Raw genomic sequence first — 56328 nt, 5'->3', positions numbered from 1 at the left:
GCTGGGCGGCCACCGGATTCCGGCCGAGTCGGAATTCGCAATATCTGGGCTCGTACCGCCGCACGAACGCCGACTTGAAGGTCCGTTCGGCGATCATTTCGGCTATTATTCCTTGCAACATGAATTCCCGGTGCTGCACGTGAACCATATGTGGCATCGGAAGAATGCGATCTATCCGGCAACAATCGTCGGCAAACCGCGGCAAGAGGATTACTACCTAGGCGATTTCCTGCAAAAGCTGCTATCGCCAGCGTTCCCGATCGTGATGCCGAATGTTCGCTCCCTTTGGACGTACGCGGAGAGCGGATTCCATGCCTTGAGCTCGGCCGTGGTTCGCGAGAGTTACTCCCGCGAAGCCCTCGTATCAGCGTTCCGCATCCTGGGGGAGGGCCAACTGTCGCTGACGAAATTCCTCATGCTGACGGACAAGCTGATCGATTTGGCGGATTTCCGCCTGCTGCTCAAGACGGTGCTGGAGCGTTTCGATCCGCGTACGGATCTGTTTATTCTCAACAACACGTCGCATGACACGCTGGATTATACCGGCCATAAACTGAATCATGGCAGCAAGGCGATATTGATCGGCGTTGGGGATCCTGTACGTGAGCTGCCGCGTGCGTATGACGAAGGCGAGATCGCCGAAATCCGTTCAATCCAAGTTTTTCATGACGGATGTCTTGTCGTTTCCGGTGCATCCTATGAGGATGAGCCGGAGCTTGCCGAACGGTTGCTTGGCCGTCTTCGCGAACGCGGGACTGCCTGGCCGTTTGTGGTACTGGTGGATAACGCCGAGGCAGCGGCCCATGATCAGACGGCGTTTCTATGGACGGTGTTTACACGGTTTAATCCGGCCAGCGATATTTACGCTGCTTCCGAAATACGCCAACATCACCTGTCTTACAGTCTGCCGCTGGTTATCGATGCCCGCATGAAGCCGGGTTATCCGGATGAGCTGTTCCCGCAAGAGGACATCGTCTCCTTGGTGGATCAACGTTGGAAATCCTACTTTCTGTGAAACGGGGTATGCCTATGCTGCGAAGCTTGCTTGGCGAGCCGCCTCGGCAAAACGAGGGTCGGCTAGCTGAAACGATCGACGCGATGGTGCAAACGATCAAGCTGCTGCAAAAGGAAATCAAAGAGCATCAGGATCCTTCACACGATTTCCGCAAGCTGGAGATTTGGGTACACGGCTTGATCTCTTCGTTGGATGAACTCGAACAATCTTTGTTTGCCGCCGCCCTTTTCCGCAAAAAGGTGCGGACGGAATCCGTCGAGGACATGGATCCGGTTGAGCGGTCCGATTATGCGAGGTACGTCTATTTTTACAAGGACGGCTTCATCCGCGTATTCTCGGCGCTGGACAAGCTGGGAACGGTGCTCAACGAATTGTTCGATTTGAAAACCTCGAAGATAAAGATGCATTTCTCTTATTTTACCGTGCTGCGCCAGTTCGCTTATCTGAAGACCCATACCGAGCTGGGGAACCAGTTGATCGCCATTAAAGAGACCTACCGGGAAGCCCTGGGTGTTCTGCGCCGGCGGAGAAACACGGAGATTCATTACATGAACTCGGAGATGAAGGACGATCTGTGGCAGCGTCATCAGGCGTTGTTCGGGAAAGTCGCCCTGGAGGATCTGGATCAGCATATCCGCGAACTGGAACAGGGATACCGTATGGTTTGCGACACGTATTTCACGGTGTTTGACTACATTAATCAACGTTGGAAAAAAATAGCGGCGGTCTGATCGATCCGCCGTTCCTATTTTTTCTCTTTACAAAATGGGCAAAACTCATTATACTCATCAATAGTTTCAATTAACGACTCTACAATTTCATATTTTTCTTATCGAGAGAGGCGGAGGGAAAGGCCCGATGAAGCCCAGCAACCGATTCACCCGTGATGCGGAAGTTTGATTCCGCTGAAGTCATGGGACCGAATGTCATGGTGCTAATTCCTTCAAAACCAATGCGTTTGTGAGCAGATGGTTTTGGCAGATGAGAAGGCATTGTCTTTACGTAAAGAGAGCCCTTTGAATCTGTAGGGCTCTTTTCTGTTTTTTCATACGCCGGTCGATAATTGTCTATGCTAGGAACAGGAGGTTAGCCGATTGATCGAACTTAAAGGGATTACCAAAATATATGGCACCAAAAAAACGGCGACCACCGCGCTGTCCGGGTTGAACCTTAGCGTTCGCAAAGGCGAAATCTTCGGCGTTATCGGTCACTCCGGCGCCGGCAAAAGCACCTTAATCCGTTGTATCAATTTGCTGGAACGTCCGACCGAAGGCGAGGTGTGGGTCGGCGGGGTTGAGCTCACGAAGCTTGGCAAGCGGGAGCTTCAGCAGCAGCGCCGCAAAATCGGCATGATTTTTCAACATTTCAACCTACTCTCCTCGGCGACCGTATACGATAATATCGCATTTCCGCTTACGCTGATCGGAACGCCGAAGGCGGCGATTGCGGAGAAAGTAAACGAGTTGCTTACCTTGGTCGGATTGGAGGAGCATCGTCATAAGTTTCCGGCGCAGCTGTCCGGCGGTCAGAAGCAGCGGGTTGGAATCGCCCGAGCGCTGGCCAGCGACCCCGACGTATTGCTGTGCGACGAAGCCACCTCGGCGCTGGATCCGCAGACGACAGACTCCATCCTGAAGCTGCTGCTTGACATCAACAAGCGATTCCAATTGACGATTCTGCTGATCACGCATGAAATGCATGTCATCCAGAGCATCTGCGATCGGGTGGCGGTCATTCACGAAGGCGGCATCGTGGAGCAAGGTCCGGTGACGGAAGTGTTCCTGAAACCGAAGCACATGGTGACCCGGGAGTTCATTCACCGGGAGGCGGCGGGGGAAGAAGGCGTGAGACTGGCGGCTTCCGTACCGCATCCGGAGTGGTCCAGGCTGGTGAAAATCACGTTCCTGGGCGCGAAAACTTATGAATCGGTGTTGTCCCAGGTCGTGCGGGAAACTGGCGTCAACTTCGCCATCCTGCAAGGAACGATCTCCACGATCAAGGATACTCCGTATGGTCAACTGACCGTATCGTTCGAAGGCGAAGACGACCAGGTAGAGCGCACGCTGTCGCTCTTGCAGGAACGCGATCTTGACGTGGAGGTGATCGAGTAATGAGAGGACTGGACCTCGGAGCCATTGATTGGTCGGAGATGGGCACAGCTACGCTGGATACCTTGCAGATGATGGGGTATGCAACCTTGTTCACCTTCGTGATCGGGCTCCCGCTCGGGGTATTGCTGTTCACCTTCTCGCGTTCCCAATCCTTGGTATTAGGATGGGTTTACAGGTTGATTTCGCTGATCGTGAACATTCTTCGCTCGGTACCGTTCATCATCCTGATCGTCGCCTTGATTCCGGTCACGCGGACCCTCATGGGCGTATCCACCGGCGTGGAAGGCACGATTCCGCCGCTGGTGATTGGGGCAGCCCCGTTCTTCGCGCGTCTGGTGGAAACGGCGCTGCGCGAGGTTGACCGCGGGGTAATTGAAGCTTCCCAGGCGATGGGGGCTTCCACCTTCCAGATCATCCGCAAGGTGCTGCTCCCGGAATCGCTGCCCGGCTTGATCGCAGGCATGACGATTACCGTGGTCACGCTGGTGTCGTATACCGCGATGTCAGGCATGGTAGGCGGAGGCGGACTCGGTGACCTGGCGATCCGTTACGGGTATTACCGGTACGAAACGGGCGTCATGATCGTTTCGGTGATCTTCATGGTGATTCTGGTGCAAGTACTGCAAATGCTGGGAGACCGGCTAGTGATCTTTTTTACGCGGAAATAAGGAAATCCTAAATAGATAGAAGTATCCTTATTCAAAAAACACTCTTAAGGGGGAGAACCTGCAATGAAAAAATGGACATTATCTTTACTTACACTCGTGTTGGTGTTGGTGTTGGCCGCTTGCGGCAGCAATAACGCCGCCAATAACGGAGCTGAAGGTAACACGGCTGGAAATACATCGGCTGCTGAGGGGAATGCAGCGAATGCTGGGAACCAAACGGCAGCAGAGCCGGTGAAGCTGGTTGTAGGTGCTACCGTACCGCATGCCGATATTCTGAAGTTTATCGCGCCGAAGCTGAAGGAAGAAGGCGTGGAGCTGGAAGTGAAAGAGTTTACCGACTATGTGCAGCCGAACGTACAGCTGTATGAAAAAGAGCTGGACGCGAACTATTTCCAGCATCAGCCTTATCTGGACGAGCAAAATGCCCAAAACGGGTTTGACCTCGTTTCGGTCGTAGGCGTTCACGTTGAACCGTTTGGCGCTTACTCGAACAAATATAAATCCACGGAAGAAATTCCGGACGGCGCCAAAGTGGCGATCCCGAACGACCCGACCAATGGCGGTCGCGCGCTGCTGCTGCTGCAGAAGCAAGGGTTGATTAAGCTGAAGGACGAAGCTGGAATTACGGCAACGCAGAAGGACATCGTAGAAAATCCGAAAAACCTGAAAATCATCGAAACCGACGCAGCCATGTTGCCTCGCCAATTGGCCGAAGTGGATCTGGCGCTGATCAATACGAACTATGCGCTGGAAGCGAAACTGAATCCGACGAAGGATGCTTTGTTCATCGAAGATAAGGAATCGCCGTACACGAACATTCTGGTTGCCCGTCCTGATAATAAGGATTCCGAAGCAATCCAGAAGCTGGCGAAAGCTCTGACTTCCGATGAGGTTAGAACGTTCATCAACGACACGTACCAAGGCGCTTTGGTACCGGTATTCTAAGTAGTAAAGAAGCAGACATGTCCCGCTGCGTTGTGCAGCGGGTTTTTTTTATCTTACTCTTTTACGGTCAGTTAGGCACGCCCACCCTCTCTCAACTGCAAAACTGCAGTTCATTTTCGGTAAATCTCCGATTATTGGTCAATGAAAGGTAAAAGTACATCTCGTTGGAGGTGAATCGGCCCCAAGAGACCGTTTTGACGTGAATTCAACTGCACTTTTGCATTTGAACACGATGGTTAGGGGATTTTGGGTGATATTCAACTGCACTTTTGCATTTGGGTGAGCGTTGGCAACGGCAGTTTGTGGGAATCCCTCAAATCTTTTATACTTAAGGGTAACTGCACCTGGGAGGAGGAGAACAACGTTGCACGGCAAAGTCGCCTTAATTACCGGAAGCGCGAAAGGCCTCGGGAAGAAAACTGCGCTGACCCTAGCAGAGCAAGGGTGCCATATTGCACTAAATTACGTACATAGTGAAGCGGAAGCGCTCTCTCTCCGATCGGACATCGAGCGACTTGGCGTACGTTGTATCGCAGTGCAAGCCGATGTATCGAGCCGGGAGCAAAGCGAGGAACTGGCTCGTCAGGTGAACGAGCAGCTGGGGACCATTGATATTCTGGTCAACAATGCCGGACCGTTTATTCGGGAACGCAAGCTGTTTGCCGATTACAGCCAGAGCGAAGTGTTGGGCATGATCGAGGGGAATTTGGTCGGCAGCCTGCTGCTGGATCATCTCGTGTTGCCGGGGATGCGGGAGAAGAGATGGGGGCGGATCATCCATTTCGGGTTTGGTCATGCCTCCGAGTCGCGCGCCTGGCCCCACCGGGCCGTTTATGCGGCAGCCAAAACCGGGCTTGTGTCCTTTACGAAGACGCTGGCCGTCGAGGAGGCGCCTTATGGCATCACGGTGAACATGGTTTGCCCGGGGGATATCCGCGGGGGCCACAAGGAGATGTCGATCCATGAAGTCCGCGGACTTCAGGATGGGGAGACGCCGCTGGGACGGCCGGGAAGCGGGGAGGATATCGCCCGCGTGATCGCATTTTTGTGCCATACGGACTCCGATTTTATCACTGGCAATATCATGGATATCTCTGGGGGGCTTGACCCGATCCGACCATGGATTAAACCCTCCTGAACTAACAAAAAACCCGGCCTTCCGGCAATTTGCCGGGGGCCGAGTTCGTTTAAACCCTCCTGCTGAAGAGCTAATCATTCATGGATTGCAAAGTTAGAATACTTGAACGACCTCTTCCACGCCTTCTACTTCTTCAAACAGGGCGCGTTCGATCCCGGCTTTGAGGGTGATGGTGGAGCTTGGGCAACTACCGCAGGCACCCATCAATTTCAGCTTCACGATGCCGTCTTCAACGTCGACGAGTTCAACGTCGCCACCGTCACGCTGCAGGAAAGGCCGCAGTTTGTCCAAAACTTCTAATACTTCATCATACAATTGATCTTGTACGCTTTCACTCATTGTATTCAACTCCTTTCTTGCCTTATTATATTACAAAAAGTCAAAAATTTAAATGCTTCTTCATGGGGAGGACGGAAGATGAAACCGATCCTTGAATTTTGTGCGAATAACGCCAGTTTAGGTACAGGGGAAGCGATCCGGCAAGTGAAGGAACAAGTGGATTGCGACGTATATGAATACGGCTGCCTAACCGCTTGCGGTACCTGTTATCTGTTCCCGTACGTGCTGGTTGACGGGGAGCAGGTAGAAGGGGAAGACGCTGAGCAGCTCGCGGAACGGATCCTGCAAAAAATCAGGGAGACACATCCGGAGGCCACTTGAGGCCTTGGCTACGCTCCCTTCCTTCGTTTATCCAATATGATGTTTGGACATCCATAGTACGCCGCTTTTGAGCAGACGCGGGACGCGGCCTGTAACCTGTGCTCGGCCCATCAGGCCGAACCCGGCTTTTTTGCCTAACGAGCCCAGCGTTCCCTTAAGCTTAATCTGCGATAACCGCGGCGTCTCTCCCCGCCATAAAGCCCCGGTAATTTGTCCGATCTGAGCGCCTTGGGCTTCGGCCGCCTGGGCGCTCGGCGAGAAGGGCAAGCTTGCGCAATCGCCGCAGACGAACACCTCAGGGTGTTCGGGAATCTGATAAAATTCATTCAATACAACGCGTCCTTGCCGATCTTTGGTTACGTCCAGTGCTTGCACGATCGCTGCCGGTTGAATCCCGGCCGTCCACACGGTCACATCGGAGTCGATTTCCCCTTGCTCATGGTGAATCACGTCGCATTCCACGGCCTGAATCGAAATCATCGATCGCATCTCGACGTCATTCTCGTGGAACCATTTGGCGACATAATCGGACACCTTCGCCGGAAAAGCGGAAAGCAAGCGAGAGCCGCGGTCGATGATCGAAATGTTCAAATCCGGACGGCTTTCCCGCAACTCGGCGGCTAATTCCACGCCGCTTAGTCCTCCGCCAACGATGTTGATTTTCCCATAGGGTTTCGTATTGTTCAGCCGCATATAGGTTTCACGAGTCGAAGCAAACGACTGGATACTGCACGAAAACTCGGCAGCGCCGGGGACATGGTGATAGTTATCGGTACAACCTAATGCGATGACGAGCTGGTCATATTCCAGCGGATCCCCCTCCGCGAAATGAATCAACTGCCGGTCCATATCGACGGCTTCAACTTCGCCGTATGACAGAACCAGGCCGGGGTAAGCGGTAAAGGGGACGCGCAATTCATAATCGCTGGCCGTCCCGGCCGCCAGCGCATAATATTCGGTCTTCAGGCTCTGGTAAGGCATCCGGTCGACCAAGACGACTTGCACATCCGAAGGAATAGGAGCTTTAAACAGCTCATGAATGACGGCCGTCCCCCCATATCCTCCTCCAAGCACAACGAATTGCCTCATACGTGACGATTCCCCTTTTTTGCCGTGAAATTGCCGCGGGCTCACTACCGGACGGAATTATTCGTATACCCGAAGCTCGTTGTAGAAGGTATCCCGTTCAACTGGGATGCGTCCAGCACCTTTAACTAGCCAGATCAATTCCTTTAACGTCAGCCCTTCCGGGGTTTGCGCGCCGGCCGCATGACTGATTTGCTCTTTCAGGATCGTGCCGTGTACGTCTGAAGCGCCAAAGGTCAACGCCACTTGCGTCAACTGAACGCCGATATTGATAAAGTAAGCTTTGATGTGCTGAATGTTGTCCAGCATCAACCGGCTGATGGCAATCGTCTTGAGATCCTCGTAAGCCGAGTTGCGGCGCATAATGCTGGCGTTCTTATTGCGCGGCTGCATGGACAGGGGGATAAAGACCTGGAACCCGCCCGTTTCGTCCTGCAGGTCGCGGATTTGAATCATATGGCGGATCCGGTCCTCATAGGATTCGATTGAGCCATATAGCATGGTGGTTGGCGTTCTCATTCCGAGCTGGTGCGCGGTCCGATGGACGTCCAGATATTGGTCGACGTTGGCTTTCTCGACCTTCATCTTTTCCCGGTACTGGTCGGACAAAATTTCCGCGCCACCGCCGGTTAATGATTCAAGGCCGGCTGCCTGCAATTGAAGCAGCACTTCCTTCGTGCTCAGGCCGCTGATCCGAGTGAAGAATTCGATCTCCGCCGCCGTATAGGCCTTGATCGTGACGTTCGGGAAATTCTCTTTCATCGCTTTAAGAGAATCGACGTAATATTGGAACGGAACATGGTTGTTATGTCCGCCTACGATATGAAACTCGCGGACGCCCGGGGTGATATGCTGCTTCACGTAAGCGACCATTTCCTCCCCGGAAAGCGTATAAGCCCCTTCTTCTCCTTGATCCTTGCGGAAGCTGCAAAATGCACAGTGGGATTCGCAGACGTTCGTGAAGTAGAGGCTCATATTTTCGATGAAATACACTTTCTTGCCGTTCTTGCGCAAATTCACTTCATTGGCTAATTGTCCAATGGTCAATATATCATCGCTTTCATATAAATAGACACCGTCTTCGAGGGTGAGACGTTCGCCTTGCCGGACTTTGTCCACAATTTCGGCCATTCTCTTATCGGTGTTTGGGGTGACTACAGTAAACATGACGTTCCCTCCGTTTCCAAATGCATGAAATGCCTCGTATTCTTACTGTATGAATTACCTACCTATTATAAACCTCACATCCCAAGCGGGCAATAAGACTTAGGAGAAGAAAAGGAATTGGCAACAAGAAATATCACCATTTGTTGAGCGGGAGGGGGAGAAGGAGTATAATTTATGTATAGTTGACGAACTTTTAAGGAGTGAGTACACGATGATTACCATTAGCGACAGCGCTATGGCGCGGATTAAAGATATGTTAGATGAAGAAGAAACCCCAAACATGTTCCTGCGAGTCGGAGTAAATCCCGGTGGCTGCAGCGGCTTCTCCTATGGCATGGGTCTTGATGATCAGGAGAGCGAAGAAGATGTATACCTGGACATCAAAGGGCTTAAGGTAGTTGTAGATAAGGAGAGCATCCGCTTCTTGAACGGCCTGGAGATTGACTTCAAGGAATCCGGCATGAGCGGCGGGTTCACCATCCACAACCCGAACGCCATCGCCACCTGCGGCTGCGGCCAATCGTTCCGCTTTAAGGACGAGGAAGGTCAACCGCAAGCTTGCGATTGATACGAAGAACGCATATAGAGGGACTCTTCCATCTGGAAGAGTCCCTCTTGTTTATTGTGGCAATTTGTCCTCGGTCGCGGGATCTACATTTTGGTCAGTAACAGGACCATCTGTCTCCTCGTACAAATGGGAGCGCCGTTCGAACCATTGGAACAAATGGGTGAAGATGACCTTTAACACGGCGTAACCCGGCACGGCTAGGATGACGCCCAGCACGCCAAACAGATTGCCGGCGGTCAGGATGACGAAGATGATCGTAATCGGATGGATGCGCAGCGTCTTCCCCATGATTTGCGGCGAGATGAACTTGCCTTCGATCAGCTGGACGACTGTCCACACGACGATCAGCTTCAACAGCATGATCGGTGACGTGACGATGGCAACGATGATCGCCGGCGTAATCGCGATGGCCGGTCCGAGGTACGGTACGATGCTCGTGAATGAAGCGATGATGGCGAGTGTCAGGGAGTAATCCAGGCCGATGATCAGAAAGCCAACGTACATCAGCGCCCCAATACAGAAGCTGACGATGATTTGCCCGCGGATGTAGGAGCTGATTTGGCCATTCATCTCGGTCATCACGTGATGGGTTTGATCACGGAAGCGAACAGGCACATAACGCAGGATGAATTTCGGCAGTTTCTTGCCGTCCTTTAACAGATAAAATAAAATGAACGGCACGGTGACAATCGCCAGCACGACGTTCTTGATCGCGCCCAGAAATCCACCGAGACCCGACCAGGCGTTGTTCAGTAGGGAATTTCCTTGCTCGGACAACGAGTTCGACAGGTCCTCGAGATTAAAGCCGGTAGACTCTTGGACCTGATGGTAAAAGTTGCTGCCGATCAAGCTTTCGAACTGCCGCTGGACCTCTGCTATATATTTCGGCAAATTTTCGATTAAACTCGTGATCTGCTCCTGAACTAACGGGATAACGGTCATAATCAGCACCGTAAGGATCCCTGCGATAAACAGATACAAGCCGGTAATGGTGTAGACTCGGCGGACTCGCTTAGTCTCCAGCCAATCGACCAGCGGGTTCAGCAGATAATAGATCGCCCCGGTCAGCAGAATCGGCAGCAGTACGGTTTTTAACAGTACCGTAAGCGGTTTGAACACAAACGGGATTTTGGCGAATACCAGAATGTTTAAGCCAATCAGTAAAACGACGAGCAGAAATACCACGAATCGGTTATTTAGAAAAAACCTCTTAAATCGGTCTCCCCAGGGTTGCGTACTTCCCATGCCTTATGACCCTCCTGTATCTTCCTTTGCTATCCAAGCTACGATGATTTCTATGTAGTAATACGTTTATAAGGGAGTTGGTTTCCACAATTTTATGGAAAAAAGCCCGGCCCTCGCCCACAGGCGCTGACCCGAGCCTTTTATCAGCGGTCAGGCGGTTGTCCCAACCCGTTTTAGAAAAATTGCCGATTCACCATCATGACGACCAGGGAGGCTGCGGCCAGAGAAAAAACGATACATCCCATTCCGAGGCCTTTGCGCGTCGTCTTGGCCATTTTCAAGCCCGTGAGGAACAAAGCGACGGTGATGCCTGCCAGCACCAGCGACATGGCGATCATGGCAAACCAGTACAGCACTTCAAACAGATTCGCCTCAAACGAAGAATTCCCCGTATTCAAAGCTTTTGATTTCCCCTTCCTCTGCTAGGTATAGACCAATGTCCCCCCTTAATATACGCGAAATCCCTCCTTTTGCATAGAAAGAGCCTGTGGACGGACGCGGCGGAGAAAGGGCTTACGCCTTGGACAATCATCCAAGAATATCAATCTACAAATGAGTAATATATCGTATAGTGCGAGAAAGGGGATGGTGTCATGGCGGGAAGACAATTGGCCAACAAATGGCTCAAGACCGAGGCGCTTCTAAGCAACGCGGACGTGGCCGCCCACATACCGCAAACCCGATTGTACGGTGCCGATTCGTTAAGGAGCATGCTGCATCAGTTCGGCATGGTCGTGATTAAGCCGCTCCGCGGCGGCGGGGGTTATGGCGTGATTAAAGTGACTTATGCTGGCGGCGTTTATGCTTTTACGTACATGTCCCGGAGGTATGGCTTTGGAAGCTTTGAGGCGATGTACCGGGCATTGAACCGAGTGAAGGTTGGGCGCAAGTACATGATCCAGCAAGGGATTCATTTGGCCCGGATCGCCGGACGACCGATCGACTACCGAGTGAAAGTCGTTAAAGAGAACGGAGCCTGGGTGTATCGTTCCATGGTCGGCCGTTTGGCTCGTCCCGGGCTGTTCGTAACCAATTTGTGTAAAGGCGGAACGATGCTCAGTGCACGGGAAGGGCTCGGCCGCTCGTTAAGCCGCAGAGCTTCCGGACATAAACGGCGGGAGATGCGCTCGTTGACTAATACGTGTGTACAAATATTGGAGTCCCGGTTCCCGGGGATTGGTCAATTAGGGTTTGATTATGGCGTAGACCGGAGCGGGAAGATCTGGATTTTTGAGGTGAACACACGGCCGCAATAAGCTGAGATAGACAAAAATCAAAAAAAATTTTGGAGAATTATGGGAACAAATGTCCTGTGAATAACTTTTATCCACATTATCCCATTAGTTTTTTCAACGCTTTTCGATAATTACTAACACGTTATTCACAGGATTTCCACAGGCGTTTGTGGATAACCGGAACACTTGTTCTACTAAACTTTTCCTGTTATGATGAGGAAAATACTAGAAAGGATGTGTTATCAATGGCGCTGTTAACGAATGAGCTGCTCCTAGAATCCTATCAGAAGGCGACCGAACTGCAATTGGATCGGGAGTTTATCGCACTGCTGTTAGCAGAAATCCGCAAACGCGAATTAGAGCTTGCCGCGCCGTCCGTTCTGCACTGAATTGTGGACAACCTGGCTATCTCCCAGTTTATTTATGAAGTTATCCCCAACCATCAAGGCGCCTGCCAGGCGTTGACATGATATATATAAGCTTCATGACAATGCGGACACTGCACGACATGTTCGCAGCCGGAAGGAATACGCGCGGAGATAGCTGAAGTATATTGGTCAGCGGAACCGTAAGGGCTGTAAGGCCCGGCGTAGTCTTCTTTTTTTCCCGCATTCTCCAGAACGTATCCGCAATCGGGGCAGGTGGCGGTCATAGCAGCCAAGCCGTTGCATAACGGGCATATAAATGGCAAAGGGTATCTCTCCTTTACGGCATAATCTTCCGTAAAGTTAAGATACCCTTTTCTTTGTCAGAACATGTAAAACGCGAAGCGCCTCTATATAACTACAGCTTCATGTTGCTGCTGTGTCCCGGAGACAGCTTCGCTTCCGGATCGATGTAGACCTTGGCATTGTTGACCGCTGTCGGCGCTTCGCCAAATCCTACCGCAATGAGGTCCAATTTGCCGGGATATGTCGTAATGTCACCCGCGGCAAAGATGCCGGGAATCGAGCTTTCCATCCGAGAATCGACGACAATGGCGTTGCCTTCGATGTCGAGACCCCATTCAGCGATGGGTCCCAGGGAGGAGACGAACCCAAAATTGACGATAACGTCGTCCACGGCGATCTCTTGGGTTTCTTTCGTCTTTACGTCTGCCAGTGTGACGCGCTCGATTCGCTCGTCGCCATGCAGCTCCGCGATTTCCGTAGGCGTAATGACCTGCACCCGGGAAGCCATCAGTCTCTCAACGCTATGCTCATGCGCCCGGAATTTGTCGCGGCGGTGGATCAACGTGACCTGCTCGGCGATCGGCTCCAGCATCAGCGCCCAGTCGACAGCGGAATCACCGCCGCCGCTGATCAAAACTTTCCTTCCGCTGAACCGGTTCATGTCGCTGACGAAATAGTGCAGATTGGTTTTCTCGAAACGGGAGGCATTCTCCAGTTCAAGACGACGTGGTTCGAAGGCGCCAACTCCCGCGGTAATGATCAAAGCACGCGCATAGTGTACGTCCTTGTCGGTCGTCACCACAAAATGGCGATCCTCTTTCTTCTCGATCTGCAGCACCCGTTCCTCCAGACGAATGTCCGGCTCAAACAGCTTTAACTGCTCATTCAAGTTGTTGATCAGCTCCTGGCCCGTCACTTTAGGAAAGCCGGCCACGTCATAAATATATTTCTCAGGGTAGAGGGCAGCTACTTGCCCCCCAAGCTGAGGCATACTTTCGATCAGTTTGACGGAAGCTTTTCTCATTCCGCCGTAAAATGCGGCAAACATGCCCGCCGGTCCGCCCCCGATAATCAGGAGATCAGTGAATTCGGCGTTGTTTTGGGATGACACGGGCCAAACACCTCCAGATGGTTTCTTTTTCTTTAGCTATAATGTCAATTCTACTTTATTATAATCGTCACACCCCTACTTGCAAAGGTAAGATCAAAACTGTCGAAAATATGGAAAATAATCCGTTGAAAGTCCTATAGTTACAGGTAAAATAAGACTTGATCTTTTAGGCAAAAGTCGATATCATTCAAATGTATGCACTCATATTTGTGACGAAAAAAGTACATTTATGATTATACGACAGAAGGCTTTTGATCATCCTACAAATAAGGGTTAAACTAAGTTGTGACAAATGTCTCTGATTACATGAAACGGTGGAATATGGTACGAAAGAATGGTTTTTTATGTGTTAATTTTCACATTGCGTTTTTTGGTTTAATTCAAATATAGAGTGTGCAAAATTGGAAGGAGAACAAATACATGAGTACCATACCCAAAATTGTAATTCTTGGTGCGGGTTATGGCGGCATTCTTACCGCGCAGCGGCTGCAGAAAGAGTTGAATTACAATGAAGCGGACGTCACCCTGGTGAATCGGCACGACTATCATTATTTTACGACACATCTGCATATGCCGGCTGCCGGGACAGACTCCATCGAACATACCCGAGTGGCGATTTCCAAATTAATTGACGAATTCAAAATCGACCTTGTGAAATCGAACGTACAGGAAATTCGTCTGGCCGACAAGAAGGTCGTGCTGCAGGACGGAACGCTTTCTTACGATTATCTGATTATCGCGCTGGGCGGCGAGCCGGAATCTTTTGGCATTCCAGGGTTAACGGAATATGCGATGACGATCCGCAGCATCAATTCCGTTCGCCTGATCCGTCAGCATATCGAATATCAATTCGCAATGTACAAAATGGACGAAAGCCGGACCGACCGCCTGAACTTTGTGGTCGGCGGCGCAGGCTTCAGCGGCATCGAATTCGTGGCCGAGTTGGCCGACCGGATCCCGCAGCTGTGCAAGGAATACGACGTGGATCCGAACTTCGTGAATGTGTACAATGTTGAAGCTGCGCCAACGGCTTTGCCGGGCTTTGATCCTGAACTGGTTGAGTACGCGATGGACGTGCTGAAGAAGAAGGGCGTTCAGTTCAAAATCGGCGTAGCGATCAAGGAATGCACGCCGGATGGTGTTATTTTGGCCACCGGTGAAGAAATTAAGTCGCAAACGGTCGTTTGGACCGGGGGAATCCGGGGCAACCGTCTGATCGAGGCGGCAGGCTTCGAGACCGCGCGCGGACGGGTGAAAATCGACGATTATTTGCGCGCACCCGGCCATGACAACGTGTTTATCATTGGAGATAACTCGCTGATGTTCAATCCGGAGGGTCGTCCGTACCCACCAACAGCGCAAATCGCGATGCAGCAAGGGGTAACTTGCGCACAAAACGTGGTGGCGTCGATCCGCGGCAAGGACCTCAAGAAATTTGTGTTCAGCAACAAAGGAACGGTGGCTTCGCTTGGCAAAGGGGAAGCTGTTGCCAGCGCATTTGGCAAGAAGTACAAAGGCTGGGTTGCAGCTCAATTGAAGAAGTTGGTCGATATGCGTTATCTCTTCATTATCGGCGGGATTCCGCTCGTACTGAAAAAAGGAAGATTCTTCTGAGATGCGTCATTGCAGCGTACAGGTTCGGGGACTGCTAACACGGGAGGAACTGGATCGCTATAACGCCTTGATGGAAGTGGGCTCTTATCTGGAATCGCAGCAGCAATACGATTTCGCTTATACGGTCCAGAAGGAAGTTGACCTTCTCATTCTGCCGGCCATCGAACGTTTGAAGGAGAAGAGCCGTGATCGCGATCGGGCAACGGCGGAGTTCTTGAAATCGCTAGAGGCCGAACAAGAAGGAAAAGAATAGAAAAGGGTGTGCCGCTCATTGGAGCAGGCACACCCTTCTTTAGTTGTGTGAGTTACAGCTTTAGCATATCGTCTAACCGCTCGGCATTTAACAGGTTGCCAACATAAAAGGCACCAAATTCGCCATAACGCGCGCTGACTTCGTCAAATCGCATTTCATAAACCAGCTTCTTGAACTGCAGCGCGTCATCGGAGAACAAAGTCACGCCCCATTCCCAGTCGTCGAGGCCGACGGAGCCGGTAATGATTTGCTTCACTTTGCCGGCATAGCTGCGGCCGATCAGGCCGTGGCTACGCATCATCTCGCGACGCTCGTCCATCGACAGCATGTACCAGTTATCGTTCAGCTCCCGCTTCTTGTTCATCGGGTAGAAGCAAATATGGTTGGATTTCGGAAGGATCGGCTGCAACCGCGCCATCACCTCGGGGTTCGCCTTCGGGTCACCGCCGCCGGAAGCAAGATAATTACTTAACTCAACAACGCTGACGTAAGAGTATGCTCTGGTCGTATACTCAGCAAAGGTCGTTTTGTTGAAGGCCGTTTCCAATGCGTTCAGCTCTTCCAAGCTTTCGCGCAGGTGCATGAACACGATATCGGCTTTCTGGCCGACGATCGAATACACGGCGGTGCTGCCCGTCTTGGATTCTTCCATCTGGTTCCAATCTTTCAGAAACGTGTGCAGCTCCTCCAGAGCTCCAGCGCGCTCCTCGTCATCCGCCGCTTTCCAGGCGGTCCAATCGATGGTGCGGAAATCGTGAAGCGCATACCAACCTTCCAAGGTTAGGGTAGCTTCATTCATGTATAATCACTCCTAGATAGATTCTGATCCTCATTCACGAATCGTACATTACGCTTCTTATTGTAGCGCAAGGTGCCTAAACGGGGCAAATCGATTCATCTAATTTTCATGCAAAGTTCATTGCTTCGTTACATAATATCTAGTAAACTAACTACTAGCTTGATTTCGTGTGATTTATGTTATAGTTCGAGCGAGCCTTGTGCTCGTCCAAAGATGTCTTTTGGAATGACCGTTACAATGAAGATTCAAAAAGGCAGGTTAGGAGCACCGAGAAGGTTGGATGAAGCTAGGGACTGAGTAGCGGAGCGTACGTTTGAGTACGTGAGCAACGGAAGACCCGGCTGAGTTCAAGATTCGATGTCGATTATGCGATCTTAATGCTTCGTGATCCAAAGATGCCTTTTTGAATGACCTTTAGAAGGGTGGGGGAGCGATGGGTTGGCTCATCGTACTGGTGCTGATGGTTTTATTCTTCGTGATGATGTTCGGCATCGGCTTTATTCTGAATATGCTGATGAAAACAACCTGGTTTCCGGCATACGTTTTCATTATCGTGATTTTACCGATTGTGGTGTACACCCTATGGGATCATGATCGGAGCTTTGGCGCTTACCTAGCGTCGTTCCGGCTGGTTGATTATTTGACGGCGTTCGCCGGGCTGTGCGGGGCGATTCTGAGCGGGTGGACCATCCGCAAACTGCGGTTAGGCGGTTACAAAATGTTTTAAAGGTGGTTCAAAAAGTCATCTTTCCATAACGAAGCAGAGCATGAGAAGTAGATTCGACGTCGAATCATGAATTCAGCCGGGCCAAGCATATGCTTCCGATGCATGTTTCCTACGGAAACATTTCAGTTGCTCACGTACCTAAAACGTACGCTGCGCTACTCAGTCCCTAGCTTCATCCAACCTTCTCGGTCCTGAAAACCTGACTTTTTGAACATGCACTTTTAGGAAGTTGTTCAAAAGCGCGAGTATCGTCATGGGATCGTCCCTGGCGTCTCGCGCTTTTTTCTGCGTGTACCGTTATTCCTGCTGGTCTTTTTTCCACTTCTGATATTCGAGGAAGTCTTTAAACTCTTTCTTGCTGACGCCCGAAGTCATCGCTTCCTGTACCAGCTCCGACCATTCCGGATCAAGCAATTCCGGTGCGGGGCGGTCGCCATACAATAGCAGGTTGATCGAGACGTTTAGAGCGTCGGCTATCTTCTCGATGAAGGAAATGGAGGGGTTCGATTGAATATTGCGTTCAACATTGCTGAGGTAGGATTTTGCCACATCCGCCTTCTCCGCCAGCTCGGATAAGGAGTACCCTCGGTCTTGCCGAATTTTCTGAATACGCTCGCCAATATGTTCTGCCATGTAGCCGTCGCCCTTCTATCAGAATAATTTTGATGTCATTATATCAGAATAAACGAGATCGGACAAAGGCGTTAAGTCGGAATTTAACCTAAGCAAAGAACACCTTAGTCCCAGGAGCGGGGCAAGGTGTTCTGCTTCGGATGGTCCGATCTTATTTGACGTCGCCAGCGCCTTGTTTCGCTTCAAACGTCCATTTCAGGTTCAAGGCGTCGCCTTGGAATTGGTTTTGGTCTTGGCCGTTGTCCACGAATTCAAAATCAACGATCATGGTATCGATGGAGCCAGCTCTCAAGCCGCTGCGTTCCCCGAGGAAGAAGCCTCTTTCAACGGCATCCGGAGTTTGATTTTGCAGATCATACAGCGTAGTTTCGTAGATAACGTCATTCAACTTGTCGGAATTGTACAAGAATTTCACTTTAATATGTTTGCCGAAGTCGTCCGTGTTCGCTGGAGCGCCGGCTCTATTCGTAATTGTATAGCTCGTTTTCAGCAGCACTTCTTTGATATCGAGTGTGCCGTCGTTTTTGAGTTTGAACGTACGAGGAATATGGTCGCCTGGTTTCAAGTTACCGATATTCACAATCGCCGTCGGATCTGCGTTGATATCCAATGTACCAGCGGCGAACGTCCCGGTCGTTTCTACCGTATCGCTAAAGTATGCGAACGTGCCTCCGCCGATCAATGTCAAACCTAGTGCTGCAGTTGCTACTCCGAAACCTAATGTCTTTTTGATACCCATTCCTGAATTCCTCCCTGATTTTAAAAAGATTTTTTTTATATATTGCATCCTTATGAATACATAAGGAGAACAACCGAATCATACTTGCTTCAATTGGGTGAAAGCGTCAATCTCGTTTTAGGATGCCTTGGCGTCAGGCTGTGTTTTGTTCGGGTCTGGTTTCTTATCCTCCAAACCGGCGATCGCCTTCCATAGGGAAACGAGCGCGTACAGGAACAAGAGGAGCCCAGGGATAATCAGCAGAGCGACATTTCCCGTCTTCGTCCCGGCGAAGCTTAATACATAGCCAATGTAAGGAACATTAAAGCCGGTATAAACGCCGGTGACATTGGCTGGATTCACCGGATCCGAGTCAGCGGCCCCATTGTTATCGCCTTTAGTCCGGTATAGCACCTGCCCGCTTTGCTCGTCGTGCGTCACCTCGACGATGCGGTGAGTGATCAGTTTGTCATCATTCGACCGGAAGGTGATGACATCGCCAACGGTGAATCGGGTCATATCGCCGCCAGGTTTAATGGCCGCAACGGAACCGGTAGGGATGGAGGGCTCCATCGAGCCGGACAGAACCGTTTTCAATTGATATCCATAGAAATTCGGTTCGCCGCCGGATGCTTTCGAGAGCACGACCGAGCCAGCCACGGTAAAAAAGGCCACCGCCATCAGGAACGTCAGCGCGTTCCCTAGCCACTTACGAATCCGCATGCTTATTCACCTGCTTTCGATAGAGTTGCGGGAGTAGGGACCGCAGACGGGGTGGAGTTTTCGACAGTCTCATCGTCCATCTCGTCTTCCTCATCCTCGTCGTCCGTCACGTCATCGTCGTTGACCGGGAGTTCATCCTCCGGTTTCGTCAGGACCAAATCGTCCAACGGATCCGGCTGCGCGGGCGGCAGCGGAGATTCCAGCACCGGCGTGTCGTTGCTTCCAGGTACGTCAGGCGGAAGAGCAACGGGGTCACCGCCTGCCGGTGGGTTCGGATGATCTGGAGTAGGTTCGTGTCCCACCGAATCGTCGGAAGCCGGCGGTTGTTCGTCGGAGGAACCTTCGTCATCTGCCTCGTCTACTGCGCCATCCTCCGTAGCGTTGTCGTCCGTAACTTCGTCGTCTGCAGCATCACCCTCTGCGTCCTCCGATGACTCGTCGTCTGCAGGAGGTTGAACCGCCCCGTCACCAGCTTCGCCCACCGTAGGGGGGGCTTCACCTTCAGGTGTTTCTTCCGCCGGCTGTCCCTCCCCAGATTGATTGTCGTCGCCGCTGGGGTCGACGTTTTCATCCGGGTTGGCTGGGTCTTTATCGGCTTGTTCCGCTTCTTCTTTGGCTTTCTGTTCCTCCAACTGCTTCACCCGTTCAATTTCGGCCAGTCGCTGCGCTTCTGCCTCTGCCAACAATTGGGCTCGCTGTGCTTCGAGACCGGAGATTTCGGAAGTTAAACCGGCGATGGCGGACTCCAGAGAGGCTTGCACGCTCTCAAAATAGGCGAGATCTTCCCCGCCAACCGGATTGCTAAAGGTCGAATCGTCATAAGTTGACATCCCGGCAAACGGACTGGCGATAGTAACGGCAGCGAATCCATCGCTCGAGATCGACAAATCGGAAGGCTGGATGGAACGCAAGTAGCTCAGGATCTCTTGCAACGTGCCGCGAAGGGGGCCGGACAGTAAACCACTGCCCTTCAGGAGGTCGGCAATGCGATCAAGCAGCGTCGTTTGCGTGATCTCCGCGCAATTGGGCTCCAAATCATTCAGCGAGGTCATTAGCCCGTGAATAACGGCTGTCGCAGCGGCGAGTTCCTGCATCAGCTCCTGCCAAATAGACTGATTTAACGCCAACTGCTGCTGCAGTTGTTGAATCGTGGCATTGAGTTCGCTAATTCGCGTCGACAACCCGTCGGCGGCCGCCTCCATCTGCAGACTCGCAGAGAAATCTGCGATAACCTCCGAGCTACCAGATTCGTCGCCGCCAGAGAATACCGCGTCGGTGGCGGATGGATCCGCCTGTGTAGCGGGGGCGACCGTGTCCGGGAGTACCGGAGCCGAGATCGGAGTCGTTGTATCTATCGCAGCGCGGGTCAGGGTCGCGCCGATTAATTTTCCTTTTAAGGAAGCGGCCCGTTCCAGGTGCTCGGCCAACAATGCAAGCTGGCTTTCGATTTGGCTCGGAAATACGCGGCAAGCCTTGATTTCCGAGTTGTCCTCGCGCACGCTGGTGAATTCGCCAAAGGTCGTTCCGACCTGCTGAGAAGTCCACAAGAGCAGGGTTGAGAGAATTAATCCGGATTGCAGCGATTTGACCATATTTTGTTTCTTCCGCTTTTTGCGTAATTTGCGGATTACTTCAGCACGAGATCTTCGCAGAATAGTCGCTCCTTTCTAGGTAAGTCGCTATTTGTTCGTTAACACGTTCGTTATAGAGAACGAATTCCGTGATTCGAATATACCTGATAGGATCGAAAAAAGGAAAATCGCAAATCCAACGATTTGTTCTCAATAAAGAACGATTATCTCAATTTTTCTTTAAATAACTCCATTTTGCGTGAAATTTCACAGGAAACCGTTCACTATAAGGAACAAAGTCTTGGTTTCCAAGCTGACGGCTGTTTTTTTGCCGTAAATGACAAGATCGTTAGCGATCAAACAAAATAAGCTAACCTTTTCGATGAAAACGGGTTAGATGGACTACGCAGAGTGACATACTTTTCAAAACCAGGCCATTATAATAGGTACCAGGAAAGCTTGCTGACTTAAGAGCCCGTGATCCAACGGCCAAAACAAAAGCACCAGTTAAGGGTAAACCTGTTGAAAAGCAGGGGCACAAAGTCTCAGATCTAAGGTAGTGATACTAGGATGGCTGGACTGCCTGGGGACAAAACCAAAATAATGATCTTAGGAGGAGATTGTTGTTGAAGAAGTCCGCCCAGGTTATTGTTTATGATCGGTACCCCGGTAACGTCGATCCGGAGTGGGTGGTTTTGCTCGCCACGGCCAAGGAGGCGGGAATTTCCATTGACGAGGTTCGGCGCTTTTTGGCCGGAGATCGATCGCATTTAGCAGAATGGCATGTACATAACGAATAGATTGCGCAGGAAGAGGGAGTAAGGGATCGTCCCAGGTCGGAAGAGGGGCGGTTCTTTTTTTTGTCTATTCTGGCGTAAATCGTTGTCCCGGTGCGGAGCAAGCGGAAAAAGGGCGATTTTTGTAAGGTGGGGGCGATTCAGGACTTCGTCTTTTATGCTAAAATAGAGGAAGTCTATTTGTGCGTGATAGGGAAGGAGCGATGAAGCCGTGCGCATGAACAACATGCTGCATTTTACCGAAAATCACCGTTACTGCGTATACCGTGACTTCGGTCTCAGTCCCGTCGATGGCAAGATGCTAGGGTTGGTCTATCAACCGATGGTAGGAGCGTTTGCCATTTCGCTTTATCGTCTGCTGGCGGACCAGGTTCCTCTGGAGCAGGTCGGATATTCGGACGTGGAGCAGCAGCGGAAGCTGTTTCTGACCCTGGGTCTAGATCCTAGCGAGAAAGGGCGGAAATTCCTGATCGAGCAAACATCGCGTCTCGAGGCGGTTGGACTTCTTCAGACGAACCGGCTGTATGTCCCGGACAGCGACGATTATATGTACGAATATGAGCTTCAAGCCCCGCTGGCGCCGGCCGAATTTTTCCGGACCCAACATCTGACCCTGCTGCTGCGGGACAAGATAGGCAAATTCGCCGTATTGTCTCTGCGGGAGCAGTTGTTCCGTGAGGAACCGGTGGCGTGGTCAGGACTTGCCTTGAACAAGGAAAATATCACGGTACCGTTCTATGAGATATTCGAGCTGAATACGCATTCCATCGATTATGAGCTGGAGCAGGCCATCGCCGAGACGTCGATGGCCAGACAGCCGGGTCTCAAGTTGGCCTTAGAGGAGGAGGAAGCAATCAATTACGCCGATATCATCCTACGGTTCCCTCGAGAATCGAAGAATCGGGCATTCGTTGAGGCGCTTCGGTTTGATCCGGAAGGGATGGGCGTGGTCAATTTTGTCGCTCGCAAATATGAGCTGAGCATCCAGGATCTATGCAGGCTATTGGATGAAGATGGTGTCTTCGATCCAGGCGGCGCTATTCTGCTGGATGCCCTCCAGCACATCGCCAATCTGCAGTTCCGGCAGGGGAAGCGGCGGCAGGAGGAGCGCGAGGTCGCCTACGGCAAAATCGTCGCGCTGCGCGGGGAAGAGCCGAAAGCAGTTGCTTCTTCCTCTGGGAATGTAACGGAAGAAGTTGCGGTGCAAATGGAGTATTATGTGGAGGTACCGCCGCAGTTCCAAAGCAAGTGCGATATTCACCAATATAATATGATGCTTCGAAATGAGCCGTATACCCGGCTGCTCAAGACGTTCTTCCCGGGGACGATTCCGGACAATCTGCTGGATATCTTTGAGAAGATCGACTTGAACTATAAGCTGCCCGGTGAAGTGATCAACGTACTTATTCATTATTTGATGTCGCTGCTTACCTCGGGCGGAGAGCAACGGATTAACCGTAACTTCATCGACGCGATCGCCGCCAACATGCTGCTGAAGCAGATCAGTACGTATGAGCAGGCGGTGCAATATATCCGTGACCAGTCGAAGGTGAAGGAGAAGGTGAAGGAGAAAGCGGCTGGCAGCACTTCCAGTGGAGGGCGTGCGCGGACCTATGGGGGCCGCGGGGCCAAGCCGAAGCCGGAAATTCCGATTGTGGAGCGAACCGGCGCGGAAACCGCCGTGTCCGAAGAGGAATTTGCCGAATTGATCAAGATGGCGGAACGCATGCAGTCCGGAAAGCATAAAAAAGAAGTCTGAATCCGTTCGGGCTTGGGGGAAGGTGAAACACCGCGATGGAATCCCTTGGGGAAATACTTACGCAGATGAAAAATACGCAATTAAAACAACGCTCGGAGGAGCTGACTGCGCGTCTATTTAATGACCCTCTGGTATTGGAACTTCGAAATCGTTATCCGGAGCTCGGACAGGAACAATTGACGCGCGGAATGGCTAAGCTTTATCAATATGTAAACGACAGCAAGCACTGTGCCAATTGCCCGGGACTTGCGAACTGCCCCAACGACTTCCCCGGCCACTTCACGAAATTGACGGTCGAACAGGTGGGCGGCAGCCCGCAGCTGGTGGATCGGCAGGTCCCTTGCCAGAAGCAACTTCAGTATGAGCGCGAGTTGTCCGTCAAGAAGCGGATTCACAGTTTCTATGTGGATGAGCGTGCGCTGGAGGAAGGGTACAATGCGGTCGAAATTATGGCCAAGGATAGCCTGAGGGCTCCAGCCGTCGGACAATTATTTCGCTACATTGAAGAGACGAAGGAGTCTGGCCTTCAAACGAAAGGACTGTATCTGGAAGGTCCATTTGGCACAGGCAAGACATTCTTGATGTGTTATTTACTGCACGAGCTGGCGAAGGAAGGGTATTCTGGAGCTATCGTCTATATGCCGGAGTTCGTGGAAGATCTGAAAAGCATGCTGCAAGACAGCGATAAGCTGCGGGATACCGTGGAAATGATGAAGCAGGTCGACCTGCTGATCTTTGACGATATCGGCGCAGAGAACTTAAATCCGTGGGCGCGTGACCATGTGATGGGCGCGATCCTGAATTACCGGATGAACCGTAAACCGACGTTCTATACCTCGAATTATTCCTTGAACGCGCTGGAGAAGCATTTGAGCTTTACGAGCAAGGATGGGGAAGAGCGGCATAAAGGCCAACGGTTAATGGACCGGATTGCCCCATTCGTCGATGTCGTGCAGGTGAACGGGACGAATAAACGAGGACGGGCGTAGAGGTGTCATTCACGGCAGAGAAAAAAGAGCCGGGCTTCCCTTGGAAGGGAAACGCCCGGCTCTTTCGTTCGTTTCGCGGTCTTGTTACCGCCAAATCAGCTTAGCTGGCGATAAATTTAATGATGACCATACCGAAGAAAATCACGGCCATCAATGTCAACATGCCAAAAAAGCCGTTCATCAAATCAAACAAATCGTTGCGGGGTTCTTCGTTGATGTGCTGCCGCGGATCGTTCGCATGCGTGTTAGCATCCATGGCGACGGGCCTCCTCAGGAAATAATCGTCTCGTCAATGAAAGATGTCATAGACAATCCGTTTTCAGGTTATTCTTAGTATAACCAAACCCTTTTCACTTTGTAAAGAAGGCGTTATCATGCACTTTCTTTTTTTCAGTGGTGTATGGTATAATTGGTTCGGCAGCTGTTTTCCAGGCTGTCTGCATCATTTTTGTCCAACTATCCAGTTGCTCGGGAACTCGTTTTTTTGTACGGGACGGGCAACCCCAATAAGGAGGAAGTTATCATGGCTATCGTGAATGTATCCGATCAGTCCTTCAACGCGGAAATCGAAGGGCAAGGTCCGGTTCTTGTTGATTTTTGGGCTCCATGGTGCGGTCCTTGTAAAATGATCGCTCCGATTCTGGAGGAGCTCTCTTCGGAAGTAGGCGACTCGGTGAAGATCGCTAAGCTGAACGTGGATGACAATCCGGAAACGGCATCCCGTTTCGGCGTAATGAGCATTCCTACACTCATCTTGTTCAAAGACGGTCAACCTGTCGACAAAATCGTCGGGTTGAACTCGAAGGACACGTTGAAGAACCTGATCTCTAAACATCAATAATCCAGACGATCAGGCGCGTCGCTTGACGCCTTGGATGACGCCTCCGGTTTGGGCCGGGGGCGTTTTCTGCGTTAACATGGAGAGGAGAAAGGAGGAGGAAGCTTGGACGCACCCACTAACGAAACGCCTAGTTATGAGAAAGCGATGGAGCGAATCCAACACAAGCTGGCGCTGCTACCCGATTCCCCGGGTTGTTACCTGATGAAGAACAAGGAAGGTACGATCATTTACGTCGGGAAAGCCAAAGTGCTGAAGAACCGGGTTCGTTCCTATTTTACGGGCAGTCATAACGGAAAAACCCAACTGCTCGTGTCCGAGATCCGGGATTTCGAGTACATCGTGACCGGAAGTAACATGGAAGCGCTCATTCTGGAGTGTAACCTGATCAAGGAATATCATCCGCGGTTTAATATCTTGCTGAAGGACGACAAAACTTTTCCTTATATTAAAATAACGAATGAACCGCATCCCCGACTGGAAGTTACCCGGCGGGTGCTTAAAGATAAAGCGAAATATTTCGGACCGTATCCCAACGCGTACGCGGCTCAGCAGACGAAGAAGCTGCTCGATCGCATGTATCCGCTGCGCAAATGCAACGTGATGCCTAAGGAAGTGTGCCTGTATTATCACATCGGCCAGTGCCTGGCGCCTTGCGTGCAGGAGGTGGCGAAGGAAACGTACGAGACGATGATCCAGGAAATCACCTCGTTCCTTAGCGGAGGGCATGAGGAGATCAAAAAAGAGCTGCAACGTAAAATGCACGAGGCGGCCGAAGAGTTGCAATTTGAGCGGGCGAAGGAATTACGCGACCAAATCATCAATATCGATGCGCTGATGGAGAAGCAGAAGATTACGGTGAACGACGCGAAGGATCGCGACGTATTTGGTTACGCTGTGGATAAGGGCTGGATGTGCGTGCAGATTCTATACATGCGCCAGGGGAAAATGATCGAGCGGCATGCGTCGGTCTTTCCGTTCTACGGGGATGCCTACGGCGATTTCATGTCCTATGTGACCCAGTATTACAGCGATAATCCGGCACTGCCCCAAGAGATCCTGCTGCCGGAGCAGCCTGAGGATCAAGACGATCCGACTGCGATTGATGCCCCGACCGCCCTGCAGGAGTGGCTTGGCGTCAAGACGTTGGTGCCGCAACGCGGTTTGAAGCGGCAGATGACCAAGATGGCCGAGGAGAACGCGCGCGTTTCGCTGGACGAGAAGTTCCGCCTGATTGAAAGGGACGAGGAACGGACGTCGAAGGCCGCCGAGAACCTCGGCAAGGCGATCGGGCTGGAGTCGGTGTCGCGTATCGAAGCGTTTGATAACTCCAACATCCAGGGGACGAACCCGGTCTCGGCGATGGTGGTGTTCATTGACGGAAAACCGGCCAAGAAGGAATACCGCAAATATAAAGTAAAAACCGTGCAAGGACCGGACGATTACGAGACGATGCGCGAAGTCATCCGCCGCCGTTACGAGCGAGTGCTGAAGGAGAACCTGCCGCGTCCCGACCTGATCGTGGTCGACGGGGGCAAAGGGCAGATTTCCGCCGCGACTGACGTGCTGGAGAACGAGTTGGGGCTGTTCATCCCGGTGTGCGGTCTCGTCAAAGACGCCAAGCACAAAACGGCGCAGCTCATGGCGTTTGATCCGCCGGAGCCGGTTTATCTGCCGCGCGACAGCCAGGAGTTCTACTTGCTGCAGCGGATTCAGGACGAGGTGCACCGCTTCGCCATTTCGTTCCACCGCGAACAGCGGGCCAAGTCGATGGTTACTTCGCGACTGGATGCGATCCCGGGGATCGGGGAGAAACGCCGGAAGGCGCTGTTGAAGCATTTTGGTTCGTTGAAAAAAATAAAAGAGGCCTCCGTCGAAGACTTTCGGCCTCTCTCTATCGGGGAAAAATTAGCCCACGAGATTATAAATGCCCTTCGGGACGAGGATCCGCCAGAGGAGTCGTGAAAAACGGCTCCTCTTTTTGCTGCTGCTGCGGCGGGGTCTTCCGTTCCTTACTCGGCGGGTTGAACAGGTAAATGACATAAGCTACGATCGCCGGCAGGGCGATATAGAATATTCCGGCGCTGATGTTCAGCGCTCCGCCCATAAACATCAGACTCAACGACATTAGAATGCTGTCAAAGACGACGTGCGAGAAGACGACGGCGGCGAAGCCATAACGCAGGAACACGAAGCTGAACAACAGTCCAATAAAGGTCAACTCGATTGGGCGAGAAATCACCGGATAAATCGGATACAACGTGTGACCGAACGCCCAGATCAAGGTCGACAACAGGCTGGCGATGAAGGTGCTGCGGAACATTTTCTTCAGCATCGGGATCCCGAACAAGCGATAGACCGCTTCTTCTCCGATCCCTGCTACCCATGCGAGCAGCGGCAGCAGCAACGGATACACCATATTGTACGGCGATTGTGTGGCATCCGTTGTCGACCACGTATGAATCGTACGCTCCAGAATGAAGAAGACGACGGATTGGGCTCCCAGCAGGATCAACGCCCAGGCGTAGCCGTCAGCCATCGAGGTCAGCACATAACGGCCGTACCCTTCCTCCCGCGACCGCGGCCACAGGTTGATCCCGTTCTTCCGCCACAGTCCGTCGCCGCCCACCAGCGAGAAATACACGGAAGCGGCGAGGAACAACGTGACCAGCCCCTGGAAGAAGAAGCCGAATATGAGCACGCCGGATTCGAGGCCGTCTTTTTGAAAGACCGGCATCATGTTGATCGTACCCAACGTGGATAACACGAAGTAGACCGCTGCCAGGAAGATCCCGCGTTTAAACGAGGTATGGGCCCGCGTCATCGCGCTGTATACGATGGCCAGGATCGCCAGCACGAAGGTCAACAGGGCGTAACCGGCATACGTGAGCCAATTGGCGAGTTTTGTTTGCCCGGCTACGTAGTCCGTGTGCGCCTGCGGCACGGTAAAATAGCTCTCCATCGAGGACACGGCGCCGTATTCGTAACTCAGCTTGATTTGCGCTTGCGAATCGCCTAACGCGAAGCCTTTGATCAGATATTGAAGGCCGATATCCCCTTCGCCGGAGGCTAGCTCCAGATCGCCGGCTTTATAGCCAAAGGCGTTCAGGAAAGGCAACGCCAACTGTTCTTTCTCCGCTAACGTCAAATCGCCTTCCCAAGCCTTCATGGAATCGGTGGTTTCCGAGCCCAAATCAAGCATCATCTGCTTGTTGGCGTTGCTGGAGGAAGCGATCTCCTCAAAGCCGACGACTTGGCCGGTCGTCATGTGGACATCGACGGTCACAGCGCTTAGCGCTTCGGTGGGATCGTTATAACGGACGCGGAACACGTCATAAGGAAACTTCTTTTCATATGTTTTTAAGTAAGGGGCCAGAAGATCGGCTTTGGTCAAATAACCAAACAAATCGGAACGTGTTTCGTATGTAATTAAGGCTTTATCCTTCATAGGTTCAGACAGATTCAGGTTTAAGACAGACCCGGCGAACTCAGCTGCGCTGGCCGCTGCTTTCGTTTTACTGATGACCTCATCCGCTTGCTGCAGCTGCAGCGATTCCGAGTCGGTGCTTGGGAACAACTGAACGGCGATAAACACAATGAATCCGAGAGCGGCCAGCAACCACAGATTCTTCGTTTTCATCCTGCGGCCAGTTGGTTTCAAAGAGGAACTCACTCGCAAAACTCCTTTTTTATTTGGTAAAATTCACTTTTTGAACACGTACTCTTTATATAGATGAGGTATGATTTCCCCCCAAGTACGTCAAAGTAAAGATAACACAGCTGCCCCCCCTACGCCAGACGCGAGACAAAATTGACGAGAAACGGCAATAACTCCGGCAAGCTTTCGCATCGCTCAGATACGGGGCGAAGTTTATCCCTCTACCCCTTCATTTCGCCCTTTTTTGTTCTTTTTCATGAAAATAGAGCTTTGTAGCGGAAGGAAATAAGGGATATAATCCATTTGACGAAAAAATGAATGAAAACAATTGAAAAGAAACTCGGCCGAATTTCGTAATGAAAACGGGGGAACCGTATCTTTTGGGGTGAATTTCGCAGAACTTCGCGCAGCCGGCTAGGAAGCGGCGGAAGTGTCAGCGAATAGGGCAACTGTGCATGTCCGAATCCGTCAGCTAACCTCGTAGGCCTGTGCAGCAGGAACCAAACACCGAAAGGCATTGGATTTCCAGTGCTTTTTTCTTTTGTGCTTTTTTCATAACAACGATGAGGTGAACAAGTTGCATTTTAAGAAAATCAGCCTTTCTCCGCCGCAAATCTTGACGATCGGGTTCGCACTAATCATTTTGCTGGGTGCGTTCTTGCTAATGCTGCCGATCTCCAGTACGACCGGGGAAACGTTGCCGTTCGTCGACGCGTTGTTCACGGCAACTTCGGCAACCTGTGTGACGGGATTGGTTGTGGTCGATACCGGCACCTATTTTTCCACTTTTGGGCAAGTCGTCATTGTTTTGCTCATCCAGGTCGGAGGGCTCGGCTTTATGACCATGGCCACGTTGTTCTCCTTAGTCCTCAAACGAAAAATCTCACTGAGGGACCGTCTCCTCCTTCAGGAGGCGATGAATCAAAATTCGGTAGAGGGAATCGTTCGGCTGATCCGCAAGGTCCTGTTGTATTCGCTAATGATCGAATCCGGCGCGGCCCTTCTGTTCACGATTCGCTGGGCGTTTGATATGCCGTTTGGCAGAGCTTTGTACTTTGGGATTTGGCATGCGGTCTCGATGTTTAATAATGCGGGCTTTGACTTGTTTGGCGATTATCAAAGCTTAACGAAATACGTCGCTGACCCGATCGTTAACTTTGTGGCCATGTTTCTGATCGTGTCCGGCGGGCTTGGATTTATTGTGCTGTCCGACGTATTCGAGTTTCGGAAGCGGCGGAAGCTTTCGCTGCATTCGAAAGTGGTCTTATCGATGACGTCAGCATTGATTGTGATCGGAGCGATCGTTGTTTTCATTTTCGAATTCACGAACTCTAAGACGCTTGAACCTCTCAGCTGGAGCGGGAAGATTTGGGGATCGTTCTTCCAATCGGTTACACCGCGTACGGCGGGAGCCAATACGCTGGACATCGGAGCGCTGCGACAAGCGACGCAATTTTTCATGATCATCTTGATGTTTATCGGGGCTTCCCCGAGCTCAACGGGCGGCGGGATCAAAACGACCACGTTTACGATTCTGGTCGGCGCGGTTGGTTCGATGATTCGCGGACGTACGGACCTGGTTCTGTTCCGGTACCGGATGGCCGAGGAACGGATTTTCAAAGCCTTGACGATTACGTTGCTTGCGTTGTTCCTTGTTGTGGCGGTGGCGATGGTGTTGTCTACCACAGAAGACGCGAGCTTCTTATCGATCTTATTTGAAACGACTTCCGCTTTCGGCACAGTCGGGTTGACGATGGGATTGACGGGGAAACTAACGGTGATCGGTAAAATTATTATCAGCTTCACGATGTTTGCCGGCCGACTAGGGCCGCTGACACTTGCTTATGCGATTGGTCCGAAGAAAGGGAAAGAGTTGTATCGCCACCCAGAAGGCAAAATCATTATTGGATAAGGGGAAATTATCGTTTATGAAAAAACAGCAGTTTGTAGTGATCGGCCTCGGACGTTTCGGGTCCAACTTGGCCTTGGAGCTGATGGACTTGGGCTACGAGGTTCTGGGCATTGACCGGAATGAAGAGCTCGTCGAGGAAATGAGTGACCACCTAACGCATGCCGTCGTCGCCGATGCAACGGACGAAGAGGTACTGAAGTCGCTTGGGGTGCGCAATTTCGATTGCGGGATCGTGGCGATCGGCAACGATATCCAAATGAGTATCCTGGCGGCGATCCTGCTCAAGGATTTAGGCATTAATACCGTGGTGGCCAAGGCGATATCCGTTCTGCACGGCCGGGCCTTGGAGAAGCTGGGCGTTGACCGGGTCATCTATCCCGAACGGGACATGGGGATTCGCGTTGCGCATCAGCTGGTCACTCCCAATCTGCTGGATTATATCGAGCTGTCGAAGGAGTACAGTATCGTAGAAATGAACGTCCCCGCTTGCCTGAACCAAAAAAGTCTCGGCGACCTCAACCCGCGGGCCCGTTTTGGTTGCAGTATCGTGGCCATCCACCGCGATGGCGGTATCCTTGTGGCGCCAACTGCCATGGACCAGTTGACCGAAGGCGATATCATGGTAATTATCGGAGCGAAGAAGAATATCGAGCAATTTGAGACGATCCTAACGCAATAATAAGTAATTCATCTTTCTCTAGTTGGAGCGTGACATGTCATGGAATCGTCGGCAACTGAAGCGATTCATCATTTTTTGATCTTAATCTTATTCGTGATTAGCGTGGGGATGATCTCCGGAAAGATCGCCGCCTGGCTTAAACTGCCTGATGTTGCGGTGTTTATCGCCGTCGGGATGCTGCTGGGTCCCGGACTTAAGCTGATCCACGAATCCAGTGGCTCCTTGGTCAACCAGTTAATCCTAACGGTTGGATCCGCGTTGATCCTGTTTGACGGCGGGAGAAATTTGCGGCTTAGCGGTCTGCGCCAAGTCTGGATCACGTTGTCCCTGCTCAGCGTGCCGGGCGTGTTGATATCGACGCTCGTGGTCGGAGGGGGCATTCATTTCCTATTTGGGGTCGATTGGATCTTTGCCTTCTTGGGGGCAGCGGTGATCGCCTCGACCGATCCGGCCTCTATCATTCCGGTATTCAAGCAAGTCAAGATTAAGGAGAGGGTCCGGGAAACGGTCGAAAGCGAATCTGCCTTTAATGACGCGACCGGCTCCATTCTGACTTTCTCGCTGCTGGCTGCGGTAGCCGGCGGGGGGGCACTCCACTTTGGCGCAATGTCTTGGGAGTTTGTCAAAACGGCGTTGGGAGGTATATTGGTTGGCCTCGTGGTCTCGGGTATCTTAACATACCTGGCCGGCCATGCCCGGCATGGATTTCTGAGAAGCTACGCGACCATCGTGATGATCGTAGGTGCCTTATCTTCCTATTTAATAGGTGATTTGCTTCACGTCAGTGGGTTTATGGCCACCTTCGTCGCCGGCGTCATCTGGGGGAACGCAGAGACCTTTGGTTTATCCTTGAAGGAAAATCATACGGAAATGAGTTCCTTTGCGGAAAATATCACGGTCATGATGCGGATGCTGATCTTCGTGCTGTTGGGCAGCCAAGTGAATTTTGGCACGCTCGGCCATTATTTCTGGCCAAGCCTTGGCGCCGTCCTGATTCTGATGTTCGTGGCAAGACCGTTGTCGATTCTGCTATGTGCCTGGCCTGACCGTAAGGTGAAATGGACTTGGCGCGAGCTGCTCTTCATGTGCTGGGTACGTGAGACGGGGGTGATCCCCGCGGCGTTGTCCGGTATGATCGCAGGCATGGGCATCGCGCATGCCAACGTCATTACGGCGATCGCATTTATGGCGATCGTGCTGACGATTCTCATTCAGGCGAGCACCACCGGGTGGGTCGCCCGCAAGCTGGGTTTGGAAATCAAAAACGCTGAACTCCCGAAGCCTTGAGTCGGGAGCGCAGCGTTTTTTCTGTTATCAGAGCGGTAGTTCCTTGACGAGGGTTTCGCGGATTTGCGAGATCCATTCCTTCGTTTCGCTCGTCAGCTCCGATTTGTCGCCGTAGACAAGGCAGGTTTCACGGCGCGTCTGAGCCAGCTCGGGAATCGGCACGGTGAGCAAACCGTTATCCCTCAGCAGTGGCATGCGCAGGTACGATTTAGGCAGCAGGGCAGCCGCTTTGCAAATCGGCAGAAGGCGCACGATCGCTTCAAATGAATCGATCTCCATACGGATGTCGGGCAGGATGCTGTAGCGGCCAAACAAGTCGTCGATCAGCCTGCGGTACCATGTCCCTTTGGAAAAGACGATCATCGGCCGACCGTTCAAATCGTCCATCACGAGGCGGCGTTTCTGCCCGGCAGCGGCCAGCGCATGCCCCTTGGGCACGACCAGCTCGAGGTGGTCCTTAAATAAAGGCAGGCATTTCAAGCCGGTCTCGTTCACCATAGAGGCGACGACGCCGATATCTACCTTTTTGTCGCGGACGTAAGAGACGATTTCGTGAGTTTTGCCGGTGACGAGCTTCAACTCGATGTCCGGGAACTTCTCCATCAGCGCGGTCACAAGGGGTGGGAGCGTGGTCTGGATCGTCGTCAAACTGGCGCCTAATGTCACGATACGGCGCTCGGCCGCTTTGAAGCGGGATACCGACTGCAGGAAATTCTGATGGCGTTGGCGCTGCTCTAGCGCGTATTGGTAAGCCTCCTGGCCAACCCGGGTGAGCTCGAGCCTCTTTCCTTTGCGATGAAACAGGGAGACTCCCCACTCCTCTTCTAATTTGGCAATTTTCCGTGAGAGGGCCGGCTGGGACAGGTTCAGCAGCTTGGATGCTTTGTTCAAACTGGATTGCTCTACAACGGTGGTGAACACCAGCAGTTCTTCCAGCATGGGGGTGACCTCCTTTTTCTGGGCGAATGACATGATTCGACAGGCACGCATATGTGAATTCGTTATAATGATTAATAAATATATTGCAATTCCATTATAAGATAAAAAGGAGTAACATGAAAAGTGACACAAGTTGTTCACATGTTACTTTTGGTACAAAGGGGTTTTACCGACCGCGGTGTGGTAATTATCATATACAATATCTGCGCCCCGTAAGGTCGATTCTTGAATGAAGAAGTGTAAGTTGAAACGGATGATGGAATGAGAAAGGGGTACACGCACTTATGAAAGGGTTTTATTCCAGAAAACTGCACTCACTGCTGGGCGTCATTCCGCTGGGATTCTTCCTGCTGGAGCACATGATCACCAACTTTTCGGCGGTTGAAGGCGGGAGCGAAGGATTCAAGGAGGCCGTGGCATTCTTAAACAGCCTCCCGCTCGTACTCGTCTTGGAGATCTTCGGGATATGGCTGCCGCTCCTGTATCACGGAGTCTATGGACTGTATATCGCATTTCAGGCGAAGCCAAACAACGGACGGTTCCCGACCGAACGCAACCTGCGTTATTTACTGCAACGGATTACCGGCGTCATCGCGTTTGTCTTCGTCATTTGGCATGTAGTGGAAACGCGTGTTCAGGTGGCGTTGGGCAATGTCACGCATGAAGAATTGGGCGGTGTGATGCATGATATCGTCAACAATCCGATTTTCTTCACGTTGTATGTGATCGGGGTTGTGTCTGCGGCATTCCACTTGACGAATGGCTTATGGTCGTTTCTCGTCAGCTGGGGCGTGACGGTGGGGCCGCGAGCACAGCGCGTATCCTCTAATATTTGCATGGGCTTGTTCGTTATCGTCGCGGTTATGTTCGTCTGGTCGCTGTTCGCTTTCCGCGGGGCCGAGTTCCAGGCGGAAGGTACGGCCTTGCTTGAGACGGCGAAGGCTTGGCTGGCTTAGGTTGATATCTGAAGGTCGAACTCGTTGATGTAACGCTCACAAAACGAAGCGGATGCTTACGAAGCAAGCTTTGTTCGTAGTGAACTCGTTGATGTAATGCTCACAAAACTTTTAGGAGTTGAAATAGAATGGCTAAACAAAGCTTAATCGTCGTTGGCGGCGGCCTGGCCGGCCTGATGGCTACGATCAAATCGGCCGAAGCGGGCGTACCGGTGCAGCTCTTTTCGCTCGTGCCGGTGAAACGTTCCCACTCGGTGTGCGCGCAAGGCGGCATTAACGGAGCCGTCAATACGAAAGGGGAAGGCGACTCGCCCTGGGAGCATTTTGACGACACGGTATACGGCGGGGACTTCCTGGCTAACCAGCCGCCCGTTAAGGCGATGTGTGAGGCAGCGCCCGGCATTATTCACCTGATGGACCGGATGGGCGTGATGTTCAACCGCACGCCGGAGGGCTTGCTTGATTTCCGCCGGTTTGGCGGGACGAAGCACCATCGTACGGCGTTTGCCGGAGCGACGACCGGACAACAGCTGCTGTATGCATTGGATGAGCAGGTACGCCGCCATGAAGCAGCCGGGCTGGTCACCAAATACGAAAACTGGGAGTTCCTCTCGGTTGTGCTGGACGATGAAGGCGTCTGCCGCGGGATTACGGCACAGAACCTGCGCTCGATGGAAATCACGACGTTCCCTTCGGATGCCGTGATTTTGGCGTCGGGGGGGCCAGGGATTATTTTCGGCAAAACGACGAACTCGGTCATTAACACAGGGACGGCGGCCAGTGCGGTGTATCAGCAAGGCGTGACGTATGCGAACGGCGAGTTCATCCAAATTCACCCGACGGCCATTCCGGGCGATGACAAGCTGCGGCTGATGTCAGAATCGGCGCGCGGCGAAGGCGGACGGATCTGGACCTACAAGGACGGTAAACCTTGGTACTTCCTTGAGGAGAAGTACCCGGCTTACGGCAATCTCGTACCGCGGGATATCGCGACACGGGAGATTTTCCACGTATGCGTGGACCAGAAGCTGGGCATTAACGGCGAAAACATGGTGTATCTCGACCTCTCTCACAAGGATCCGAAAGAGCTCGATGTGAAGCTCGGCGGCATTATTGAGATTTATGAGAAATTCATGGGCGACGACCCGCGTAAAATTCCGATGAAAATCTTCCCTGCAGTCCATTATTCGATGGGCGGCATGTGGGTCGATTTCAATCAGATGACCAATATTCCCGGCTTGTTTGCAGCGGGCGAATGCGAATACCAATACCATGGGGCGAACCGGCTTGGCGCCAACTCGCTTGTCTCGGCGATTTACGGCGGGATGGTGGCAGGACCGAAAGCGGTGGAATATCTCCGCGGCTTGAAAAAATCGACCGAAGACCTCAGCCCAGCCGTATTCGAAAGCTCTCGCAAGGCGCAAGAGACGAAATACGAAGGCATCCTGGCGATGAACGGCACGGAAAACGCTTATGTGATCCATAAAGAGCTCGGCGAATGGATGACGGCGAACATGACGGTCGTACGTCATAACGATAGACTGGAAGCGACCATCGGCAAAATCAAGGAATTGAAGCAGCGCTATAAGAACATCAACATCAACGATACGTCTCGCTGGAATAATACGGGAGCGGCGTTTACCCGTCAGTTGTGGAACATGCTGGAGCTGGCCGAGGCCATGACGCTGGGTGCACTGCTGCGCAACGAGAGCCGGGGCGCGCATTACAAACCGGAATTCCCGGATCGGAATGACGAGGAATTCCTCAAGACCACCAAAGCATCTTGGACGCCGGACGGCCCGCAGATTTCGTATGAACCGGTCGACGTCTCTTTGATCCCGCCGCGGATTCGCGACTACTCGAAGGACAAATAGGAGGGGAACCCCATGGCAATGGCGGAAACGGATGTATCGGCCAAAAAATTTACGGCCAAAAAAGTCAAATTCATCATTACGCGCCAGGATGATCCGAACTCGAAATCCTATACGGAAGAGTTCGAGCTCGACTATCGTCCCGGCATGAACGTGATCAGCGCCTTGATGGAAATCCAGCGGAACCCGGTGAACGAGAAAGGCGAGAATACCGCGCCGGTCTGCTGGGAGTCCAACTGCCTGGAGGAAGTGTGCGGCGCCTGCTCGATGGTGATCAACGGCAAACCACGCCAGGCTTGCGCAGCCTTGATCGACAACCTGGAGCAGCCGATTCGCGTTGAGCCGATGCGGACATTCCCGGTCGTGCGCGACCTGGTCATCGACCGGAGCCGGATGTTTAACGCGCTGAAGAAGGTGAAAGCGTGGATTCCGATCGACGGCACGTACGATCTCGGACCAGGCCCGCGGATGCCGGAGAAGAAGCGCCAATGGGCGTATGAGCTGTCCAAGTGCATGACCTGTGGCGTTTGCCTGGAAGCTTGCCCGAACGTTAACGAGAAGACGGACTTTATGGGACCGGCGGCCATTTCCCAAGTGCGCCTGTTCAACGCGCATCCGACCGGCGAGATGAACGCCGATGAGCGCCTGGAAGCGCTGATGGAGGAAGGCGGCATCGAAGGCTGCGGCAACTCGCAAAACTGCGTTCGTGCCTGCCCGAAAGGCATCCCGCTGACCACCTCTATCGCTGAAATGAACAAAGCGACCACGAAACATATGTTCAAAACGTGGTTCACTCAGTAATAAAGCCGGACCCGGATTGATAGATACCGAAAAAGGATCCGCATTTCATCCGAAAGAATCGGAGACAGACCTCGAGAGAGGGCTGTCTCTTTTTTTTCGTGCTAGACAGAAAATAGGAGGGAATCAGGGATGTACATTCATATTCATCGAATCGAACATGATCAGGTTTCTGTGAAATTGACTGAGTTCTCAAGAGAGGGTGTAGACAAGCTGCGTGCGATTGGGGGTGGGAAGTGGGATCCTAACGAGAAGTTCTGGCGTTTTCCTTGCACGGAGGAGACACTTCGTCAATTGGCCGAATGCTTTCCGGAAACGGAGATTACTATCGATGGACTCACCTTATCCCCAAAAGTAACGGAGGATGAGCAACTTATGCTCACATTGGAACGGAAGCTGACCTCCGCACTCAAGTTGAAAGGATATAGCCTCAAAACGAGTAAAGCCTACCGCGGCCATGTCCGGCGATACTTGCAGAACTTGGCTGGTTATTTGGAGGTAAAAAGCCCAGGAACCCACAAAGAAGAGAAATTTGAATCCGCGATCATCGATTCGTCCCGTGCAAAACAGTATGCGTTGCAGCTCCTTGAGCAAGGACATTCCCCAGCCTATGTCAATCAAGCGATCAGTGCTTTGCGTTTTATGACGGTCGAGGTGTTCAAACAACCTTCCGAACAGGCGAAATATATCCGACCGAAAAAGGAGAAAAAACTGCCCTATATCCTATCGGAGCAGGAAGTACTGCGCGTTATCCAAGCGCCAACGAATCTGAAACACCGCACGATGCTGTATCTGGCCTACGCCTCAGGGCTGCGAGTGAGCGAGGTCGTCCGTTTGAGGATTACGGATATCGACCCGGTACGCGGCATCCTTCGAGTCCGGCAAGGAAAAGGCAAAAAAGACAGACACACGTTACTGTCGCAAACGGCATGGGACATGATCAAAAAATATGTGAAAGCCGAGCGGCTTTCCACCTCGTTGTGGTTATTTCCGGGGCAGCATCCGGGGAGCCATTTGCATCAGCGTTCCTTGCAAAAAGTATTTAAGGAAGCCCTGCAAACTTCGGGCGTCATGAAGCAGGTCGGCATTCATGTCCTGCGGCATTCTTTTGCTACCCATTTGCTTGAAAACGGCACCGATCTCCGTTATATCCAGGAGCTGCTGGGCCACGCCAACCCTTCCACCACCGAACGCTACACCCACGTCAGCACCAAGAACCTCAAGCGTATTCAGAGCCCACTGGATCGGATTTTGCGTGATGAGAGGGGGGAGTAGCAGATTCAAGTAAGGGAGCAGATTCGGAAATACAAAATCAAGAAATGGAGGTATAATTAAGGGGGTATGAACGGAGTGCGCAAATCACCTGAATGGGGAGAGGTTTGCGACGTGCAGAGATAGGGGAGTTAGACGAAATTCACTTAAAACTTTTATTTGGAGGGTCATATCGTGGAAGTATTATTTAAACGTAACCCGGACATTAAGAAAAACGCATATCCGAATTGGAGAAGAAGCAACTATTCAAGTTGGGAATTTAAAACTTACTCAGAGATGTACAAGAAGAGCGGGGATCTGCTCATAGATACTATTGCGGATAATTACAATAATAGAGCTGATGAAGTAATTATTCCGAGTATCTTTTTATATCGCCATGCAACTGAATTGATTCTAAAAGCTATCTTGTTAACACATTATTTAATGGATAGAAGTATGTCTAGAGAGAAGATACAAGATAAACTTCAAGGGCATAGCTTATTTACTTTGTGGAATAAAGTTGAAAATATTATTCCTGAGTATTTGAAAGAAGCAATTAAAAAGGACAAAAGCCCATTACAATTAATGAAAGCAGCTGTTATGGAATTGCATGAGATAGATTCAACTTCAATGATGTTTAGATATCCTTTTGATAAAGAGTACAAAGAAGCGCAATTAATAGGTGACGAAGAACATAATTATGGGATTGATTACATAGCACTAAAACAATAATTTAATGAAGTATACAATTATATAGAAGGCGTTTTCTATACGTTATTTAATAGGTACGAGAATTTAGAGACAATTCCTATTTTGTAAGCTTATTCATTGAAGAAGTGAATTTCGTCTAACAATGTATTCACGCTACGTAGCCTGAAGGCTCCTTGGATTGCCAGATAGTAGGAAGCAAGGAAGAGGACTCAGGCAATCAACCACTGCGAGGCTAAGTCCTGACGGACCCAGTCGCATTTGCTCCTTTAAGCCTCTCGGGTTCGTGAATACGAGAACGTTAGACGAAATTAACGAGATTTAAACATTAGAAAGACTTATATAAACCCGAACAATCGTTCCTCATTTTACTGGTATATCATGGTAGAATAGTAAAAGACAATTGAATCTTGGGTGGGCATAGTATCCCTTCGAGAGGAGGTGATACTATGGAAGTAAAAGATGCAATAACGATTATGTTCCTTTTCGGAATGTTTATCCTTGCTCTTTTAACATACATCAGTAATAACAACAAGAGAAAGTAAGAACCCACCCCAAGGTTAGCGCCAAAGGTGGGTTCTTATTCCTTTTCGACTGTAGAAGGGATAATCCCATCCAAGCCAATTGTTTTGCCGAGTGTTTGCCGCACTCGGCTTCTTTAAAAATATGATAACACAATTGGAAAAAGAAGTGAACAAATAGAGATAAGTAAAACATTTTAAAAAAAATAAGGACCTGTTAAAGGAATCAAAGGAATTTTGTGAGTAATTCGAAGAAGCGTTAACTTCGTCTAACACAGTATTCACGCATCGGGGCATTCGCCCCTCGGTCCGCAGATGCATTTTCAAGTAGTTGAATCTGCGGACACATCCATTCCCCTAAGATAAGAGCTATCTAAGGGGAATGGACGTCGCGAATACGGAAACGTTATGTGAAATCATCGAAAGGAATGAAGTATCAAAATGAAGACTGAAGTCCTAACCTCAATAATTGGTATAGGGGGAACAATATTAGGATTCTTCTTAAGTGAGGTGTCTACATATTTCAAAAGAAATAAAGACGAGAAAGAAAGATTTATAATGGCCAACTACACCCAGAGACAGAACTCTTATGCCATAATGTATAAAGCTTTAATACAATATCAAAATTACTTTAGAAAGTTTGTTGAATATGGTAATGAATTTGTTGAGCATGAAGAACCAGAGAAATTTGGACCTTTATCTGAACTAGAGAAGTTTACACATACCTTCGAAGAAAATGAAATATGGTTACACGATAAGACAATTGAAGAATTAAGAGAAGTGCTATCCATTTCGTCACCTGCAATCAATGTTGCTCTCCTTGTTGCAGGAGGAGATGAAATGTGGATATCTCAAGTTGAGAAGATATCTACCTCAATAATTACAAAAATTGAAGAAGTCAAAGACCATATCAAAAGTATAACTGGTATGAAACTAATTGATAATTATCAAAGTAAGCATGCTTTAACGAACAACATGAATGTTGTTTCAAGAAGTCGATGACTTCACATAGCACAGTATTCACGCATCGGGGCTATCGCCCCTCGGTTGTCCAGATGTATTATCATGGAAGAAGCTCAGACAACAAACGCCCCAGCCTAAGATAAGAGCTATCTAAGGCTGGGGCGTTTCGTGAATACAACAACGTTAAGTGAAATCGGGGATATGTATTAATAAAAACATGTAAGACAAATGAAGATTCAAAAGGGACGTGAAGATTTTGAATTACATAAGACAAATAAGAGAGTTAGTAGGAACACATCCTATAATTATGGCAGGAGCATGTGTGATTCTTATAGACGGTGAAGGTCGATTATTATTACAACAAAGAACAGATAATGGTTTGTGGGGATTACCGGGAGGTTCAATGGAACCTGGGGAAGAAATGAAAGAAGTTGCAAAACGGGAACTTTTTGAAGAGGAACGTTATAGGAAATTCCCGCAAAACATATTCAAACACAAAACACGAACAAACATTCTATTAACGAGTTGTTATTTGTGGTAGAATAAGGAAGTACAATTGAATCTTGGGTGGGCATGGTTTCCCTTCGAAAGGAGGTGAAGCCATGGAGGTTAAAGATGCATTGACAATAATGTTCCTATTCGGAACGTTTATCCTTGCCCTCTTAACATACATTAATTCCAACAACAAGAGAAAATAAAAACCCACCCCAAGGTTGACGGCCGAAGGTGGGTTTTGTTCCTTAAATGACTTAGAGGGGAATAAACCATCCAAGCCAATTGTATAGCCGAGTGTTGACGCACTCGGTTTTCTTATAACGATCATAACATATACTGAATTGACTGAAAACCAAGAAAATGGAATGTATAAAAACTTTGTATAAAAACCTGTGTGAAGTAAATTGAATGAGATATCGAAGAGGGCCGAAACATCCTATAACATCGTATTCACACGGCGAGACCTGACGGTCCCTTGGTCTGCAAGAGGATTTTCGAGGAAGCGAACTCAGCAGACAGCCCTGCATTGGCTAAGTCCGTCGGACCCGCGCTTGCCCGCTTAAGCCAGTGAGGGTTCGTGAATACAAAAACGTTAGCTGTAATTCGGTTAACCATTTTTGGGGGGGAGAAAATGAAAGAAACAAGGATTTATAAGCAAATAGATAACTGCTCTATTAGTGCAGATATCTATTACCAAGGCACTGATACTCCTGTAATATTATATATTCATAGCGGCGCTTTAATTTTTGGGACAAGAGAATGGTTACCGACTGCACAAATTGAGTATTTAACAAATGCAGGGTTTAGTTTGATTAATATTGATTATCGCCTAGCACCTGAAACTAAATTTGAAATAATTATTGAAGATATTAGAGATGCAATTGAATGGGTAAGAACTAAAGCTATTGAATGGTATGATTTTGACATTGATAATATTGCAGTTATGGGGAGTTCAGCAGGTGGGTACCTGAGTTTATTGACTGGTACAATGGACTATAAACCAAAAGCTATTATTTCATTTTATGGATACGGTGATATTCTAGGCACATGGTACACAGAACCAAGTGAGTATTACTGCAAGAAACCGATGATAAGTAGAAGTAAGGCAATAGAGAACATAGGTTTTGAGGAAACAACAGATGGTAAATGGGATAGGATTGACTTTTATTATTATTGTCGACAACAAGGTGTTTGGGTTCAAGAAGTAACTAAAATGGATCCTAACTACGATTTGAATAAATTAATGCAATATAATCCAATAAATAATATTTCAAATGATTACCCACCTACATTATTTCTACACGGTGACCAAGATACAGATGTTCCATATGAACAATCTGTAAAAATGTATGAGAAGCTCAAAGGAATAGGAATCGAGACAAAATTAATAACAATTGAAGGCGCAGATCATGTTTTCGATCATGATTTTGAAGATCCCAAGGTTCAAGGAGCGTTTATAGAAGTTGTAGATTTCTTAAAAACACATTTATGTAAGTGATTCGAATTAGAACCAAACTTCAGCTAACACCGTATTCACGCAGCGGGGCTATCGCCCCTTGGTCGTCAGATGTATAATCGTGGAAGAAGCTTAGACAACATACGACCCAGCCTAAGATAAGAGCTATCTAAGGCTGGGTCGTTTCGTGAATACAAAAACGTTATGCGAAATTACTGTATAGATTTGAAAGTAGGTGATTCATAGATGATTGATAAAACACGATACCCTATTGGTCAATTTCAACCGGCACTCATATTCTCTGAAGAGGACAGGGATAAGTTCATTAATCAAATCTTATTAATTATACCTAAGCTTCGAAACCTAATATCACACTTAACGATCGACCAACTCCAAACGCCATATCGGAATGGTGGATGGTCAATTCAGCAAATTATCCACCATATGGCCGATAATGATATGAATGCTTATTTAAGATTTAAAAGGGCATTAACAGAAATAGAACCTTCGGCTTCATCATATCGAGAAGATCTATGGGGAGATCTTCATGATTATTTTGAAACTGATATTGAAATCTCTTTATTGCTTCTAGAATCACTCCACAAACGTTTTTACATACTACTCCACAAGTTAGACTCAGGTCAGTTCTCGAGGACACTCAGAACTCAAGCATTAGGGTTAATTAATTTGGACACTGCTCTACAAAGATTTATTTGGCACAATCACCACCACATATCTCAGATTGAATCATTAATTATTAGAAAAGCGTGGTAAACAGAGTTATTGTGGGTATTTCAAAGATGACAGTAACTTCGCATAACAATATGTTCACGCATCGGCGGACAAGCCGCCTCGGTCCCGGAAGATAAGTCGAGGTAGTGATTGTCGGGACACATCCGCATCACCTAATTGCGTCGCGGCCGCTCACTATCGTTCGCTTAAGGTGGTGGGTCGTCAACACGGAAACGTTAGGCGAAATTCCTGCAAGTGAGAGGAGGGGAACCGTGAAGTTATACCACTTCAGTGATAATCCCGATATACAAAGATTTGAACCAAGAATGATTTATGAGGAGACGGAAGCAAAGGTCTGGGCAATAGATGTGTTTCATGCTCCACATTATTTCTTTCCTCGGGAGTGTCCGAGGGTATGTGTCTGGCCTGAAGAGTATACAACAGAAGCGGATCTAAACCTCTTTTTTTGTATGTCAACAACACAAAGAATAATTGCTATAGAGTCTGCGTGGTATGATCAAGTCAGTAAGGGACATATATACCGATATAGTTTTAACCCTGATGATTTCGTGTTACATGAGCCTAATGCAGGATACTACATAAGTTCAGTTTCAGTTGTACCTAGTAATGTTGAACGAATTGATGACTTAATAGGATCAATCACAGATCTTGGAATAGAGTTTAGAGTAACCCCTTCACTAAAACCTCTTAAAGACTTAGTATTAAAATCTTCTTTAAACTACTCCATGATAAGACTAAGAAATGCAGTGATGTAGCTAACTCAGAGATGGCAGGAACATCGCCTAACACCGCATTCACGCTGCGGATCGCTATCGTGCCCCTTGGTCCGCACCGAGGATTTTCGGGGAAGTGGAGCCAGGCGGACAACCCTGTACTGCCTATCCGCATCGCGGCCGGTCCTATGGACCTTAAGGTGATAAGGCGTCGTGAACACATGAACGTTATCTGCAATTCGAGCACGGCCTCACAGACCTAAGTCCCATTAATAACTTTTTTAAGGAGACATTAAACCATGTCCATTAATGTATCAGGAATTATCTTTAGCTCCTTAACCTCAATTGTAATTCTTTTTCAAATTGCTTTAGCGTTAGGGGCGCCTTGGGGGAGGTTTGCGATGGGAGGAAAGTACCCTGGGAGGTTCCCTATCTATATGCGAGTAATTGCATTATTTCAAGCTGTCGTGCTTGCATTCCTCGGACTTATTGTTCTAAGCAGATCGGAACTTGCCGTAAATCAATGGTATGAATTCTCTCTTTCAGCGGTTTGGTTTGTGGTTGCTTTCTCCGTATTATCTTCTATTATGAATCTGATCAGTAGAAGTAAAGGAGAGAGAGCTATATGGGCTCCAGTTGCTATTGTAATGGTTATTACAAGTCTGATTGTCGCGTTGGGTTAGTATTAATTATGATTAAAGAGATGAGGATCGTTTGATGACCTACAAATCAATTTTAATAGATCAAATAACTGCATGTTATAACGATAAGAGTTGGTTTATTCCACTTGCAGATATACTGGCAGATTTGACAGTGAGCGAAGCAGTTACTGAGAATGAGAATAAACAATCCATATGTTCAATAGTGAATCATATTATTTACTGGAATGAGAGATGGCTTGAGCGATTTAAGGCTGGAGAATTTGTATCAAATAATACTATTAATAATGATGAAACATTTTCTTTAACTCCAGATCAATTTGAAGATTTAGGTTGGAATGAAACATTAATTAGACTTGAGAAAGTATTTAGTAATTGGAGAACTGTTTTAGAAGAAACGGATGAATCAAAACTTACAAGACAAATTCCAGAATATTATAATGCTCAATGGTGGGGAGTTGTTTCGAATTTGAGTATTCATAATGCATATCATATTGGACAAATCATGTTATTAAAGAAACTAATTCGAGTTAAATAAATTTCTTAAGTTATTCGCAGATGTGGTTCCTTCGGATAACACTATATTCACGTATAGGGCCATTCGGCCCTCGGTCCGGACCGGAGCTCGATGCATTTCGATGAGGCATTTCAGTATACGATGAAGCGGAATTAGCCGAACACATCCGCGCCGACTAACTGCGCAAGCGCAGCCGGCCAACGGGCTTAAGTCGGTGGGACGTCGTGAACACGGAACCGTTTCAGTCGAAATTCAAGCAAGATTGGAGAGATTTAATGCCACTAAACGACAATCAATTATTAGAGATATTAAGGAATCAAAATGATTTAGAAGTTCTTGATGTAAGAAGGACAGAAAATATTACTCGAGATCGGGCATCACTGAGTAAAATCGATGTACACACAAGAGACAATAGGATTGTTCCATTATTAGAGAAAAATACGATATCTATGTCTGTTCCATATGAGAATATTATTTACAAGTACTACTCCAGCAAGAATGTTTCTATTCCAAAGGTTTTTTACAATGAATATGATCAAGTTGGACATGAAGGTATATTGTTGATGGAAGATTTAACACCGACACATCGTAATATTGCTGATTGGGAGCCCCCTATTGATACTAATAAAATTAAAACCATTATTGATGTAATCTCACAATTTCATGCGGTCTCTTGGGGAAGGGGAGAACTAGCTGTCCCCAAGCATTTGCAGAGTGTAGAGGAATATTTAATACATATTGGTTATTTGGAAAGAGATTATATTCATTTTAGAAAAACTCAAACCTATAACCTTGGAGATGATCAATTTGAAATATATGAGGAAAGTCTACAGAGGTTACGCGAGAACGCTCAAAAACACATTGAACGTATAACTAATAATCAACATACTTCATTTATCCATGGTGACCTGAATGTATGCAATATGTTGTATCCGTTAATAGATAATGCAAGGCCGTACATAATTGACCTTGAAGCAGTAAGGGTTGGGCTTTGTACAGAAGACTTGGTCATGTTATTTATTCATGATTTATTTCATGGTGGGGAAGAGACCTTACATATTTTTCAGATTTATTACCGTTCAATTTGCACTAAGATTTCCTGTGAATATACTTACGATCAATTCATGGAGGATATAAGAATATCAATAATGGAAGGGATCTTTTTTCCACTTAAGCTTTTTGTTCATAATGGTGTAAAGGATGAAGAACTGGTATTGAAATCAATAAATGCATATAAAACTTTTATTGGGATAACTTGAGGAAGTGCTTGAGCATCGCCTAATACAGTAATCACGCTTTGGTGCTATCGCCCCTCGGTTGTCCAGATGTATAATCATGGAAGAAGCTCCGACAACAAACGACCCAGCCTAAGATAAGAGCTATCTAAGGCTGGGTCGTTTCGTAAATACGAGAACATTAGCTTAAATCATTGGGAGAAGAACATAACATTCCATTCTTTTTAGGGAGGACAAAATGTCAATCAAGAAGGACAAAAATCTTTCTCAAAAACTAACCGGTCATGAACAGGTGATGAAATTTCTAGAGAACCTCGAACATCCATTAAAGCCTGAAATCGAGTATGTAAGAAGAATCATTTTGGAATCTAATGATCAGTTATCCGAACACATCAAATGGAATGCTCCAAGCTTTTATATTCATGACGATCGAATAACTTTTAATTTACATGGTAAAAAAGGCTTTAGGTTGATTTTTCATTGTGGTTCGAAAGCTACAGAATACGCTAACGGTAAACCAATCTTTGAGGACTCCTCGAATCTATTAGAATGGTTGGCTGGGGATAGAGCGACAATTCGATTCAGTTCAATGGAGCAAATAGAAACCAATAAAGAACGTCTAAAACAAGTAGTAAATAAATGGATTGAAGCGACCAAAGAGTTTTAGTATGTATCATATTGAGGTCAATGACTTCAGCTAACAATGTGTTCACGCATCAGCGGACAAGCCGCCTCGGTCCCGGAAGATAATTCGAGGAAGAGGTTGCCGGGACACATCTGCACCGATTAACTGCGCGAGCGCAGCCGCCCTACGGGCTTAAGTCGGTGGGACGGGTGGATACAGTAACGTAAGACGGAAGCCCCGAAGGGCAAGTAGAATATCTCAATTCAAGGTCGGTGAATTTCATGAAAAACACTAAATTCAAGTTCTCTTTAATCTTTATTATTTTAGGTATTAGTATTATCACAATATCTAAGATCGTTGAAGAAATAATCCCCAAAATAGGTTTTGCAGCATATCAATCTGCTGCCGCTGGTTCATTTTCTCCCGAGAATTATCATGTAAATTTAACACTAAATTATTGGATAGGAGCATTATGTATTCTGGGTGGAATTATTTACTTGATAAAGATCTCAGATTTATTAAAGAAAAACTCGAAGAAATTAAATTGAGAAATAAGCAATTTGAAGAGAAATTTATAAATAATCAACAGGATTAAACCTAAGAAACTGAAAGGAGTGATAAGCAATAAAAGCATATAAAAGAAGTGGAATGGTCCTCTTGGTTATTTTAGTGTTATTCATGTTTTGGAATTCATATAGCGCCTCAACTATGGAAGCAGTTACCATACAGAAGGTAAGTGAAAATAACATAACTGTTGTTAATTTAAATAACCGAGTGAGAACAATAATATTAGCGGTCGATATATCTAATCTGCTAGAAGTGAATAAAGAATATATCATATCATATGAAAAAAAACTCTTTGATAAACATAGACTAAAATACATATCATCACAAATACCATAAGAAACAATATCAAATGTAAGTAAATACGCAATGTTTCGTGGGCGGGGACATCTTTTTAACATTGCATTCACGCTAAGTCTGACGACCCGTTCGCTATGCTCACTTAAGGTTCTTGGATCCGCGAACACACAATGGAATATAAACCGCCCTAATGCTTTTAAAGGAGAGATAATTCTCAATGAAGATTAGGTTAGCCTCTCTCAATGACGTTGAAGGAATTGCTAAAGTGCATTTAGAAAGTTGGAATACTACATATAAGAATATTATTTCTGATTCCTATTTATCCAATCTAACTTTAGAAGGAAGAATTAGAAATTGGACGTGGGTTTTTAACAATTCAAATAATGGCGATGTCATTATTGTAATAGAAGATGAAAACAATCAAATTGTTGGATTTTTAAGTGGGGGGAAGAGCCGAGAAACTAATTTAGAATATGATGCCGAATTATATGCGATTTATCTTTTGGAAGATGCCCAAAGTAAAGGATATGGTAAGTTGCTTGTTAATAGGTTTATTGAAGAATTAAAGTTAACGAATTATCATTCTATGATGCTTTGGGTTCTAAAGGAAAATCCCGCAGTTAATTTCTATAAAAAGCTTGGTGGAAAATATATCACTGAGAAAGAAATTCAAATTGGTGAAGATCGCTTAATTGAAATAGCTCTTGGTTGGAAAGATATATAAGGCGTTGCTGCAGTGTTATCGCCCCCCGGTTGTCAGATGTATAATCATGGAAGAAGCTCAGACAACAAGCGACCCAGCCTAAGATAAGAGTTATCTAGGGCTGGGTCGTTTAGTGAATGCAAAAACGTTGTAGGAAATTCCATCAAACTATATACAAGCACAAAACGCGAACAAATATTCTGTTAATGACTGGGTATATATGGTAGAATAGGTGAGTCGTAAGCATGGCTTCTCATATATTGTGCGATGTAATGACTGGAGGCTGGCAGTTGGTGAAATCGAAAAATAACTTGGCTTATCCTAGCGGGTAAAACTAAGGGCATTGAAACTCAAATATAGCCAGATATAAAGATGAAAGGAACCTAATATGAAAAGAATAATTGAGATTCTTCTATATACAATGAAGCCGGGAACTGGTGCCGAATTTCATAGAATCATGAAAGAGATAAGTGTTCCGTTGCATAATAAAATGGGGATAGACATTGTTGCTTACGGCAACTCTCTTCACGATCCAGATGCGTACTTCTTGATAAGGTCTTTTGAAAGCCTGGACCAACTGAATTCAACCCTAGATTCATTCTACAAAAGTGAGGCGTGGAGAAATGGACCGCGAACAGACATTATCGAACGGATCAGTACAAGTTTAAAATCAGTAGTTTCACTTCACCCTGAAGCAATCGATGAACTCAAACGGTCGGGTTTGTAGGATACCAGTTCATCACGCTTCAGGCGTTCAGCCCTTTCGGGGATGAATTTACAATAACAGGGAAAACGTCGTGAGTACAAGAACATTATACGAAATATCCGCAAAGAATAGTGGAAAGGAGACTTTCATGGAACTTCTTGAAATCAATCAAAATCTAAGAGAAACAAGAAACGAATTACTGGGAATACTTAAGAGGTTGACTAAAGATGAATTAAACCAACGGAAAGATTCATTGAGCTGGAGTATAGGTCAGATCGGTCAACACTTATTTAAGACAGAAGAAGTTTATGTGGCGGCTATTAAGCGAGGATTAAAGAATAATGAAAGTTTTATCACAGAAAGTAAACCATTAGATTTTCTACTTAATAGAAGCAAAAAATGGGTAGCCCCTGATATTGTTAATCCAACTGATGATATTTTTGAAGCTGATGAACTTATTGAAAAACTAAATCAATCAAGACGGAAGTTAGAGGAAACATTGAATACTATGGAAGATCAAACCGAGCTAAGCAGAAGACATTTTGTACATCCAGTCTTTAAAGATATGTTATTAATTGATTGGGTAAGATCGCTGTACCTGCATGAACAAAGACATATTAGACAAATAGAAGAAATAATAAATGAGTCGAAGTGAGTTATTCGAAGAAGGTGGATACATCCTAGATCACCATATTCACACATCGTGCTGCCGCATTCGCCCCATTGGTTGTTCAGATGTATAATCATGGAAGAAGCTTAGACAACAAATGACCCAGCCTAGGATAGAGCTATCTAAGGCTGGGTCGTTTTGCAAATACAAGTACGTTATAAAGATCTTGGAAAAACTAAATAAAAAGGCCCGAACAAACTACGAGAAAGGAAGAATCACATGGCATCCATAAACCAAGAACCAATTGTAAGAACTGAAATGCTTATTCGAAAACCAGTCGATGAGGTATTTGAAGCCTTTATTAACCCAGAGATCACAACGAAATTTTGGTTCACTAAAAGTAGTGATCGGTTAGAAATTGGAAAGCGAATACTTTGGGAATGGGAAATGTATGGGGTCTCAGATGAAATCCACGTGATAGATATCGAGAAAAACAAACGTATTCATGTGGAATCGTCGGATGGAACTAATATTGAATGGCACTTTACCCCAAGAAATAATGATGAGACATTGGTTTCTATTGAAAACTACGGATTCGCAGGAAATGCTGATGAGGTTTTAAACCAATGTATTGACTCAATGGGAGGATTTACGATAGTGCTGTGTGGACTAAAAGCTTTCTTAGAGCATAAAATCGTACTTAATCTAGTCATGGATAAAGCCCCTGATGCCCATGTAAACCAATAGGCGCCTAAAATAAATTTCCAAAAGGAAAAACGACATGAGTGATTTAAAACTTGTAAAACCCCATCAAAATCTTAAGGATGAGTACCTGTCTTTTTATCAAGAATGGAAAGAGTCTGGCGAAGAGATGGTACCTTGGGTCATAAGTAGAGATCCCAGTAGTTTTGAGGCAATGCTTGAATTTCTGGAGGATCATGAGAAGGGCGACGGGTTACCGGAGGGATGGGTTTCAGACTCAACGTTTTGGTTGATTGATGATAAAAATCGGGTGTTGGGTGCTGTAAATATAAGACACGAGTTGTCTGAGTTTTTGTTTAACGCGGGTGGCCATATCGGATATGGAATTCGGCCATCAGAACGAGGTAAAGGATATGCCACGGTTTTATTGAGGCTTTCACTAGTTGAAGCGAAGAAACTTGGGATAGAGGATGTCTTAGTTGTTTGTGATGCCTGGAATATCGCATCAGAACGAACCATTCTTAAGAACGGGGGAAGAGCGGATGTCGACTACATTGAAGAAGATGGCATTGTAATAAGAAGATATTGGATCAAGAATTCTTAAGAATACTCGATAGAAAGGGGTTCGGACCCCTTAAGGCAGTGTGGGGGCGTGGAAGAAGCCCAGACGAGGGAGACTACAATGAAGAAAATACGAAGTAAAACAGGCAGATCAACGGGATATGTCATCCTACTTATCGCAATCATTACTACTATCGTGTGTTGGGATGAACTCGGGAGTTTGGTAAGGACAGGAAACTATGACAATCCGGATCATATGGTGGAAACCATAATGGCCAAATCAGCGACTCCAGGAGTGGCTATGGTCGTATCAGAGCGGGGCAAGACCGAATTTCAAAATTTCGGCTATGCAGATGTTAATCATAAGAAGAGGGTAACTGAAGAGTCATTATTTGAATTGGGATCAACGACAAAGGCACTTACGGCTTTGGCCATTATTTTATTAGAAAATGAGGGCTATCTCTCTTTCTCCGACCCTATTACAGATTATATTCCTTGGTTTGAACCAACCCTTAAAGGGGAGAAAGTGAATATTACGATTTCTCAGTTGCTCGCCCATACCAGTGGAATTCCGCCGTGGAGTATTCGGTTAATTCCAGAAGGCACTACAGGGGATTTGCTTGAAAAGACCATACATACTATTTCAGACATTGCATTAGATACATATCCTGGGACAGCCTATCATTATGCTACCGTGAATTATGATATTTTAGCGATGACTATTGAAAAAGTTACAGGCAAACGTTATCAGGATTACATCACTGAAAGCATATTGGTTCCTTTAGGGATGACGGATAGTTATTATTCAACAGGGCAGGAAAAGGAATCTGATCAACTTACCAAAGGATATCGCGTGTTTTTTGGAAGAAGCTTAGAATATGATGCTCCTAGATATTATGGGAATATCGCTGCAGGATATTTGGTCACGAATTCAAAAGATTTGGAACGCTGGTTGAATGCCCAAATGGGGATCGGCGATATCCCAAATCATCTATTGAATGCGATACAACAATCTCATCAAGTCGACATCAAAACTGCTGGATACATAGATGAAAATCAATACTATTCATTCGGATGGAGCGTTGATACGAAAAATAGAGTTGTTAGTCATATTGGAGCTAATCCGAATTATTCCTCAAAGGTTATTATAGATTTAGATAAGCAGCAGGCCATATTTGTTTTGGCAAATCTGAATTCAACGGCACCCTCGCTTATTGCTAATAATATATATGAAAATATGAATGGAAATCCGATGAGAAAATTTATGTATGATGACGAGTATTTATTAATTGATTTGGTATTTTCATTCTTAGCCATAATCGCAGTCGTTATCTTATGTCTTCAAGTCATTAAACTCTCTAGAGGAATCAAGCTAGATCTTCATGATGAAAAGACAAGGTTCAGAATAAAAACAACATGCAGTATCGCACTAATCTTAAAATTTATGCTTTTGGTATTGGTCATGATCTGGCCTTATCTAATAAACCATGATTATTTCGTGATAGGGGTGTGGATGTCACATTCCATATTGATTTGGATGGGACTTGCTGCGCTCAATTGCATTTTATCGATAATAAGGAATATTAAAACCCTTCATGACCTAAAAGCTTCGCGGTCGCGGCCGTTGATCGTTTAAAGCCGTGAGAGTTCGTGAAGCAATACTATTTTATTCTGATAAGGTGAATTAGATAGTGCAACAAAACGGAATATGGGATACAATTCCAGTTAAGACAATGATTTGACGTCAGACGCACACGGTGACAAGGAGATGAAGTTATGAAATTTCTGCTCACATCTGCAGGTATTAAAAACAAGCGTATACACGATACGTTGATTAACTTGTTGGGCAAACCGATTTCTGAATCTAGCGCCCTCTGCATTACTACTGGGTTGTACGCCATACCCGGAGGTGCAGGGAAAGCATGGCAGTTCTTCAGCGGACAATCTACCACACCAATGTGCGAACTGGGCTGGAAGTCAATGGGCGTGCTTGAGCTCACCGCGTTGCCTAGCATCGATAAAGAGCGTTGGGTTCCTATGGTCCAGGAGACTGACGTTCTACTAGTGAATGGCGGTGACCCCTTGTATCTCTGTTACTGGATGCGGCAATCCGGGTTGGCAGACCTATTGCCGTCGCTGCGTGCAGTTTATGTGGGGCTGAGTGCCGGGAGCATGGTGATGGCACCGAACATTGGTGAATATTTCGTTGGCTGGATTCCACCCGGTGGTGGCGATGACACGCTGAGACTGGTCGATTTTTCAATCTTTCCGCACCTGGACCACGAGATGCTGCCGTATAACACGATGGCTGCAGCAGAGAGATGGGCAGCCGGGATGAAGGGGCCGGCGTATGCGATTGATGACGAGACCGCCATCAAAGTGGTCGACGGAGCGGTCGAAGTTGTCTCCGAAGGGCATTGGAAACTGTTTGGCTCCTAGCCTAAGATAAGAGCAATCTAGGGCTGGGTCGTTTCGGGAATACAGGAAAAGTGAGGTACTCGGATGAGTTATAAATCTATTCTCATCGACCAATTAAATGCTTGTTATAACGATAAGAGCTGGTTTATTCCGCTTCACGAAATCTTAATCGACTTAGATGCTACGCAAGCTGCAGGGGAGAATGAAAGTGAACAATCCATTTGGTCGATCGTGAATCATCTCATTTATTGGAATGAGAAGTGGCTTGAGAGATATAACGACGAACATGTTGAATTAGATAGCTCAATCAACAATGAGGATACTTTTTACTTGAATCGAGATGCAATAAATGATGTTGAGTGGAAGAATACCCTACAGAGACTTGAAACCGTCTTTCATAGTTGGAATAGAGCGCTTGAGGAGAGCGATGATCTGAAACTAACTAAAGAAATCCCTTCCTATTTTTATGCTCCTTGGTGGGGAGTCGTATCAAATTTATGTATTCATAATGCCTATCATATTGGACAGATTATGCTGCTAAAAAAACAGTTGAGAAGTATAGGTTGAAAACCGATTGTAAAGTGCGATCCTAACCACGTTCCGGCCCGCCCAAGGGACTTAGGGTTCTTGGAAAACGATGTGCGAAGTTGGGAAAGTTCAACGAGCCCCGAAGCCCATGAGTAGATCAGGTATCAACAAATGGATGGTCGTTACAAAATGTAGAGAAAAATACGAAATTAGGTTGAACGAATGAGGAAATCAGAACGCTATATTGCAGAGAAACGGATCAAGCGGACTTTCATCTATATAATCATAAGGCGTGAGAACCGAAGTATGGGAACTGTTGAAAGCCGCTAGGTCTTTTGATTTTAGTGATTTATTATCCTCAAATGAGATCTTGTTATGGAGAGATCGGACATTTTCGTTTTTTCAAGATCCACTTAAAGAGCCTAAAATTAATCCCCATTATTTCACCGATGAGATTGTGAGTACTTTTGTAGACACAGCAGCAGATCGATTGGGAGTGATATTCAAAGAATGGGACAAATGATGGATTCGCTATATGGAAAGGGCTGGAGAAATGGAAGCTAACCAAGCCTTCCCGAAGGCCACACTAATCAAATATAGATTTTCAAAATCAATTTTGATCCATTCATAATGGTGAGTTAAGGATCAAGATTAATTTACTACTACTCATCATATTCACCATTATAGGATTCGAAATCATTAGTAATAAGTTGCTAGATAAACTACGGATAAGTAATCACTAGAATCCGCGATAATATCGGCGAGAATATTCTAACGGCACCTATCACCGATGGGTTTTTAGATGTATAATCATGGAAGAAGATCAGTCCACAAACGCCCCAGCCCAAGATAAGTGCTATCTAGGGTTGGGGTGTTTTTTGAAGGGAGAGGAACTCATGACAGAAAGAATAAGCGTATCCACCGGCTCTCCATGGGAGCCCGTAGTGGGTTATTGTAGAGCAATAAGAATCGGTAATGTCATAGAAGTAGCCGGGACGACGGCAATGAAGGACAACCGAATCATTGGTAAAGGCGATGCATATCTACAAACGAAACAAGCTTTAAAAACAATTGAAGAAGCATTAATAAAGCTTGGAGCAGGGATGGAAAACGTGGTGAGGACTCGAATGTTTGTAACGGATATTTCGAAGTGGGAGGAGATCGGAAAAGCCCATGGAGAGTATTTCAAAGATATTCGGCCGGTTGCCACAATGGTTGAGGTTAAAGCCTTAATTGATCCCGACTTGCTCGTTGAAATTGAAGTGCAAGCCATCTTTCAGACATGAATGCCCAGCCCTAAATAATAGCTATCTAAGGCTGGGGCTCGAGAATAACTATTGTCTTATAATAAGAATGTCTCTAGGTGGTCTTCCAGTGCTTTGGATTTGAGAGATCTCCGAGTTCGTAAGATTGCGGCCAACTAAAATGAACGAAGATGTGACGTTGTTGAAGTTGAAATTGCCCAAGTTAGACACATTTTGGCTGCCACGGAACACGCGGAAGGAACCTTGAAAGTTCGTTCCCGAGAACAATACCAGTGTGACTTGGGAGCTTTGCACAACATTTCTGAGTCGAAAGCTTGAAAGCGCGTTGTTAAACCGAAACGCTCCAAGATCGCGGACTGCAACCCCACCGCGTCTGAAGAGAATCCGACGACCCGAAAAATTAGTACCTGACCATAGTGCAAGACGTACATCACTGTTTGCCAACTATATCACTCCTTTGTTTGAAGGTTGATATAGCTTATTGCAGTTTCTATGAATCGGTGTAGACCAATAGAGTAGGGTGATCGTTTGATTTGCTAATATTCTATTAAGGGGATCTATGCCCCTGGGGTTCCTTCAATTTCAGCTTTTAATTGTTCAAACCACGCTAAATTGACCAAGTGATGGGAACGGGAATTTTCATTCATTCGGCGATAGTAATCAATTTGATCTGGAACTTCCTGCGTGTTGGATAGGTACTCGTCAAGGAGAGCAATTCGGGTTTTCGTCTGATCGATTTGCGATTGAATCAGCTCCAACAGCTTGTTCTTGTCGTATTCATCGGCAAAAAGCAGCGCTCCATAAAATTGCAGGTTCACATACTCCGATTGGGTGCCGTATTTGACCATCAATTTTTCGAATTCAGCCTTTCCGGACTCGGTAATTTTGAAGTTCCGAGTTTCGCGTCCGCGGGTTGAAGGCTCCTGTTGAATCT

62 protein-coding genes, 1 pseudogene and 3 riboswitches (2 of these 66 only partly in view) are annotated in these 56328 nt (G+C 47.9%); of the genes and pseudogenes, 46 read left to right on the top strand and 17 right to left on the bottom strand.

The genetic code is table 11. The features are described from left to right. The 6 genes from MKZ15_RS18865 to MKZ15_RS18840 all read left to right on the top strand — a co-directional run. Positions 1 to 1015 carry the 3' portion of a UbiD family decarboxylase gene (locus tag MKZ15_RS18865; protein ID WP_339817361.1) on the top strand. 752 nt of this gene lie to the left of the window's left edge, so only the last 1015 of its 1767 coding nucleotides appear in the window; its start codon lies beyond the left edge, outside the window; its stop codon occupies positions 1013 to 1015. Positions 1016 to 1029: 14 nt separating this feature from the next. Further along, positions 1030 to 1746, top strand: a complete 717-nt coding sequence (locus MKZ15_RS18860) for a Cthe_2314 family HEPN domain-containing protein (RefSeq protein ID WP_339817360.1) — start codon at positions 1030 to 1032, stop codon at positions 1744 to 1746. Positions 1747 to 1841: 95 nt separating this feature from the next. Next, positions 1842 to 2003: riboswitch (SAM riboswitch) on the top strand. 106 nt (positions 2004 to 2109) lie between these two features. Beyond that, a complete protein-coding gene (locus tag MKZ15_RS18855; RefSeq protein ID WP_339817359.1) occupies positions 2110 to 3126 on the top strand; it encodes a methionine ABC transporter ATP-binding protein in 1017 nt (338 codons plus the stop codon). Continuing rightward, on the top strand, positions 3126 to 3794 hold the full coding sequence (locus MKZ15_RS18850; RefSeq protein WP_193417376.1) for a methionine ABC transporter permease: 669 nt from the start codon (positions 3126 to 3128) through the stop codon (positions 3792 to 3794). Before MKZ15_RS18855 ends, MKZ15_RS18850 begins: the two co-directional genes overlap by 1 nt. A gap of 63 nt (positions 3795 to 3857) precedes the next feature. Further along, positions 3858 to 4739, top strand: a complete 882-nt coding sequence (locus MKZ15_RS18845; protein ID WP_155606179.1) for a MetQ/NlpA family ABC transporter substrate-binding protein — start codon at positions 3858 to 3860, stop codon at positions 4737 to 4739. 364 nt (positions 4740 to 5103) lie between these two features. Further along, positions 5104 to 5877, top strand: a complete 774-nt coding sequence (locus tag MKZ15_RS18840; protein WP_155606180.1) for an SDR family oxidoreductase — start codon at positions 5104 to 5106, stop codon at positions 5875 to 5877. A 93-nt stretch (positions 5878 to 5970) separates the two neighbouring features. On the opposite strand, the gene MKZ15_RS18835 is transcribed toward MKZ15_RS18840, so the two are convergent. Further along, on the bottom strand, positions 5971 to 6216 hold the full coding sequence (locus MKZ15_RS18835) for a NifU family protein (RefSeq protein WP_155606181.1): 246 nt from the start codon (positions 6214 to 6216) through the stop codon (positions 5971 to 5973). A gap of 78 nt (positions 6217 to 6294) precedes the next feature. Here MKZ15_RS18835 and MKZ15_RS18830 point away from each other — a divergent pair, with 78 nt between their 5' ends. Continuing rightward, positions 6295 to 6537, top strand: coding sequence for a YuzB family protein (locus tag MKZ15_RS18830; protein ID WP_155606182.1), 243 nt, complete (start codon positions 6295 to 6297; stop codon positions 6535 to 6537). Between the two features lie 27 nt (positions 6538 to 6564). Here MKZ15_RS18830 and MKZ15_RS18825 read toward each other — a convergent pair whose 3' ends face one another. Together MKZ15_RS18825 and mqnE are read right to left on the bottom strand one after the other, a co-directional pair. Beyond that, positions 6565 to 7626: an FAD-dependent oxidoreductase gene (locus MKZ15_RS18825; protein ID WP_339817357.1), complete on the bottom strand. Its 1062-nt coding sequence runs from the start codon at positions 7624 to 7626 to the stop codon at positions 6565 to 6567. Positions 7627 to 7683: 57 nt separating this feature from the next. Further along, positions 7684 to 8790 carry an aminofutalosine synthase MqnE gene (gene mqnE / locus MKZ15_RS18820; protein WP_155606184.1) on the bottom strand — a complete coding sequence of 369 codons (1107 nt, stop codon included), beginning with the start codon at positions 8788 to 8790 and terminating at the stop codon, positions 7684 to 7686. 211 nt (positions 8791 to 9001) lie between these two features. Between mqnE and MKZ15_RS18815 the strand changes: the two genes are divergently transcribed. Next, complete coding sequence (locus MKZ15_RS18815) at positions 9002 to 9358, top strand: iron-sulfur cluster assembly accessory protein (RefSeq protein ID WP_155606185.1); 357 nt, start codon at positions 9002 to 9004, stop codon at positions 9356 to 9358. 51 nt (positions 9359 to 9409) lie between these two features. On the opposite strand, the gene MKZ15_RS18810 is transcribed toward MKZ15_RS18815, so the two are convergent. Both MKZ15_RS18810 and MKZ15_RS18805 read right to left on the bottom strand, forming a co-directional pair. Further along, positions 9410 to 10603, bottom strand: coding sequence for an AI-2E family transporter (locus MKZ15_RS18810; protein WP_244868491.1), 1194 nt, complete (start codon positions 10601 to 10603; stop codon positions 9410 to 9412). A 173-nt stretch (positions 10604 to 10776) separates the two neighbouring features. Beyond that, complete coding sequence (locus tag MKZ15_RS18805; protein WP_155606186.1) at positions 10777 to 11001, bottom strand: hypothetical protein; 225 nt, start codon at positions 10999 to 11001, stop codon at positions 10777 to 10779. 195 nt (positions 11002 to 11196) lie between these two features. On the opposite strand from MKZ15_RS18805, the gene MKZ15_RS18800 reads away from it, so the two are divergent. Next, on the top strand, positions 11197 to 11859 hold the full coding sequence (locus MKZ15_RS18800) for a YheC/YheD family protein (protein ID WP_213623281.1): 663 nt from the start codon (positions 11197 to 11199) through the stop codon (positions 11857 to 11859). Between the two features lie 224 nt (positions 11860 to 12083). Next, positions 12084 to 12227, top strand: coding sequence for a sporulation histidine kinase inhibitor Sda (gene sda, locus MKZ15_RS18795; protein WP_155606188.1), 144 nt, complete (start codon positions 12084 to 12086; stop codon positions 12225 to 12227). A 53-nt stretch (positions 12228 to 12280) separates the two neighbouring features. Here sda and MKZ15_RS18790 read toward each other — a convergent pair whose 3' ends face one another. Both MKZ15_RS18790 and MKZ15_RS18785 read right to left on the bottom strand, forming a co-directional pair. Beyond that, positions 12281 to 12529: a hypothetical protein gene (locus MKZ15_RS18790; RefSeq protein WP_155606189.1), complete on the bottom strand. Its 249-nt coding sequence runs from the start codon at positions 12527 to 12529 to the stop codon at positions 12281 to 12283. Between the two features lie 92 nt (positions 12530 to 12621). Continuing rightward, positions 12622 to 13620, bottom strand: coding sequence for an NAD(P)/FAD-dependent oxidoreductase (locus MKZ15_RS18785; RefSeq protein WP_339817353.1), 999 nt, complete (start codon positions 13618 to 13620; stop codon positions 12622 to 12624). Positions 13621 to 14040: 420 nt separating this feature from the next. Between MKZ15_RS18785 and MKZ15_RS18780 the strand changes: the two genes are divergently transcribed. Both MKZ15_RS18780 and MKZ15_RS18775 read left to right on the top strand, forming a co-directional pair. Beyond that, positions 14041 to 15234, top strand: a complete 1194-nt coding sequence (locus MKZ15_RS18780) for an NAD(P)/FAD-dependent oxidoreductase (protein ID WP_155606190.1) — start codon at positions 14041 to 14043, stop codon at positions 15232 to 15234. Position 15235: 1 nt separating this feature from the next. Continuing rightward, positions 15236 to 15487 (top strand): hypothetical protein, encoded by a 252-nt coding sequence (locus MKZ15_RS18775; RefSeq protein WP_155606191.1) that lies wholly within the window; start codon positions 15236 to 15238, stop codon positions 15485 to 15487. Between the two features lie 52 nt (positions 15488 to 15539). Here MKZ15_RS18775 and hemQ read toward each other — a convergent pair whose 3' ends face one another. Continuing rightward, entirely contained in the window at positions 15540 to 16286 is a 747-nt protein-coding gene (gene hemQ, locus MKZ15_RS18770; protein WP_193417382.1) for a hydrogen peroxide-dependent heme synthase, read from the bottom strand. Between the two features lie 433 nt (positions 16287 to 16719). On the opposite strand from hemQ, the gene MKZ15_RS18765 reads away from it, so the two are divergent. Beyond that, a complete protein-coding gene (locus MKZ15_RS18765; RefSeq protein ID WP_155606193.1) occupies positions 16720 to 17013 on the top strand; it encodes a YuiB family protein in 294 nt (97 codons plus the stop codon). Between the two features lie 297 nt (positions 17014 to 17310). Here MKZ15_RS18765 and MKZ15_RS18760 read toward each other — a convergent pair whose 3' ends face one another. The 4 genes from MKZ15_RS18760 to MKZ15_RS18745 all read right to left on the bottom strand — a co-directional run bounded on the left by MKZ15_RS18760 (position 17311) and on the right by MKZ15_RS18745 (position 20679). Beyond that, complete coding sequence (locus MKZ15_RS18760) at positions 17311 to 17646, bottom strand: helix-turn-helix domain-containing protein (protein WP_155606194.1); 336 nt, start codon at positions 17644 to 17646, stop codon at positions 17311 to 17313. 151 nt (positions 17647 to 17797) lie between these two features. Next, positions 17798 to 18385 carry a TasA family protein gene (locus tag MKZ15_RS18755; RefSeq protein ID WP_193417384.1) on the bottom strand — a complete coding sequence of 196 codons (588 nt, stop codon included), beginning with the start codon at positions 18383 to 18385 and terminating at the stop codon, positions 17798 to 17800. A gap of 117 nt (positions 18386 to 18502) precedes the next feature. After that, the gene (locus MKZ15_RS18750) at positions 18503 to 19087 is read right to left on the bottom strand and encodes a signal peptidase I (RefSeq protein WP_155606196.1); all 585 of its coding nucleotides are present in this window, start codon (positions 19085 to 19087) and stop codon (positions 18503 to 18505) included. 2 nt (positions 19088 to 19089) lie between these two features. Next, entirely contained in the window at positions 19090 to 20679 is a 1590-nt protein-coding gene (locus tag MKZ15_RS18745; RefSeq protein WP_339817350.1) for a hypothetical protein, read from the bottom strand. 481 nt (positions 20680 to 21160) lie between these two features. Continuing rightward, positions 21161 to 21245: riboswitch (cyclic di-GMP riboswitch) on the top strand. A gap of 39 nt (positions 21246 to 21284) precedes the next feature. On the opposite strand from MKZ15_RS18745, the gene sinI reads away from it, so the two are divergent. The 3 genes from sinI (at position 21285) to dnaI (ending at position 24203) form a co-directional block, all read left to right on the top strand. After that, positions 21285 to 21458 (top strand): anti-repressor SinI family protein, encoded by a 174-nt coding sequence (gene sinI / locus MKZ15_RS18740; protein ID WP_155606197.1) that lies wholly within the window; start codon positions 21285 to 21287, stop codon positions 21456 to 21458. A gap of 208 nt (positions 21459 to 21666) precedes the next feature. After that, a complete protein-coding gene (locus tag MKZ15_RS18735; protein WP_193417386.1) occupies positions 21667 to 23214 on the top strand; it encodes a DnaD domain protein in 1548 nt (515 codons plus the stop codon). Positions 23215 to 23249: 35 nt separating this feature from the next. Continuing rightward, positions 23250 to 24203, top strand: a complete 954-nt coding sequence (dnaI, locus tag MKZ15_RS18730; protein WP_155606198.1) for a primosomal protein DnaI — start codon at positions 23250 to 23252, stop codon at positions 24201 to 24203. A 100-nt stretch (positions 24204 to 24303) separates the two neighbouring features. On the opposite strand, the gene MKZ15_RS18725 is transcribed toward dnaI, so the two are convergent. Beyond that, entirely contained in the window at positions 24304 to 24459 is a 156-nt protein-coding gene (locus tag MKZ15_RS18725) for a YqzM family protein (RefSeq protein ID WP_155606199.1), read from the bottom strand. Positions 24460 to 24726: 267 nt separating this feature from the next. Here MKZ15_RS18725 and trxA point away from each other — a divergent pair, with 267 nt between their 5' ends. Beyond that, complete coding sequence (gene trxA / locus MKZ15_RS18720; protein ID WP_193417388.1) at positions 24727 to 25044, top strand: thioredoxin; 318 nt, start codon at positions 24727 to 24729, stop codon at positions 25042 to 25044. A 144-nt stretch (positions 25045 to 25188) separates the two neighbouring features. Then, positions 25189 to 27006, top strand: coding sequence for an excinuclease ABC subunit UvrC (gene uvrC / locus MKZ15_RS18715; protein WP_239483780.1), 1818 nt, complete (start codon positions 25189 to 25191; stop codon positions 27004 to 27006). On the opposite strand, the gene MKZ15_RS18710 is transcribed toward uvrC, so the two are convergent. Next, positions 26963 to 28681 carry a type II CAAX endopeptidase family protein gene (locus MKZ15_RS18710; protein WP_339822515.1) on the bottom strand — a complete coding sequence of 573 codons (1719 nt, stop codon included), beginning with the start codon at positions 28679 to 28681 and terminating at the stop codon, positions 26963 to 26965. The two genes, uvrC and MKZ15_RS18710, sit on opposite strands and share 44 nt — an antisense overlap. A 350-nt stretch (positions 28682 to 29031) precedes the next feature. Further along, a riboswitch (cyclic di-AMP (ydaO/yuaA leader) is annotated at positions 29032 to 29202 on the top strand. Between the two features lie 65 nt (positions 29203 to 29267). On the opposite strand from MKZ15_RS18710, the gene MKZ15_RS18705 reads away from it, so the two are divergent. From MKZ15_RS18705 to MKZ15_RS18695, 3 genes are read left to right on the top strand one after another with little or no spacing between them, the layout of a single operon-like run. Further along, complete coding sequence (locus tag MKZ15_RS18705; RefSeq protein ID WP_339817349.1) at positions 29268 to 30611, top strand: TrkH family potassium uptake protein; 1344 nt, start codon at positions 29268 to 29270, stop codon at positions 30609 to 30611. 16 nt (positions 30612 to 30627) lie between these two features. Then, positions 30628 to 31290 carry a TrkA family potassium uptake protein gene (locus MKZ15_RS18700; RefSeq protein ID WP_193417391.1) on the top strand — a complete coding sequence of 221 codons (663 nt, stop codon included), beginning with the start codon at positions 30628 to 30630 and terminating at the stop codon, positions 31288 to 31290. Positions 31291 to 31329: 39 nt separating this feature from the next. Further along, positions 31330 to 32577, top strand: coding sequence for a cation:proton antiporter (locus tag MKZ15_RS18695; protein WP_339817347.1), 1248 nt, complete (start codon positions 31330 to 31332; stop codon positions 32575 to 32577). Positions 32578 to 32604: 27 nt separating this feature from the next. Here MKZ15_RS18695 and MKZ15_RS18690 read toward each other — a convergent pair whose 3' ends face one another. Further along, positions 32605 to 33516, bottom strand: coding sequence for a LysR family transcriptional regulator (locus tag MKZ15_RS18690; RefSeq protein WP_213623287.1), 912 nt, complete (start codon positions 33514 to 33516; stop codon positions 32605 to 32607). A gap of 284 nt (positions 33517 to 33800) precedes the next feature. Between MKZ15_RS18690 and MKZ15_RS18685 the strand changes: the two genes are divergently transcribed. The 25 genes and pseudogenes from MKZ15_RS18685 to MKZ15_RS18565 all read left to right on the top strand — a co-directional run bounded on the left by MKZ15_RS18685 (position 33801) and on the right by MKZ15_RS18565 (position 55415). After that, positions 33801 to 34472: a succinate dehydrogenase cytochrome b558 subunit gene (locus tag MKZ15_RS18685; RefSeq protein ID WP_213623288.1), complete on the top strand. Its 672-nt coding sequence runs from the start codon at positions 33801 to 33803 to the stop codon at positions 34470 to 34472. Positions 34473 to 34600: 128 nt separating this feature from the next. Next, positions 34601 to 36346, top strand: a complete 1746-nt coding sequence (gene sdhA, locus MKZ15_RS18680) for a succinate dehydrogenase flavoprotein subunit (RefSeq protein ID WP_193417394.1) — start codon at positions 34601 to 34603, stop codon at positions 36344 to 36346. Positions 36347 to 36358: 12 nt separating this feature from the next. Next, positions 36359 to 37144 carry a succinate dehydrogenase iron-sulfur subunit gene (gene sdhB / locus MKZ15_RS18675; RefSeq protein WP_193417395.1) on the top strand — a complete coding sequence of 262 codons (786 nt, stop codon included), beginning with the start codon at positions 36359 to 36361 and terminating at the stop codon, positions 37142 to 37144. A 129-nt stretch (positions 37145 to 37273) separates the two neighbouring features. Next, entirely contained in the window at positions 37274 to 38416 is a 1143-nt protein-coding gene (locus MKZ15_RS18670) for a tyrosine-type recombinase/integrase (RefSeq protein WP_339817346.1), read from the top strand. A 171-nt stretch (positions 38417 to 38587) separates the two neighbouring features. Beyond that, positions 38588 to 39124: a hypothetical protein gene (locus MKZ15_RS18665; RefSeq protein ID WP_339817344.1), complete on the top strand. Its 537-nt coding sequence runs from the start codon at positions 38588 to 38590 to the stop codon at positions 39122 to 39124. A gap of 425 nt (positions 39125 to 39549) precedes the next feature. Next, positions 39550 to 39645, top strand: a complete 96-nt coding sequence (locus MKZ15_RS18660; RefSeq protein WP_239483764.1) for a putative holin-like toxin — start codon at positions 39550 to 39552, stop codon at positions 39643 to 39645. Between the two features lie 417 nt (positions 39646 to 40062). Then, entirely contained in the window at positions 40063 to 40623 is a 561-nt protein-coding gene (locus MKZ15_RS18655; RefSeq protein WP_339817342.1) for a hypothetical protein, read from the top strand. 217 nt (positions 40624 to 40840) lie between these two features. Beyond that, a pseudogene (locus MKZ15_RS18650) lies at positions 40841 to 41041 on the top strand (NUDIX domain-containing protein); the annotation flags it as partial. Between the two features lie 145 nt (positions 41042 to 41186). Next, positions 41187 to 41282 carry a putative holin-like toxin gene (locus tag MKZ15_RS18645; RefSeq protein WP_229752580.1) on the top strand — a complete coding sequence of 32 codons (96 nt, stop codon included), beginning with the start codon at positions 41187 to 41189 and terminating at the stop codon, positions 41280 to 41282. Between the two features lie 428 nt (positions 41283 to 41710). After that, positions 41711 to 42577 (top strand): alpha/beta hydrolase, encoded by an 867-nt coding sequence (locus MKZ15_RS18640; protein ID WP_339817339.1) that lies wholly within the window; start codon positions 41711 to 41713, stop codon positions 42575 to 42577. 204 nt (positions 42578 to 42781) lie between these two features. After that, entirely contained in the window at positions 42782 to 43309 is a 528-nt protein-coding gene (locus MKZ15_RS18635) for a YfiT family bacillithiol transferase (protein ID WP_339817337.1), read from the top strand. Positions 43310 to 43539: 230 nt separating this feature from the next. Next, positions 43540 to 44043, top strand: coding sequence for a DUF6886 family protein (locus MKZ15_RS18630; protein WP_339817335.1), 504 nt, complete (start codon positions 43540 to 43542; stop codon positions 44041 to 44043). A 257-nt stretch (positions 44044 to 44300) separates the two neighbouring features. Next, complete coding sequence (locus MKZ15_RS18625) at positions 44301 to 44684, top strand: hypothetical protein (RefSeq protein ID WP_339817333.1); 384 nt, start codon at positions 44301 to 44303, stop codon at positions 44682 to 44684. A gap of 34 nt (positions 44685 to 44718) precedes the next feature. Next, the gene (locus tag MKZ15_RS18620; protein WP_193417412.1) at positions 44719 to 45198 is read left to right on the top strand and encodes a DinB family protein; all 480 of its coding nucleotides are present in this window, start codon (positions 44719 to 44721) and stop codon (positions 45196 to 45198) included. A 203-nt stretch (positions 45199 to 45401) separates the two neighbouring features. After that, positions 45402 to 46436, top strand: a complete 1035-nt coding sequence (locus MKZ15_RS18615; RefSeq protein WP_339817332.1) for a phosphotransferase — start codon at positions 45402 to 45404, stop codon at positions 46434 to 46436. A 214-nt stretch (positions 46437 to 46650) separates the two neighbouring features. After that, on the top strand, positions 46651 to 47079 hold the full coding sequence (locus MKZ15_RS18610; protein WP_339817330.1) for a DUF1801 domain-containing protein: 429 nt from the start codon (positions 46651 to 46653) through the stop codon (positions 47077 to 47079). Positions 47080 to 47318: 239 nt separating this feature from the next. Beyond that, complete coding sequence (locus MKZ15_RS18605) at positions 47319 to 47585, top strand: hypothetical protein (protein WP_339817329.1); 267 nt, start codon at positions 47319 to 47321, stop codon at positions 47583 to 47585. A 533-nt stretch (positions 47586 to 48118) separates the two neighbouring features. Next, positions 48119 to 48625 (top strand): GNAT family N-acetyltransferase, encoded by a 507-nt coding sequence (locus tag MKZ15_RS18600; RefSeq protein WP_339817328.1) that lies wholly within the window; start codon positions 48119 to 48121, stop codon positions 48623 to 48625. An 833-nt stretch (positions 48626 to 49458) separates the two neighbouring features. Next, a complete protein-coding gene (locus tag MKZ15_RS18595; protein ID WP_339817327.1) occupies positions 49459 to 49965 on the top strand; it encodes a DinB family protein in 507 nt (168 codons plus the stop codon). 234 nt (positions 49966 to 50199) lie between these two features. Continuing rightward, on the top strand, positions 50200 to 50667 hold the full coding sequence (locus MKZ15_RS18590; RefSeq protein WP_339817326.1) for an SRPBCC family protein: 468 nt from the start codon (positions 50200 to 50202) through the stop codon (positions 50665 to 50667). A 34-nt stretch (positions 50668 to 50701) separates the two neighbouring features. Beyond that, positions 50702 to 51226: a GNAT family N-acetyltransferase gene (locus tag MKZ15_RS18585; RefSeq protein ID WP_339817324.1), complete on the top strand. Its 525-nt coding sequence runs from the start codon at positions 50702 to 50704 to the stop codon at positions 51224 to 51226. Positions 51227 to 51304: 78 nt separating this feature from the next. Continuing rightward, the gene (locus MKZ15_RS18580; protein WP_339817323.1) at positions 51305 to 52819 is read left to right on the top strand and encodes a serine hydrolase domain-containing protein; all 1515 of its coding nucleotides are present in this window, start codon (positions 51305 to 51307) and stop codon (positions 52817 to 52819) included. Between the two features lie 140 nt (positions 52820 to 52959). Beyond that, positions 52960 to 53622, top strand: a complete 663-nt coding sequence (locus tag MKZ15_RS18575; RefSeq protein ID WP_339817322.1) for a Type 1 glutamine amidotransferase-like domain-containing protein — start codon at positions 52960 to 52962, stop codon at positions 53620 to 53622. Between the two features lie 63 nt (positions 53623 to 53685). After that, positions 53686 to 54168: a DinB family protein gene (locus MKZ15_RS18570; RefSeq protein WP_193417421.1), complete on the top strand. Its 483-nt coding sequence runs from the start codon at positions 53686 to 53688 to the stop codon at positions 54166 to 54168. A gap of 857 nt (positions 54169 to 55025) precedes the next feature. Beyond that, positions 55026 to 55415 carry a RidA family protein gene (locus MKZ15_RS18565; protein WP_193417422.1) on the top strand — a complete coding sequence of 130 codons (390 nt, stop codon included), beginning with the start codon at positions 55026 to 55028 and terminating at the stop codon, positions 55413 to 55415. A 48-nt stretch (positions 55416 to 55463) separates the two neighbouring features. Here the strand turns inward: MKZ15_RS18565 and MKZ15_RS18560 are convergent, their stop codons facing one another. Together MKZ15_RS18560 and MKZ15_RS18555 are read right to left on the bottom strand one after the other, a co-directional pair. Beyond that, positions 55464 to 55838 carry a hypothetical protein gene (locus MKZ15_RS18560; protein ID WP_339817320.1) on the bottom strand — a complete coding sequence of 125 codons (375 nt, stop codon included), beginning with the start codon at positions 55836 to 55838 and terminating at the stop codon, positions 55464 to 55466. A gap of 113 nt (positions 55839 to 55951) precedes the next feature. Continuing rightward, a protein-coding gene (locus tag MKZ15_RS18555) for a PadR family transcriptional regulator (RefSeq protein ID WP_193417424.1) crosses the window boundary here: on the bottom strand, positions 55952 to 56328 show its 3' portion. 166 nt of this gene lie beyond the right edge of the window; 377 of the gene's 543 nt are visible here — the last part of the coding sequence; its start codon lies beyond the right edge, outside the window; its stop codon occupies positions 55952 to 55954.

It is taken from the genome of Paenibacillus sp. FSL R7-0216 (genome assembly GCF_037969915.1).
GTDB classification, from domain to species: Bacteria; Bacillota; Bacilli; order Paenibacillales; family Paenibacillaceae; genus Fontibacillus; species Fontibacillus rhizolycopersici.
The sequence above is the reverse complement of the archived record's forward strand: the minus strand, read 5'-3'. Positions and strand labels throughout refer to the sequence as shown.

What these genes read in the sequence shown, in the direction of transcription:
- dnaI (WP_155606198.1), top strand. Translation starts at nt 23,250, where the DNA reads ATGGAATCCCTTGGGGAAATACTTACGCAGATGAAAAATACGCAATTA.
- MKZ15_RS18845 (WP_155606179.1), top strand. Translation starts at nt 3,858, where the DNA reads ATGAAAAAATGGACATTATCTTTACTTACACTCGTGTTGGTGTTGGTG.
- MKZ15_RS18760 (WP_155606194.1), bottom strand. Translation starts at nt 17,646, where the DNA reads ATGGCAGAACATATTGGCGAGCGTATTCAGAAAATTCGGCAAGACCGA.
- MKZ15_RS18595 (WP_339817327.1), top strand. Translation starts at nt 49,459, where the DNA reads ATGGAACTTCTTGAAATCAATCAAAATCTAAGAGAAACAAGAAACGAA.
- MKZ15_RS18745 (WP_339817350.1), bottom strand. Translation starts at nt 20,679, where the DNA reads ATGGTCAAATCGCTGCAATCCGGATTAATTCTCTCAACCCTGCTCTTG.
- MKZ15_RS18725 (WP_155606199.1), bottom strand. Translation starts at nt 24,459, where the DNA reads ATGGATGCTAACACGCATGCGAACGATCCGCGGCAGCACATCAACGAA.
- mqnE (WP_155606184.1), bottom strand. Translation starts at nt 8,790, where the DNA reads ATGTTTACTGTAGTCACCCCAAACACCGATAAGAGAATGGCCGAAATT.
- MKZ15_RS18580 (WP_339817323.1), top strand. Translation starts at nt 51,305, where the DNA reads ATGAAGAAAATACGAAGTAAAACAGGCAGATCAACGGGATATGTCATC.
- MKZ15_RS18625 (WP_339817333.1), top strand. Translation starts at nt 44,301, where the DNA reads ATGTCCATTAATGTATCAGGAATTATCTTTAGCTCCTTAACCTCAATT.
- MKZ15_RS18755 (WP_193417384.1), bottom strand. Translation starts at nt 18,385, where the DNA reads ATGGGTATCAAAAAGACATTAGGTTTCGGAGTAGCAACTGCAGCACTA.
- MKZ15_RS18605 (WP_339817329.1), top strand. Translation starts at nt 47,319, where the DNA reads ATGAAAAACACTAAATTCAAGTTCTCTTTAATCTTTATTATTTTAGGT.
- MKZ15_RS18685 (WP_213623288.1), top strand. Translation starts at nt 33,801, where the DNA reads ATGAAAGGGTTTTATTCCAGAAAACTGCACTCACTGCTGGGCGTCATT.
- MKZ15_RS18800 (WP_213623281.1), top strand. Translation starts at nt 11,197, where the DNA reads ATGGCGGGAAGACAATTGGCCAACAAATGGCTCAAGACCGAGGCGCTT.
- MKZ15_RS18600 (WP_339817328.1), top strand. Translation starts at nt 48,119, where the DNA reads ATGAAGATTAGGTTAGCCTCTCTCAATGACGTTGAAGGAATTGCTAAA.
- MKZ15_RS18825 (WP_339817357.1), bottom strand. Translation starts at nt 7,626, where the DNA reads ATGAGGCAATTCGTTGTGCTTGGAGGAGGATATGGGGGGACGGCCGTC.
- MKZ15_RS18590 (WP_339817326.1), top strand. Translation starts at nt 50,200, where the DNA reads ATGGCATCCATAAACCAAGAACCAATTGTAAGAACTGAAATGCTTATT.
- MKZ15_RS18850 (WP_193417376.1), top strand. Translation starts at nt 3,126, where the DNA reads ATGAGAGGACTGGACCTCGGAGCCATTGATTGGTCGGAGATGGGCACA.
- MKZ15_RS18565 (WP_193417422.1), top strand. Translation starts at nt 55,026, where the DNA reads ATGACAGAAAGAATAAGCGTATCCACCGGCTCTCCATGGGAGCCCGTA.
- MKZ15_RS18765 (WP_155606193.1), top strand. Translation starts at nt 16,720, where the DNA reads ATGGGTTGGCTCATCGTACTGGTGCTGATGGTTTTATTCTTCGTGATG.
- MKZ15_RS18640 (WP_339817339.1), top strand. Translation starts at nt 41,711, where the DNA reads ATGAAAGAAACAAGGATTTATAAGCAAATAGATAACTGCTCTATTAGT.
- sdhA (WP_193417394.1), top strand. Translation starts at nt 34,601, where the DNA reads ATGGCTAAACAAAGCTTAATCGTCGTTGGCGGCGGCCTGGCCGGCCTG.
- MKZ15_RS18575 (WP_339817322.1), top strand. Translation starts at nt 52,960, where the DNA reads ATGAAATTTCTGCTCACATCTGCAGGTATTAAAAACAAGCGTATACAC.
- MKZ15_RS18695 (WP_339817347.1), top strand. Translation starts at nt 31,330, where the DNA reads ATGGAATCGTCGGCAACTGAAGCGATTCATCATTTTTTGATCTTAATC.
- MKZ15_RS18645 (WP_229752580.1), top strand. Translation starts at nt 41,187, where the DNA reads ATGGAGGTTAAAGATGCATTGACAATAATGTTCCTATTCGGAACGTTT.
- trxA (WP_193417388.1), top strand. Translation starts at nt 24,727, where the DNA reads ATGGCTATCGTGAATGTATCCGATCAGTCCTTCAACGCGGAAATCGAA.
- uvrC (WP_239483780.1), top strand. Translation starts at nt 25,189, where the DNA reads ATGGAGCGAATCCAACACAAGCTGGCGCTGCTACCCGATTCCCCGGGT.
- MKZ15_RS18660 (WP_239483764.1), top strand. Translation starts at nt 39,550, where the DNA reads ATGGAAGTAAAAGATGCAATAACGATTATGTTCCTTTTCGGAATGTTT.
- MKZ15_RS18620 (WP_193417412.1), top strand. Translation starts at nt 44,719, where the DNA reads ATGACCTACAAATCAATTTTAATAGATCAAATAACTGCATGTTATAAC.
- MKZ15_RS18780 (WP_155606190.1), top strand. Translation starts at nt 14,041, where the DNA reads ATGAGTACCATACCCAAAATTGTAATTCTTGGTGCGGGTTATGGCGGC.
- MKZ15_RS18775 (WP_155606191.1), top strand. Translation starts at nt 15,236, where the DNA reads ATGCGTCATTGCAGCGTACAGGTTCGGGGACTGCTAACACGGGAGGAA.
- MKZ15_RS18635 (WP_339817337.1), top strand. Translation starts at nt 42,782, where the DNA reads ATGATTGATAAAACACGATACCCTATTGGTCAATTTCAACCGGCACTC.
- MKZ15_RS18835 (WP_155606181.1), bottom strand. Translation starts at nt 6,216, where the DNA reads ATGAGTGAAAGCGTACAAGATCAATTGTATGATGAAGTATTAGAAGTT.
- sda (WP_155606188.1), top strand. Translation starts at nt 12,084, where the DNA reads ATGGCGCTGTTAACGAATGAGCTGCTCCTAGAATCCTATCAGAAGGCG.
- MKZ15_RS18750 (WP_155606196.1), bottom strand. Translation starts at nt 19,087, where the DNA reads ATGCGGATTCGTAAGTGGCTAGGGAACGCGCTGACGTTCCTGATGGCG.
- MKZ15_RS18810 (WP_244868491.1), bottom strand. Translation starts at nt 10,603, where the DNA reads ATGGGAAGTACGCAACCCTGGGGAGACCGATTTAAGAGGTTTTTTCTA.
- MKZ15_RS18700 (WP_193417391.1), top strand. Translation starts at nt 30,628, where the DNA reads ATGAAAAAACAGCAGTTTGTAGTGATCGGCCTCGGACGTTTCGGGTCC.
- MKZ15_RS18610 (WP_339817330.1), top strand. Translation starts at nt 46,651, where the DNA reads ATGTCAATCAAGAAGGACAAAAATCTTTCTCAAAAACTAACCGGTCAT.
- MKZ15_RS18585 (WP_339817324.1), top strand. Translation starts at nt 50,702, where the DNA reads ATGAGTGATTTAAAACTTGTAAAACCCCATCAAAATCTTAAGGATGAG.
- MKZ15_RS18830 (WP_155606182.1), top strand. Translation starts at nt 6,295, where the DNA reads ATGAAACCGATCCTTGAATTTTGTGCGAATAACGCCAGTTTAGGTACA.
- MKZ15_RS18655 (WP_339817342.1), top strand. Translation starts at nt 40,063, where the DNA reads ATGAAGACTGAAGTCCTAACCTCAATAATTGGTATAGGGGGAACAATA.
- hemQ (WP_193417382.1), bottom strand. Translation starts at nt 16,286, where the DNA reads ATGAATGAAGCTACCCTAACCTTGGAAGGTTGGTATGCGCTTCACGAT.
- sdhB (WP_193417395.1), top strand. Translation starts at nt 36,359, where the DNA reads ATGGCAATGGCGGAAACGGATGTATCGGCCAAAAAATTTACGGCCAAA.
- MKZ15_RS18670 (WP_339817346.1), top strand. Translation starts at nt 37,274, where the DNA reads ATGTACATTCATATTCATCGAATCGAACATGATCAGGTTTCTGTGAAA.
- MKZ15_RS18710 (WP_339822515.1), bottom strand. Translation starts at nt 28,681, where the DNA reads ATGAAAACGAAGAATCTGTGGTTGCTGGCCGCTCTCGGATTCATTGTG.
- MKZ15_RS18815 (WP_155606185.1), top strand. Translation starts at nt 9,002, where the DNA reads ATGATTACCATTAGCGACAGCGCTATGGCGCGGATTAAAGATATGTTA.
- MKZ15_RS18860 (WP_339817360.1), top strand. Translation starts at nt 1,030, where the DNA reads ATGCTGCGAAGCTTGCTTGGCGAGCCGCCTCGGCAAAACGAGGGTCGG.
- MKZ15_RS18690 (WP_213623287.1), bottom strand. Translation starts at nt 33,516, where the DNA reads ATGCTGGAAGAACTGCTGGTGTTCACCACCGTTGTAGAGCAATCCAGT.
- MKZ15_RS18570 (WP_193417421.1), top strand. Translation starts at nt 53,686, where the DNA reads ATGAGTTATAAATCTATTCTCATCGACCAATTAAATGCTTGTTATAAC.